General features: G+C 39.3%; 54 protein-coding genes and 4 tRNA genes (1 of these 58 running past the window's edge). 29 read left to right on the forward strand and 29 right to left on the reverse strand.

All coding sequences use genetic code 11. The features are described from left to right. A partial coding sequence (locus tag H5090_RS15045) for a M48 family metallopeptidase (protein ID WP_182696110.1) occupies positions 1 to 636 on the reverse strand: 636 nt, incomplete at its 3' end. Between the two features lie 316 nt (positions 637 to 952). Here H5090_RS15045 and H5090_RS15050 point away from each other — a divergent pair. Both H5090_RS15050 and H5090_RS15055 read left to right on the forward strand, forming a co-directional pair. Beyond that, a complete protein-coding gene (locus tag H5090_RS15050) occupies positions 953 to 4,285 on the forward strand; it encodes an MHYT domain-containing protein (RefSeq protein WP_182696111.1) in 3,333 nt (1,110 codons plus the stop codon). Between the two features lie 3 nt (positions 4,286 to 4,288). Then, positions 4,289 to 5,281, forward strand: coding sequence for a two-component system response regulator (locus tag H5090_RS15055; RefSeq protein WP_002961438.1), 993 nt, complete (start codon positions 4,289 to 4,291; stop codon positions 5,279 to 5,281). Here the strand turns inward: H5090_RS15055 and H5090_RS15060 are convergent. After that, positions 5,278 to 5,718, reverse strand: a complete 441-nt coding sequence (locus H5090_RS15060; protein ID WP_182696112.1) for a VOC family protein — start codon at positions 5,716 to 5,718, stop codon at positions 5,278 to 5,280. The genes H5090_RS15055 and H5090_RS15060 overlap by 4 nt on opposite strands. A gap of 1 nt (position 5,719) precedes the next feature. After that, positions 5,720 to 6,376: an HD domain-containing protein gene (locus H5090_RS15065; protein ID WP_039487345.1), complete on the reverse strand. Its 657-nt coding sequence runs from the start codon at positions 6,374 to 6,376 to the stop codon at positions 5,720 to 5,722. A gap of 140 nt (positions 6,377 to 6,516) precedes the next feature. On the opposite strand from H5090_RS15065, the gene H5090_RS15070 reads away from it, so the two are divergent. Continuing rightward, positions 6,517 to 7,707, forward strand: coding sequence for a class I SAM-dependent methyltransferase (locus tag H5090_RS15070; RefSeq protein WP_002961441.1), 1,191 nt, complete (start codon positions 6,517 to 6,519; stop codon positions 7,705 to 7,707). A gap of 30 nt (positions 7,708 to 7,737) precedes the next feature. Here the strand turns inward: H5090_RS15070 and H5090_RS15075 are convergent, their stop codons facing one another. The 11 genes from H5090_RS15075 to H5090_RS15125 all read right to left on the reverse strand — a co-directional run bounded on the left by H5090_RS15075 (position 7,738) and on the right by H5090_RS15125 (position 22,962). Further along, entirely contained in the window at positions 7,738 to 8,034 is a 297-nt protein-coding gene (locus tag H5090_RS15075) for a PilZ domain-containing protein (protein ID WP_149602406.1), read from the reverse strand. Positions 8,035 to 8,043: 9 nt separating this feature from the next. Then, entirely contained in the window at positions 8,044 to 8,424 is a 381-nt protein-coding gene (locus H5090_RS15080; RefSeq protein ID WP_024597850.1) for a PleD family two-component system response regulator, read from the reverse strand. Positions 8,425 to 8,499: 75 nt separating this feature from the next. Further along, complete coding sequence (gene hrpA, locus H5090_RS15085; RefSeq protein ID WP_182696113.1) at positions 8,500 to 12,387, reverse strand: ATP-dependent RNA helicase HrpA; 3,888 nt, start codon at positions 12,385 to 12,387, stop codon at positions 8,500 to 8,502. A 194-nt stretch (positions 12,388 to 12,581) separates the two neighbouring features. Next, the gene (locus tag H5090_RS15090) at positions 12,582 to 13,613 is read right to left on the reverse strand and encodes an isoaspartyl peptidase/L-asparaginase family protein (RefSeq protein WP_029752414.1); all 1,032 of its coding nucleotides are present in this window, start codon (positions 13,611 to 13,613) and stop codon (positions 12,582 to 12,584) included. 127 nt (positions 13,614 to 13,740) lie between these two features. After that, positions 13,741 to 14,445 (reverse strand): SapC family protein, encoded by a 705-nt coding sequence (locus tag H5090_RS15095; protein ID WP_024597622.1) that lies wholly within the window; start codon positions 14,443 to 14,445, stop codon positions 13,741 to 13,743. Positions 14,446 to 14,781: 336 nt separating this feature from the next. After that, on the reverse strand, positions 14,782 to 15,492 hold the full coding sequence (pgl, locus tag H5090_RS15100; RefSeq protein WP_182693523.1) for a 6-phosphogluconolactonase: 711 nt from the start codon (positions 15,490 to 15,492) through the stop codon (positions 14,782 to 14,784). 2 nt (positions 15,493 to 15,494) lie between these two features. Beyond that, a complete protein-coding gene (zwf, locus tag H5090_RS15105) occupies positions 15,495 to 16,967 on the reverse strand; it encodes a glucose-6-phosphate dehydrogenase (protein WP_182696114.1) in 1,473 nt (490 codons plus the stop codon). A gap of 269 nt (positions 16,968 to 17,236) precedes the next feature. After that, positions 17,237 to 18,883, reverse strand: coding sequence for a glucose-6-phosphate isomerase (pgi, locus tag H5090_RS15110; protein ID WP_039487336.1), 1,647 nt, complete (start codon positions 18,881 to 18,883; stop codon positions 17,237 to 17,239). 400 nt (positions 18,884 to 19,283) lie between these two features. Next, complete coding sequence (locus tag H5090_RS15115; protein WP_182696115.1) at positions 19,284 to 21,539, reverse strand: aminotransferase class V-fold PLP-dependent enzyme; 2,256 nt, start codon at positions 21,537 to 21,539, stop codon at positions 19,284 to 19,286. A 135-nt stretch (positions 21,540 to 21,674) separates the two neighbouring features. Beyond that, complete coding sequence (locus tag H5090_RS15120) at positions 21,675 to 22,751, reverse strand: AI-2E family transporter (RefSeq protein WP_024606584.1); 1,077 nt, start codon at positions 22,749 to 22,751, stop codon at positions 21,675 to 21,677. Continuing rightward, a complete protein-coding gene (locus tag H5090_RS15125; RefSeq protein ID WP_002961455.1) occupies positions 22,744 to 22,962 on the reverse strand; it encodes a sulfurtransferase TusA family protein in 219 nt (72 codons plus the stop codon). Before H5090_RS15125 ends, H5090_RS15120 begins: the two co-directional genes overlap by 8 nt. A 145-nt stretch (positions 22,963 to 23,107) precedes the next feature. Here H5090_RS15125 and H5090_RS15130 point away from each other — a divergent pair, with 145 nt between their 5' ends. The 5 genes from H5090_RS15130 to H5090_RS15150 are packed head-to-tail and all read left to right on the forward strand — an operon-like array spanning position 23,108 to position 26,627. Then, positions 23,108 to 23,773, forward strand: coding sequence for a hypothetical protein (locus tag H5090_RS15130; protein ID WP_024597628.1), 666 nt, complete (start codon positions 23,108 to 23,110; stop codon positions 23,771 to 23,773). Position 23,774: 1 nt separating this feature from the next. Then, complete coding sequence (locus tag H5090_RS15135) at positions 23,775 to 25,232, forward strand: M48 family metalloprotease (RefSeq protein ID WP_039487326.1); 1,458 nt, start codon at positions 23,775 to 23,777, stop codon at positions 25,230 to 25,232. Between the two features lie 53 nt (positions 25,233 to 25,285). Continuing rightward, positions 25,286 to 25,633 (forward strand): arsenate reductase (glutaredoxin), encoded by a 348-nt coding sequence (gene arsC, locus H5090_RS15140; RefSeq protein ID WP_182696116.1) that lies wholly within the window; start codon positions 25,286 to 25,288, stop codon positions 25,631 to 25,633. After that, positions 25,633 to 26,187 (forward strand): NAD(P)H:quinone oxidoreductase, encoded by a 555-nt coding sequence (gene wrbA, locus H5090_RS15145; RefSeq protein ID WP_002961459.1) that lies wholly within the window; start codon positions 25,633 to 25,635, stop codon positions 26,185 to 26,187. Before arsC ends, wrbA begins: the two co-directional genes overlap by 1 nt. After that, positions 26,184 to 26,627 carry a DUF2069 domain-containing protein gene (locus tag H5090_RS15150; protein WP_024606586.1) on the forward strand — a complete coding sequence of 148 codons (444 nt, stop codon included), beginning with the start codon at positions 26,184 to 26,186 and terminating at the stop codon, positions 26,625 to 26,627. The genes wrbA and H5090_RS15150 overlap by 4 nt, the downstream gene beginning before the upstream one ends. A gap of 80 nt (positions 26,628 to 26,707) precedes the next feature. On the opposite strand, the gene H5090_RS15155 is transcribed toward H5090_RS15150, so the two are convergent. Then, positions 26,708 to 28,045: an ankyrin repeat domain-containing protein gene (locus tag H5090_RS15155; protein ID WP_182672817.1), complete on the reverse strand. Its 1,338-nt coding sequence runs from the start codon at positions 28,043 to 28,045 to the stop codon at positions 26,708 to 26,710. 357 nt (positions 28,046 to 28,402) lie between these two features. After that, on the reverse strand, positions 28,403 to 28,996 hold the full coding sequence (locus tag H5090_RS15160; RefSeq protein WP_024595677.1) for a phospholipid-binding protein MlaC: 594 nt from the start codon (positions 28,994 to 28,996) through the stop codon (positions 28,403 to 28,405). 245 nt (positions 28,997 to 29,241) lie between these two features. On the opposite strand from H5090_RS15160, the gene H5090_RS15165 reads away from it, so the two are divergent. Both H5090_RS15165 and H5090_RS15170 read left to right on the forward strand, forming a co-directional pair. Then, positions 29,242 to 29,778 carry an acyloxyacyl hydrolase gene (locus H5090_RS15165; RefSeq protein ID WP_182672816.1) on the forward strand — a complete coding sequence of 179 codons (537 nt, stop codon included), beginning with the start codon at positions 29,242 to 29,244 and terminating at the stop codon, positions 29,776 to 29,778. Between the two features lie 89 nt (positions 29,779 to 29,867). Beyond that, complete coding sequence (locus tag H5090_RS15170; protein ID WP_076914920.1) at positions 29,868 to 30,014, forward strand: DUF2897 family protein; 147 nt, start codon at positions 29,868 to 29,870, stop codon at positions 30,012 to 30,014. 52 nt (positions 30,015 to 30,066) lie between these two features. Here the strand turns inward: H5090_RS15170 and H5090_RS15175 are convergent, their stop codons facing one another. Both H5090_RS15175 and bamC read right to left on the reverse strand, forming a co-directional pair. Then, complete coding sequence (locus H5090_RS15175; RefSeq protein WP_182696117.1) at positions 30,067 to 31,437, reverse strand: YjiH family protein; 1,371 nt, start codon at positions 31,435 to 31,437, stop codon at positions 30,067 to 30,069. Between the two features lie 66 nt (positions 31,438 to 31,503). Further along, complete coding sequence (bamC, locus tag H5090_RS15180; protein ID WP_039487313.1) at positions 31,504 to 32,565, reverse strand: outer membrane protein assembly factor BamC; 1,062 nt, start codon at positions 32,563 to 32,565, stop codon at positions 31,504 to 31,506. Positions 32,566 to 32,923: 358 nt separating this feature from the next. Between bamC and H5090_RS15185 the strand changes: the two genes are divergently transcribed. Further along, on the forward strand, positions 32,924 to 33,457 hold the full coding sequence (locus H5090_RS15185) for a glycine cleavage system protein R (RefSeq protein WP_007583906.1): 534 nt from the start codon (positions 32,924 to 32,926) through the stop codon (positions 33,455 to 33,457). An 11-nt stretch (positions 33,458 to 33,468) separates the two neighbouring features. Further along, positions 33,469 to 33,948, forward strand: a complete 480-nt coding sequence (gene bcp, locus H5090_RS15190) for a thioredoxin-dependent thiol peroxidase (RefSeq protein WP_002963124.1) — start codon at positions 33,469 to 33,471, stop codon at positions 33,946 to 33,948. A 184-nt stretch (positions 33,949 to 34,132) separates the two neighbouring features. On the opposite strand, the gene H5090_RS15195 is transcribed toward bcp, so the two are convergent. The 5 genes from H5090_RS15195 to queE form a co-directional block, all read right to left on the reverse strand. Continuing rightward, positions 34,133 to 34,687 (reverse strand): hypothetical protein, encoded by a 555-nt coding sequence (locus tag H5090_RS15195; RefSeq protein WP_165721432.1) that lies wholly within the window; start codon positions 34,685 to 34,687, stop codon positions 34,133 to 34,135. Between the two features lie 122 nt (positions 34,688 to 34,809). Next, a complete protein-coding gene (locus H5090_RS15200) occupies positions 34,810 to 35,385 on the reverse strand; it encodes a hypothetical protein (RefSeq protein ID WP_182696118.1) in 576 nt (191 codons plus the stop codon). Beyond that, positions 35,382 to 35,681 carry a hypothetical protein gene (locus H5090_RS15205; protein WP_182696119.1) on the reverse strand — a complete coding sequence of 100 codons (300 nt, stop codon included), beginning with the start codon at positions 35,679 to 35,681 and terminating at the stop codon, positions 35,382 to 35,384. The genes H5090_RS15200 and H5090_RS15205 overlap by 4 nt, the downstream gene beginning before the upstream one ends. A 546-nt stretch (positions 35,682 to 36,227) precedes the next feature. Further along, a complete protein-coding gene (locus tag H5090_RS15210; protein WP_182696120.1) occupies positions 36,228 to 36,971 on the reverse strand; it encodes a class I SAM-dependent methyltransferase in 744 nt (247 codons plus the stop codon). A gap of 226 nt (positions 36,972 to 37,197) precedes the next feature. Beyond that, positions 37,198 to 37,863: a 7-carboxy-7-deazaguanine synthase QueE gene (gene queE / locus H5090_RS15215; protein ID WP_024591014.1), complete on the reverse strand. Its 666-nt coding sequence runs from the start codon at positions 37,861 to 37,863 to the stop codon at positions 37,198 to 37,200. A gap of 145 nt (positions 37,864 to 38,008) precedes the next feature. Here queE and queC point away from each other — a divergent pair, with 145 nt between their 5' ends. After that, complete coding sequence (gene queC / locus H5090_RS15220) at positions 38,009 to 38,665, forward strand: 7-cyano-7-deazaguanine synthase QueC (RefSeq protein WP_182696121.1); 657 nt, start codon at positions 38,009 to 38,011, stop codon at positions 38,663 to 38,665. Positions 38,666 to 38,758: 93 nt separating this feature from the next. Here queC and H5090_RS15225 read toward each other — a convergent pair whose 3' ends face one another. After that, complete coding sequence (locus H5090_RS15225) at positions 38,759 to 39,208, reverse strand: isoprenylcysteine carboxylmethyltransferase family protein (protein ID WP_007378935.1); 450 nt, start codon at positions 39,206 to 39,208, stop codon at positions 38,759 to 38,761. A gap of 197 nt (positions 39,209 to 39,405) precedes the next feature. On the opposite strand from H5090_RS15225, the gene H5090_RS15230 reads away from it, so the two are divergent. Further along, positions 39,406 to 39,648 carry a hypothetical protein gene (locus H5090_RS15230; RefSeq protein WP_010553668.1) on the forward strand — a complete coding sequence of 81 codons (243 nt, stop codon included), beginning with the start codon at positions 39,406 to 39,408 and terminating at the stop codon, positions 39,646 to 39,648. 4 nt (positions 39,649 to 39,652) lie between these two features. On the opposite strand, the gene H5090_RS15235 is transcribed toward H5090_RS15230, so the two are convergent. From H5090_RS15235 to H5090_RS15255, 5 genes are all read right to left on the reverse strand, one after another. Beyond that, positions 39,653 to 40,675 carry a hypothetical protein gene (locus H5090_RS15235; protein ID WP_182696122.1) on the reverse strand — a complete coding sequence of 341 codons (1,023 nt, stop codon included), beginning with the start codon at positions 40,673 to 40,675 and terminating at the stop codon, positions 39,653 to 39,655. 101 nt (positions 40,676 to 40,776) lie between these two features. Beyond that, on the reverse strand, positions 40,777 to 41,457 hold the full coding sequence (locus H5090_RS15240) for a tRNA (adenine(22)-N(1))-methyltransferase TrmK (RefSeq protein ID WP_182696123.1): 681 nt from the start codon (positions 41,455 to 41,457) through the stop codon (positions 40,777 to 40,779). Beyond that, complete coding sequence (locus tag H5090_RS15245; RefSeq protein ID WP_182696124.1) at positions 41,458 to 42,396, reverse strand: class I SAM-dependent methyltransferase; 939 nt, start codon at positions 42,394 to 42,396, stop codon at positions 41,458 to 41,460. A 2-nt stretch (positions 42,397 to 42,398) separates the two neighbouring features. Continuing rightward, complete coding sequence (uvrB, locus tag H5090_RS15250) at positions 42,399 to 44,393, reverse strand: excinuclease ABC subunit UvrB (protein ID WP_039487290.1); 1,995 nt, start codon at positions 44,391 to 44,393, stop codon at positions 42,399 to 42,401. Beyond that, complete coding sequence (locus tag H5090_RS15255) at positions 44,390 to 45,769, reverse strand: MATE family efflux transporter (RefSeq protein ID WP_182696125.1); 1,380 nt, start codon at positions 45,767 to 45,769, stop codon at positions 44,390 to 44,392. The genes uvrB and H5090_RS15255 overlap by 4 nt, the downstream gene beginning before the upstream one ends. Positions 45,770 to 46,820: 1,051 nt before the next feature. On the opposite strand from H5090_RS15255, the gene H5090_RS15260 reads away from it, so the two are divergent. The 15 genes from H5090_RS15260 to H5090_RS15330 all read left to right on the forward strand — a co-directional run. After that, positions 46,821 to 46,897, forward strand: a tRNA-Asn gene (locus H5090_RS15260). A gap of 21 nt (positions 46,898 to 46,918) precedes the next feature. Then, positions 46,919 to 46,995 (forward strand) — tRNA-Asn (locus H5090_RS15265). 21 nt (positions 46,996 to 47,016) lie between these two features. Continuing rightward, positions 47,017 to 47,093, forward strand: a tRNA-Asn gene (locus H5090_RS15270). Between the two features lie 29 nt (positions 47,094 to 47,122). Next, positions 47,123 to 47,199: transfer RNA gene (locus H5090_RS15275), tRNA-Asn, on the forward strand. A 148-nt stretch (positions 47,200 to 47,347) separates the two neighbouring features. Beyond that, complete coding sequence (locus H5090_RS15280) at positions 47,348 to 49,291, forward strand: EAL domain-containing protein (protein ID WP_182696126.1); 1,944 nt, start codon at positions 47,348 to 47,350, stop codon at positions 49,289 to 49,291. A gap of 212 nt (positions 49,292 to 49,503) precedes the next feature. Next, positions 49,504 to 50,085: an electron transport complex subunit RsxA gene (gene rsxA / locus H5090_RS15285; protein WP_008172491.1), complete on the forward strand. Its 582-nt coding sequence runs from the start codon at positions 49,504 to 49,506 to the stop codon at positions 50,083 to 50,085. A gap of 1 nt (position 50,086) precedes the next feature. Then, complete coding sequence (gene rsxB, locus H5090_RS15290; protein WP_007585357.1) at positions 50,087 to 50,641, forward strand: electron transport complex subunit RsxB; 555 nt, start codon at positions 50,087 to 50,089, stop codon at positions 50,639 to 50,641. A gap of 8 nt (positions 50,642 to 50,649) precedes the next feature. Further along, a complete protein-coding gene (rsxC, locus tag H5090_RS15295) occupies positions 50,650 to 53,106 on the forward strand; it encodes an electron transport complex subunit RsxC (protein WP_182696127.1) in 2,457 nt (818 codons plus the stop codon). Further along, entirely contained in the window at positions 53,103 to 54,161 is a 1,059-nt protein-coding gene (gene rsxD, locus H5090_RS15300) for an electron transport complex subunit RsxD (protein WP_182696128.1), read from the forward strand. Before rsxC ends, rsxD begins: the two co-directional genes overlap by 4 nt. Then, the gene (rsxG, locus tag H5090_RS15305; protein WP_182696129.1) at positions 54,158 to 54,799 is read left to right on the forward strand and encodes an electron transport complex subunit RsxG; all 642 of its coding nucleotides are present in this window, start codon (positions 54,158 to 54,160) and stop codon (positions 54,797 to 54,799) included. Before rsxD ends, rsxG begins: the two co-directional genes overlap by 4 nt. Continuing rightward, the gene (locus H5090_RS15310; RefSeq protein ID WP_182696130.1) at positions 54,796 to 55,494 is read left to right on the forward strand and encodes an electron transport complex subunit E; all 699 of its coding nucleotides are present in this window, start codon (positions 54,796 to 54,798) and stop codon (positions 55,492 to 55,494) included. Before rsxG ends, H5090_RS15310 begins: the two co-directional genes overlap by 4 nt. 49 nt (positions 55,495 to 55,543) lie before the next feature. After that, positions 55,544 to 56,176: an endonuclease III gene (gene nth, locus H5090_RS15315; RefSeq protein WP_182696131.1), complete on the forward strand. Its 633-nt coding sequence runs from the start codon at positions 55,544 to 55,546 to the stop codon at positions 56,174 to 56,176. Then, on the forward strand, positions 56,151 to 56,714 hold the full coding sequence (locus tag H5090_RS15320; protein WP_154903405.1) for a hypothetical protein: 564 nt from the start codon (positions 56,151 to 56,153) through the stop codon (positions 56,712 to 56,714). The genes nth and H5090_RS15320 overlap by 26 nt, the downstream gene beginning before the upstream one ends. Beyond that, positions 56,686 to 57,375 (forward strand): GGDEF domain-containing protein, encoded by a 690-nt coding sequence (locus H5090_RS15325; RefSeq protein ID WP_024591501.1) that lies wholly within the window; start codon positions 56,686 to 56,688, stop codon positions 57,373 to 57,375. The genes H5090_RS15320 and H5090_RS15325 overlap by 29 nt, the downstream gene beginning before the upstream one ends. A gap of 295 nt (positions 57,376 to 57,670) precedes the next feature. Next, position 57,671, forward strand: partial view of an aminotransferase class V-fold PLP-dependent enzyme gene (locus H5090_RS15330; protein ID WP_182696132.1) — a 1-nt sliver only. The gene runs 1,910 nt beyond the window's last position; only 1 of the gene's 1,911 nt is visible here; its start codon straddles the right edge of the window (only 1 of its three bases is visible, at position 57,671); the stop codon falls past the right edge of the window.

The raw sequence follows: 57,671 nt of genomic DNA on the forward strand, positions 1-57,671 counted from the left end.
AGGAAAAAAATGCTCAACGTGTTGCCAAAAAGCTTTGCTGTGGTTTAAGTGACGTAAATGCGCTAACTCGTGAACAATCACATAATCAATAGCATGATAAGGGGCTCCGATTAAATGCAAATTAAATGTTAGCTCTCGCTTACTATTACAACTTCCCCACTTTCGCTTATAAATAGCTACTTTTAGACTCGTAGGTAATTCTTCACCCATTTGTGCGCAGAAGTACGCTAAACGCATTTCTATATATGCAGTTAGTTGCTCTTTTAAATATTCTTCAAGAAGTTGCTGATATTTTTGCGAAGTATTTTTAACGCGCGAAGAGTGTGTAATAAGCAAGCTGTCGTTACAGTTTAGTACTTCGGACTTAGTACCTTGCTTAAATTCTATGTTTATAATGCTATCAAAGATTAAAATTTGTTTGTCTTTGAGCGGGTTCTGTCTGTTATCAGCAATATTGTGCTGTTTAGTTAATTGAGCATTTACCCACACCTGCTTATCAAAAAGCCATTCTTGGATGTGTTTATTACTAACAAATTGAGGGGCATATACAGTCACCTTCTTGTTATGTACTTTAATGGCAACCGTTTTACGTTTTATACTTTTCTTTAACTGATATTCAAACACTTTCATACTCATTAATGATATTGCTACGAGAAAATTCACCAGCAATTAATAAAACCAAATAAAGTGTAATTTTCGCTTAGTTAAGCCAATTCATTAGTTTTATTAAGGTTACTCGATAGAAACTTAAATATGACCATATAAATCTAACTTAGTCCTGTGACAGGCAATACATTAGAATAAAAAACACCAACTAAAAAACTAATGCCTGATAAATAAAAGAAAACTAAAAGTAATAAATTCGTTATTTTAATCACTTCATTGAATTAACAGTTTATTTATTAATTAATTAGATTAAACTTGATAAATAAAGATTATATTTTGAGCCATTATGTTATCAGCTTTTTTTATCACAGACCAAGATCCTAGCTTAATCATTAATGGCGTTTACGATCCTCTATTAGTTTCAATGTCATTGCTAATTGCTATTTTTGCAGCCTTTTTCACCATTCGGCTTATAGAGCTCGCAAAAGAAACTCAATTTCCTAGCTACCAACGTTTAGCAAATGTGACCGCTGCTACTGTTTTTTCGGCTGGTATTTGGAGTATGCACTTTATTGGTATGCTTGCCTTTTCACTGTGTACTAATATTGATTATGATCCAACAATCACTCTCCTTTCTTTTATACCAGCATTTATAGCATGTCAGTACGCTGTATCAATGCTAGTAAATAGTAAAGGGAATCTAAAAGTATTGTCGATTTGCTCTGTGTTACTAGGAGCCGGCATTGGCACTATGCATTATAGCGGCATGGCTGCAATGGACCTTGCTCCTTTACTTAGATATGATCCATTGATTTTTGCGTTATCAATCATTGTTGCTGTAGCCCTCTCCTTTATAGCCCTTTACAGTCGCTTTAATCTTGAGCGTTTTTTACCCTCTTTATCACCTCTTCAAAATAACTCAATTAGCGCTGTTATTTTAGGGTGTGCTGTTGCTGGTATGCACTACATGGGTATGGCCGCTACACGTTTTGTAGCTACATCGCCACTAATCTATGATGATGCTAATGCAACCGCAGGACTAACTTTTATCGCCATTGCAGTCGCCACAGCAACTATCGCGATTACAAGCGTGGTTGGTGTAATAAATGGTATGGTTCGCTATCGCATGCTACTTGAGGAGAAGTCGGCAAAAGAATCCCGTCTAAATGCTATTTTAGGTACCGCTATAGATGGCATTGTTACCATTGACCATGCTGGTATTATTTTAAGTTTTAATGAAGCCGCTAGTAAAATTTTTGGCTGGCAAGAAAACCAAGTTCAAGGCAAAAACGTAAAAATGCTAATGGACGATAACATTGCCAAGCACCACGACGAATACCTCTTAAATGCTCACAATGTTGATCTAGGTAAAATAATAGGCATAAACCGTGATGTATATGCAAAACACATGAACGGACATGTTTTTCCTATTCGCTTAGGTATAGGCGAAGTAAATCAGCCGGGCCATAACCCTTTATATGTTGGCTTTATCACCGACTTGACCGAACAACGCGCTTTGCAGCAAAGTTTAGAAGAGAAAGAACAAAAATACCGCTCTCTTATCGATAACATGCCCGGAGTCGCGTTTAGATGCAAGTTTGATGACAACTGGACTATGTTATTTATTAGTCCAAATATAATTGAGCTTACAGGGTATAACCCAAATGAGTTTACAGAGCATTGTATCGAGTTTAATGACTTGGTCTTGAAATCAGACCAAAAACAAATAGTTGATGAAGTCACTAAAGCTGTTGATGCAAAGTCTCAATATTCTATTGAATACCGAATTAGACATAGAAATGGCAAAATTTTGTGGTTGTTAGATAAAGGGAGTATCGACTTTGATGCTCAAGGCAACCCAAAGTGGATTGATGGTGTTTTAGTCGATATTACTGAACGCAAAGAATATGAAGAAAAACTAGAGCAAGCTAAATTTAAAGCTGAAGAAGCTGCTCATGCAAAGCAATCTTTTATGGCTAATATGAGCCATGAAATACGCACCCCAATGAATTCTATAATAGGTTTTAGCGATCTATTAATGGACACCCCACTTGATCAAGAACAACAAAAGCACTTGGTTACCGTAAATAATGCAGCGCGTTCATTGCTAAGATTGTTAAATGAAATTCTTGATTCTGCAAAACTAGAACGCGGTAAGCTCACCATTGAGCCAGTCCACTTTAGCTTAAAACCAGTGATAGACAGTATTATTTCTACTTTTTGGCTAGAAGCTAAAAAGAAAGATTTAGAACTTAAACTCCATATTAAAGAATCAGTAAGTTCTACGTACTACGGCGACCCAGATCGACTCAGACAAGTACTCACTAATCTAATTGGTAACGCGATTAAGTTCACCGAAAAAGGCTCTGTTACGGTCACCGTTGGCATGACACAAAATCAGCATCTGTTTTTTGAAGTGCAAGATACCGGAATTGGTATTGCAAAAGATCGTATTCAAGCTGTATTTCAACCTTTTGAACAAGCCGATGGCACTACTACTCGCCGCTTTGGTGGTACAGGCCTTGGTACAACCATAAGTAAACAACTTGTAGAGCTTATGGGTGGAACAATAAACTTAGTAAGTGAGCTAGGTAAAGGCACCTGTTTTTACTTTTCATTGCCGCTTACTTTAGGTGACGAATCTAAAATTGATTATTTTGATGGTCTACACACCCAACTGCCTGCACTTAGAGTACTAGTAGTTGATGATATAGAGCAAAATACAGAACTACTGTCTTTGCTTCTGTCACGCGATCAGCATTCAGTTACCAAAGCGTCAAACGGACTTGAAGCGATTAAAGTATTTGAAGAACAAGACTTTGATGTCATCTTAATGGATATACATATGCCCTTGTGTGATGGCATACAAGCAGCACAAAAAATAAGAGCAATAGAAAACCAAAGGCAGCTTAAGTACACGCCAATTATCGCGCTCACAGCAAGCGTATTACAGCAAGATAAGCTTACGGCTAAAAAAGCAGGCATGAATGGCTTTGCCAATAAACCCGTCGATATAAATCAGCTTAACCAAGAAATAGCGCAAGTGCTGGGGCTTGGTATTGCAAAAGAAATGGTTATATCGCAAAGCGATCCTAAAGCGCAGCATATAGATTTTGAAAAAGGATTAGCACTTTGGGGTTCTAAGTGTAAGCAACTTACAGAGATTACTAAGTTTGTTAGTGATAGTGATAAGCGGTTTGAGAGATTATTTAATGATAAATTATCAAACATAAAAGATGTCGATAGCCTCATTCACACACTCAAAGGTGTTGCTGGTAACTTAGGGCTAACAACGTTAATGAAGTTATTAACCGATTTAGAGCACAAGCAAAGTGATGCTAAAGTTATTAGTCTTTTAGACGATATCAAAAACGAACTACTTATTATAACGCAACTGCTGTCATCAAATACTTGCGATGAGCCAAATAGCAAGCCTGAAGATAATAGCTCAGACACTCTATCAATAGATGAGATTAAGCAATTGTGTGAAACACTTCATCAAGATGCGCAAAACGCAGAATTAAATGATGAACTACTCGCAAAGTTGCAACGCGGCGCACCTTCTACCTTTCAAAATGAAGTTGATGATATAGCCGAAGCCTTTGATGAATTTGATTTTGATAAAGCACACGTAATACTAGAAACCTTAATTGAAAAACTAACAAACAATGAGTATTAATTAATGGATTTTACGACAGATAGGCCACGGGTATTAATTGTTGACGATGAGCCTGCAAATCTAAAAGTAATGCGCGAAGTGTTAGGTAATCAATATCGTATGTCGTTTGCTAAATCGGGTGATGCCGCACTAGCACTACTTGAAAAAGAACTACCAAAGCTAATTTTGCTCGACATAATGATGCCAGATATGAATGGCTTTGAAGTGTGCCAAATAGTTAAGAGAAATCCTAAAACATCACACATCCCAATTATTTTTGTAACTGCGCTTGGCGATGAAAGCGATGAATACAAAGGTTTTGAGTTAGGCGCAGTAGATTATATTACTAAACCAATAAGCCCTGCCATTGTAAGAGCAAGGGTTAATACTCACTTGTCGCTAGTACAAGCAGAGCAATTAAAGCAAGCTCATGTAGATTTAGTAGAACGTCTAGGCCGTGCAGCGGAATATAAAGACACCGACACGGGTGAACATATAGTGCGCATGAGCCAATACAGTAAAGTATTAGCGTTAGCACTAGGTATGGATGAACAACGAGCAGAACTTTTACGTCAAGCTGCCCCAATGCACGATGTAGGAAAAATAGGTATTCCTGACGCTATCCTACTCAAACCTGGAAAGTTAACCTCTGAAGAGTTTGATCATATGAAAGAACACGCCACCATTGGCGCGCAAATTTTAGCAAACTCATCATCTCCTTTACTACAACTTGCGCATACACTTGCAATTGAACACCACGAAAAATGGGATGGCTCAGGCTATCCTAACGGGATCAAAGGCGAAGAAATATCAGTTGAAGGTAGAATTGTTGCTATAGCTGACGTATTTGATGCACTTACCTCAAAACGCCCTTACAAAGAGGCTTGGAGCGTAGAGAAAACAGTTTTGCATATGCAAGAGCAAGCAGGAACTCATTTCGATCCCGCTCTAATCGAGCTATTAGTAAAAAACTTAGACGATATTATTGCTATAAAAAATGCAAATCAAGAAAGCTAATTCTTTTTAGCACTGTGAGAGCCAAGCTCAACATTTGGGTAACAAGATTTTATATAACGATAGTCATGTGACGTAATTTCATGGCTATTGCCACTTTCATCTTTAAAGTACATAGAAAACGTTACACCATGATCTGCTAAAACTACTTTTATATTTAAACTCTCAAGATGAATACGCCATTGAATAAATTGATCCCCTGAGGCCAAAAATGCAATCCCTTTACTGCGCCCCTCTCCTTCAAACAATGCTAAACGAGAGGTTGAACAAGCATCCTCAAGCGTTAAAGGGCCTCGCCCATGCTCATTCCAAAAGGTAAGCTCTGGCACTACGCTAAAACCTAAAACCCGTTCATACCACTTAACGGCATTAGCTAAGTTATCAACATTTAAATGGCAATGATCAATGCCAGATAATTTCGGTATGCTTGTATTATTCACATTACTCACCAATTTCTGACTTTAATTGCTCTAAAAACTCATGCATATACCTTGTTCGTCTATTCGCCTCTGCTTTAGCTGATGGGGTATTCATACTATCGGCAATATGTAATAACTTTATGAAAAAATGATCAAGCGTGTATGTTTTATCATCAGCCTCGCGTTCAACACAAAAAGGGTCATTTGGGTTATATAATAACCGAGAAATTGAGCCACCAACTTTCATGCATCGGCTAACGCCAATAGCGCCCAACGCATCCATTCTGTCGGCATCTTGTACTATTTGCGCTTCAACTGTTTTAATTTTTATATTTGCGCTGAAGCTATGCGCTGCAATTGCATGATGAATCTCATCAAAAAGTGACTCGTCATAATTAATCGATTTTAAAAACTCCAATGCCTTATCAGCTGCCATAGTAGAGGCTTTTGCACGATCAGGGTGGTTTTTAGCCACCGCCACACAGTCGTGCATCCACGCTGCAGGTAATACTACTGACATGTTTGCCTGCTCCGCATTACATAACTGTATTGCAACACGCACCACTCGCTCTATATGAGTAATGTCATGAGCAACATCAGCATGCACTAAAGAGGCGATAAACCCTCTACATTGTGAGTTAAGTATTTCTAAATCAGGGCTTAAAGCGACGTCAGACAAAGTTAGGTTCCAAAAAGCTAATTAATCAATGAATTATCCGTACTTTACCGTGCTTTATGCCCCCCTTGCAAAACATTCATTGTATGTTGCTCCTTGCTTGACTAAAATACAGCGCTTATTTATTACTACTGAGAAGCCTTATGTCATCTGCCGTTTACCTACAAGCTGGTCGCGATAAATCATTAAAAAGAAAACACCCTTGGTTATTTTCAAAAGCCATCAAAAAAATTAAAGGTAAACCTGGATTAGGCGACACAGTAACGATTCACGACAGCGAAGGTAAGTTTTTAGCAACTGCTGCGTATAGCCCTCACTCACAAATTCGTGCACGTGTTTGGAGCTTTGACGAAAAAGAAGTCATCGATCAACACTTTTTTGAACGCCGTTTACGTCGCTCATTAGAAGCCCGTAGCCAAGTTATTGAAGAAGGCGGATTAACAGGGTTTCGCTTATGTGCTGCTGAGTCTGATTACTTACCAGGCGTTACAATAGATAAGTTTGACAACGTATTAGTGTGCCAGCTATTAAGCGCCGGTGCCGAGCGCCATAAAGGCGAGATTGTAGGCGCATTGATGTCTATTTTCCCCGGCTCTAGCATATATGAGCGTTCTGACGTAGATGTACGTACTAAAGAAGGCTTAGAACCAATTAAAGGCGCACTTTGGGGGAATGAACCAAAAGAGCCTGTGCTTATTGAAGAAAACGGCTTAAAAATCGAAGTTGATATAATTGAAGGTCACAAAACAGGATTTTACTTAGATCAGCGTGACAGCCGTGCTGCACTTGAGCGCTTCTCAAAAGGTAAAACTGTCCTTAACTGCTTTAGTTACACAGGTACATTCTCGTTGTATGCCCTGCGTGGTGGATGTGAGCATGTAACTAACGTAGATGTATCGCAACCCGCTTTAGATACAGCAAAACGTAATGTTGAGCATAATAACTTAGATTTAAACAAAGTGAGCTTTGTTAAGCAGGATGTATTTAAATTATTACGCCAATACCGCGACGAAGGTAGACAGTTTGATACCATCGTAATGGACCCACCAAAATTTGCTGATAATAAAGCGCAGCTAACGGGCGCGTGTCGTGGCTATAAAGATATCAACATGATTGCCATGCAAATACTAAAACCAGGCGGAACACTATTAACATTCTCATGCTCTGGTTTAATGGAACAAAACTTGTTTCAAAAAGTAGTAGCCGATGCAGCACTTGATGCAGGTAAAGACCTACTGATAATGGAGCGATTAAACCAGGCAGCCGATCACCCAATTGCTGGCAGCTACCCTGAAGGCTTTTACTTAAAAGGCTTAATCTGTAAGGTTTTTTAATATCTACTATTGAGTTTAACTGAATTCGATTTAGTTAAACTCAATGATTTCAAGACCTGCTGTTACCGTGCCATCATCTTCTTTGCTGGCACGTATTACTTTTGCAGTTGCATTTAAAGGCGCAATACTTGGATGAGTCGAATCAATGTTCACCGTCAGTAAGGTATTAGGTTCAAGCAATTCATCTAAATGAATTGATAAACCTGTTGCACTTAAATCCACGCACTCTGCGGCAAAATTTAAACCCGCTATTGGTTCTATCGTTGTTAAATTTGCAGGAGTGTTAATCTGCATGCGTCTAAAATTTCGCTTATCATCAGTAAACATATGTTACCTCTAAACAACCGTGTTAATTTCTTCCAACAAAGCACCCACTGAAAATGGCTTTACAACATACGCGTTACAACCAGCATCAAACCCTGCTTGTTTTTCAGATGGGGACTCTAGGCCCGATACCATAACAACAGGAATATTTTTTGTTTCAGGTGTGTGCTTTAGCATTCGGCATGTATCATAACCATCAAGACCAGGCATACAAACATCAAGCAAAATTATATCTGGCGGACTCGCAATTGCTGACGCAAGGCAGCTTTGCCCTGAATCTGCGTAACTAACATCAAATTTCGACGCTAGTGCGGCTTTGAGCATTTCAAAATTAAAATACTCGTCATCTACCACTAAAAGTCGCTTTGTTTTATGTTCAATCGATGAGGACATAACTATGTCGCTTCCTTTTCAAAACAAAAATAAATCCTTCTATTAAGGTACTAAGCTTAATAGAAAATGCAAGTTTTATTCTATCTCTTTTATCGCATTAAGTACCCGCTTGGCTGAAATTGGGTAAGGCGTTCCTAGTGTTTGAGCAAATAACGACACTCTAAGCTCCTGTTGCATCCAAAAAATAGCGGTTACCTCTTGTGGTATAGGCAAGCCTTTTGGCGTTTTATTAACTACTTTTTTATACTCTTGCGCAACTTTATCTAGCTCTAGTACGCATAACCTATCACGATTTGGATCCACAGGCAGCTTTTCTAAACGTTTTTGAATCGCTTTTAAATAACGAATTAAATCCGCTATTTTATCTGAGCCATGCGCGCTCACAAAACCTTTAAATATAAGTGACTCAAGCTGTGACTTAATATCGCCGTGCGCAGTTATCATGGTTAAATCAACGCGCCCTTTCATTTTTTTATGCAGCGCATGAGCAATACTTAATACTTGCTCAACTTGCGTTGCAATCGATACAACGGCATCGCCCAGCTCACCGCGTATTTGCTCTTTTACTGTTTCAAATGCTTTTTCGTCGCGTATATCACCGTGTTTTACTAATAAGTTATCAACACCTGCGGCAATACAGTCATCAATTAAATCAGCTATTTTACCAAATGGGTTAAAGTACAAACCCAGCTTTGCCTTATTCGGTAAGTTTTGTTGTAAGTACTTAATTGGCGATGGCACATTTAATAGTACTAAACGGCGCAAACCTTGTTGATGTGATTGCTGCGCTTTTGCTTCGCTATCAAAAAGCTCCACTGCAGCGGCTGATTTTTTATCCACCAGCGCAGGGTATGCTTTTATCTCATATTGACCTTGTTTTTTAACGTATGAAGCGGGTAACTCACCAAAATCCCATTGTGTTAGGTCTGACTTTTCAATGCCTTTATCGGCTACTTTAGACAGTGTTTCGGTTACTTCACCTTGCAGCTCTGCTTTGAGCTTGGCTAAATCAAGCCCTCGTGCAAGTAACTTATCGTGTTCATCACGTACTTCAAACTGTAATCGTAAATGCGGTGCTAATGCACTTAAATCCCATGCCTCGGGATCAACCCTCACACCTGTCATTCTCAATAAACGCGTCGTTAATGCATCAATTAAGCTCCCTTGCATTGGCTCAATAGCTGCCAGCACTGCATCAGCATAGTTTGGTGCTGGCACAAAATTACGACGAAGCGATTTAGGCAATGACTTTATAAGCCCACTTATTAGCTCATGCCTAAATGCTGGTATGTGCCAGTCAAAACCACTTTCTTGCACTTGATTCAACAGCGCGACCGGTATTTGTACCGCAACGCCATCAACTGCTTGGCCTGGATCGAAATGATAAGCAAGCGGCAATATAATATTGTCTTGCTGCCATGTGTCAGGGTAGTCAAACTCAGTGATATTACTTGCACCATGCTGCATTAGCTCTTCACGAGTCATGTGTAGGTAATGCTTATTTTGTTGTTTTTGTGTTTTATACCATTTTAAAAATGCAGCGCGGTTATTAATTTCTTTGGGTATTTTTTTATCGTAAAACTCAAATAACGTTTGCTCATCAACTAAAATATCACGACGACGTGACTTATTTTCCAGAACTTGAATATCTTCTATTAGCTCACGGTTAAACGCTAAAAAGCCCTCGTTTAAGCCCAGTTCTTGCTCAACTAATGCAGTGCGCACAAAAAGCTCTCGACTCACTTTAGGGTCTATGTTGCTATAAACACAGCGGCGTTTATTTACAATAAGTAAGCCATATAAAGTTTGCTGCTCAAACGCGATTACCGCACCTGGTTTTTTCTCCCAATGTGGTTCAGTGTAACTACGTTTTACTAAGTGCTGTGCTAATGGCTCTACCCAGTTAATGTCTATTTTTGCATTTGTGCGGGCATATAACTTACTTGTCTCTACCAACTCCGCCGACATGATCCATTTGGGGCTCTTTTTAAATAAACCTGAACCTGGAAAAATATGAAACTGACTATTACGTGCCCCTTTGTATATTTGTTTTTCATCTTTAAAGCCAATATGGCTTAGCATTCCGCTTAATAACGCTTTGTGAACAAGTTCGCCATCAGCCGCTTGGCTGGTTGCTTTCATGCCCATTTCGTTACAGACAGTACTTATTTGATAAACAATATCTTGCCATTCACGCAGGCGCATATAGGCTAAGAAGTCTTTTTGACACAGCTTTCTAAATTGGCTATTAGTAAGCTCGCTTTGCTGCTCTTCTAAGTAATTCCATAAGTTTAAAAAAGCGATAAAATCAGAATCTGGATCATCAAAACGACCGTGCTTTTCATTGGCAGCAGCACGTTTTTCTTGTGGGCGTTCACGTGGGTCTTGAATAGACAACGCCGCTACAATGATAATCACTTCACGCAATGCGCCAAGTTTATGGGCTGTTAGCACCATTTTTGCTAAACGTGGGTCAACGGGTAATCGACTAAGCTCCCTGCCCGATTGCGTTAGGCTGGTTTTACTATCGCGTTTAGCTGGTTTTACCGCTTGTAGCTCTTCAAGCAATGTTAGGCCATCATTAATATTGCGGCTATCTGGCGCTTGTACAAACGGAAATTGCGCCATATCACCAAGCCCTAGCGCCAACATTTGTAAAATAACAGACGCAAGGTTAGTACGCAGTATTTCAGGGTCGGTAAACTCTGGACGTGATAAAAAATCATCCTCAGAGTACAACCTAATACAAATACCCGCTTCAACACGTCCACAACGACCCATACGCTGATTAGCACTTGCTTGCGATATAGGCTCTATTGGTAAGCGCTGTACTTTTGTACGATAGCTGTAGCGACTTATACGCGCAGTACCTGGGTCTATTACATAACGAATACCTGGCACGGTGAGTGACGTTTCGGCTACGTTAGTCGATAAAATAATATGACGACGAGAATGCGGCGCAAATATACGGTTTTGCTCTGCGTTAGATAAACGCGAGTAAAGTGGCAATACATCGGTGTGTTTTAAATTACGCTTGCTAAGTGCATCTGCGGTATCGCGTATTTCACGCTCACCATTTAAAAATATGAGAATATCGCCAGGGCCTTCAGCGCACAGCTCATCAACGGCATCAAAAATACCTTGTAGCTGATCGCCCTCCGCTTCCATATCATCTTTATTAATATCAGTAATAGGGTTGTAGCGCACATCAACAGGGAAAGTACGACCCGATACTTCTATAATGGGCGCATCATCAAAGTGCTTTGAAAAGCGCTCAGGATCAATAGTCGCTGAGGTAATTATTATTTTTAAATCAGGGCGCTTTGGAAGCAGGTTTTTTAAGTAACCTAAAATAAAATCAATATTTAAACTACGCTCATGCGCTTCATCAATAATAATCGTGTCGTATTGATTTAAAAAACGGTCTTGCTGAATTTCAGCCAGCAAAATACCGTCGGTCATTAATTTAATATACGTATTATTAGATACCTGATCGCTAAAACGAATTTTAAAGCCAACTTGCTGGCCAAGTTCACACTTCATTTCTTCAGCAATACGATTAGCCACAGTACGCGCTGCTAATCGACGTGGTTGCGTATGACCAATTAAACCATCAACACCGCGACCAAGCTCTAAACACATTTTAGGTATTTGCGTTGTTTTGCCTGAGCCCGTCTCACCGGCAATAATAACCACTTGGTTATTTGCAATGGCGTCTTTAATTAATTCCTTTTTTTGACTTACCGGCAATTGCTCAGGGTAAGTCACTTTAGGGAGGCCAGCTAAGCGTTTATCGCGTAATTCTTGGCTACGGGTTATATCAGCCGCTATTTTTTCAAGCGCGTTGGCATGCTTGTTTTCATCCGTTATTTTTTTTACGCCATGTAAGCGTTTTTTGAAAATGAATTGATCTTTTTTTAAGCACGTTTTTAGCTCGCCAAACAACTGACCTAGGTTTACCACCCGCATACCTTATAAAATTAGTTAAAGAGCCGTAATTGTATCAAATTAAACGGCTGGGGTTAATCCTACAAAATGCATAACGCGGGGTTGTTTGTTATATAAACGCTGCTATTGAACTAAACTGTGAATAATAAATTTATTTTAAACAATTATTTTCAGGGCTAACTACATTGAATAAATTAAATGACGTTGACTTATTCGTCACTAAAAATGCCCACGTAGGTCGCTTGCGTATTCGATTTACTTGCCCGATACATGCCAGAGGTATTAAACGGTAAGCTAATATTACCCTTTGTATCAATAATAATTACGCCGCCAGTGCCGCCAATAGGCTTAAGCACACCGTTTATAACTTCATCCCCTGCCTCAGCAATGGTTTTACCTTGGTACTTAACTCGCGCACATATATCGCTCGCTACATTATAGCGAATAAAGTATTCACCATGCCCTGTTGCCGATACCGCGCACGATTCATTTTCAGCAAATGTTCCGGCCCCAATTACCGGCGCATCCCCCACACGACCATAACGTTTTGCGGTCATACCACCTGTTGATGTACCTGCCGCTAAATTACCATTTTTATCAAGCGCCACTGCGCCAACCGTGCCCATTTTGTAAGAGTTAGGTAATGCTTTGTGCGCGGCTTGGTACTCTTTACTGGTTGCTTTGGCTTTATCTAATTTTTGTTTTGCTTTTAAAAGCGCTTTGTAACGAGGCTCGGTATCAAATAAGTTATTTTCGACAAGCTCAACACCTTGCTCTTTAGCAAACTCTTCAGCGCCTTGCCCACTAAGCATTACGTGTACAGAGTTATCCATTACCAAACGCGCTAAGTTAATTGGGCTCTCAATATGCTTTACACCCGCAACTGCGCCTGCTTCACGGTTTCGACCATCCATTATGGATGCATCAAGCTCATGCCCGCCATCGTAGGTGTATACCGCTCCACGCCCTGCATTAAAATAAGGGGATTGCTCTAATACTGCAATTGCTGCAATTACCGCATCTAAGCTTTCGCCGCCTTGGTGTAATACTTTATAACCTGTCTCTACTGCTTGCGTTAATTTTGCACGATACTCTTTTTCTTGAGCGGGTGTAAATCGTGCTTTTTCAATTGTCCCTGCCCCACCATGAATCGCAATGGCAAAAGGAGTCTCTGCAGCTACTGCGCTATTACTTAAAGCAACAAAGCTGCTCGCAAAAATCGCTAATAATGGTGTTTTCATAATGAGTTCTTTTATGGGGAAGTTATAAACTAATGTGAATGGTTACGGACTTAATTTCAACTAAAGTGAGTTTAATGGCATAAAAAAAGCGCCTTAAGGCGCTTTTTAAAATTTTACGTGTTTGTAATTAAGCTTGTTTAGCTTTTAAACGCGCTAAACGTGCTACTTGGTGAGTAGACGTTAAGAACGAGTAAATTGGTGCTAAGTAACCACGTTTACGAAGTTCTAAGAAATCAGCATCGCTTAACTCGTTTAGTTTTTTCTCATCGATAAGGTAAATACCGTTGATGTCTTTTTTCTCGCCTTTAATGTCTACTGTTAGCGTTTGCGCAATTAGTAGCTCTTTATCAGCAAGGAATTTAGTGAACGCTTCAGTTACTTGAGAAAACTCAATAAATGATACTAGCGCTTCTTTACGACGTTTTAGGTAATCTGTTTCTTCGCCGTTTTCAAATAATGCATTACCTTCGTCTTCACCAACAAGCGCACTTGCTTCGTCAATTACGATACCGTATTGATCTTGATCTGGGTGTTTAACTAAACCCAGTGGGTAACGAGTAGATGCCATAGGTGCAAATGCTGCAGTCCATTTACCATCTTCTACAAAAAGGTTTTCGCCTGGCTCTAAGCCAAACATAGCAACTGCTTGAAAAGTGCCTGTTTCGTTATTTTTAACGAATGACATTGGAAACTCGTTTGCTACACGTGCAAACTCATGTGCAACTACTGGCACTAAGTGTTGAGTTTTCATGAATTCTACATTGATGCCGTTTTGAATTTTAGTGTTGGCATGTTTTTCGTTGTGTAAAGGCTGTACTTGTTGCTCCGCCATGTTACTGCTCCGTTTATTTTAATTTATATGTTTCATTGTTAATGCCTTTAGGCTAATGCTTTTGAGCTAAAAAAGGAAGGGAAACTTTTATGACAACAACCATGAAAAAATAAAATTTAACTAAATCTGAACGTTGCTAAAAAACATACAGCTCAAACTCATAAATTTTGTTCAAAAACAACACACTTCGTGGTTAATTTTAATACAAACCAAAGTTATTCATTAACATTGGTTAACAGTTCAAAGCTATTTTTTTGCAGTGTTTAGGCTTAAATTTAAGCAAATAAAAAAGGCCGCTTATATAAGCGGCCTTTAAAAGTTAAATTGGCATCTAAATTAAGGCGCCCAATATACTTCAATATTTATACTTGGGTGATTAAGCACAGCGCGAAGTGGCATGTCATTAACATCGCCGCCCGCTTTTGCTTGCTTATAAACAGCGAGTTTTTCTTCACCGCTAATTAAAAGCTTAACCACTTTAGATTGCGCAATGGCATTTAAAGTTAATGTCATTCGCTCAGTAATACTACCCGTCACATCACTTTGTATCGCATTAATCGCACATACTGTTTGCTCAGTTGTTAAACCATGCTCTAAACCGTCTGCATTTGGGAATAACGACGCTGTATGGCCATCTGGGCCCATACCTAAAATAGTTACATCATATGGGCTTTTTAGCTCGCTATAAGCCGCTTCACACTCTTGTGCGCCCTGTTGAGCCGTTGCTGCAGCGTTCTTCATAGTAATAAAGTTGGCAGCACTACCATGATTTTGTAATAAAGTACTTTTAATAAATGCTTCATTACTTTTTTCATGGTTTGGATCTACCCAACGCTCATCAACCATAGCAACATCAACATGTTGCCAATCTAAATCAAGCGTTGATAAATGCTTATAAGCGGGCGCAGGAGACGAGCCGCCCGACACCATTAATACAGCACGGCCATCGTTTTTAATGCCATCACGTAATGATTGCTCAAGCGTTGCAGAAAGCTCAGCTGTTAACGCGTCTTTATCGTCAAAAAACTTTTCAACTAATGTTGCCATGCTTATACCTTATCGCCTGTGTTAAACCATACGTGGTTGTTTTCTGCTAATAATTCATCAGCATCATCAGGTCCCCAACTACCAGAACGGTAAAGCGCAGGTTTGCCTTTGCCTTGCCATCTATCAATAATTGGATCAATCCACTTCCACGCTTGGCGCACTTCATCACGGTGAATAAATAACGATGGGTTATTTGCAGCAGCATCAAGCATTAAACGCTTGTACGCATCTGAATGGAAACCATTGCTGTAAGCTTGTGAAAGCTCAATATTCATTGTTACTGGCTCAAGTTGCATTTGAAGATTATCAAGGCGCTTAGACATAAGCGTTAGTTGAATTGTTTCCTCTGGCTGCAAACGAATAACAAGGCGATTCGGCTCGATATTGCCCACGTTATCTTCGTAGATATTGTGAGATACTTTTTTGTATTCAACCACAATTTCTGCACAGCGCTTAGCCATACGTTTACCCGTACGAAGGTAAAATGGAACACCTGCCCAGCGCCAGTTATCAATATGCGCGCGAATAGCTACAAACGTTTCTGTTTTACTAGAACCTTCATTTAGCTCTTCTAAGTAACCCGGTACAATTTTACCGTTTAAGTCACCTGGTACGTATTGACCACGAACAATATTTTCATCAACATCACCATCTACAAGCGGGCGAAGTGCTTCTAATACTTTTAGTTTTTCGTTACGAATGCTGTTAGCGTTTAGCTTATTAGGCGACTCCATTGCAACTAAGCAAAGTAGTTGTAATAAGTGGTTTTGAACCATGTCACGAAGTGCACCGGCTTTATCATAAAAACCAGCGCGGCTTTCAAGACCAACCGTTTCTGACAAGCTAATTTGAATATTATCAATAGATTTAGCATCCCACATATTTTCAAACAATGAGTTTGAAAAACGCAGCGCCATTAAGTTTTGTACTGTTTCTTTACCTAAGTAATGGTCAATACGGAAAATTTGTTCTTCATTAAAAAACTCTGCAATTTTTCCATTAATTGCTTCAGCAGAATCACCGCAATAACCAATTGGCTTTTCAACAACAACGCGTGATGTAGGTGTAATTAAACCTTTAGTCGATAATATTTCACAACATGTGCCGTAAACAGCAGGCGGAAGCGATAAGTAAAACACGCGAGACTTAGTGCTTTCGTGCTCATCTAAAATGCCTTTTAGCACATCCCAGTTGTCGTCTGCTTCTGTAACATTACTTACCACTGGCACTAAAAAAGTAGAAAACGCTTTCCAATCTTTAGCGTTAAACTCACCTTTGCTTAAAAATTCTTGTAATGCTTTATGCGCTGTTTCTATGTATTCAGCACGTTTCGATTCTTCGCGCACTGTTGGTAGGATACGTGAGCCTTCAGGTAAGTTACCTTCTTGATATGCTCTGTACATTGCAGGTAGCAATTTGCGTAACGCAAGATCACCACCGCCCCCAAAAATTATAATATCAAAAGGATTAAGCATAGTTACTCTCTACGTTGTGATACCCAGTACATTTTGTAAATGCGCGGGTATGCCTATTTATTGCTAGATTAGATGGCTTTTATAGCTGTATTTAAATAAAAGCCTGCTGAATTGTTCTGTATCGATGATTTATTATTATTGTTTATCATTGCGCTTATTAAATGAGCCTTAGGGGCCCTGTATCTCCTCTCACAAAAATACAGACCCTAAGCACTCCAGCGCTACCCGTTCAAAGGTACTCGGTTTACTTACTTGCGTAAGCGAATTTTTTACTGCGTACGGTTTTGTTTGTAGTACGCCATTAAGCCGTTTGTAGAACTATCATGAGCGTGTTTCACGCTATCATCAGTGAGTTCACTCTCAATTTTAGATGCTAAACCTTTACCCAGCTCTACACCCCATTGGTCAAACGAGCATATTTCTAAAATAATGCCTTGGCAAAATATCTTATGCTCATACAGTGCAATTAAACGGCCCACTGTTTTAGCATCTACTGTATCTAATAGCATAGACGTTGTAGGACGATTGCCTTGATGAATTTTATGATTTAATAACTCATCAATCTCTGCTTGCGATTTACCCTTAGCGGTTAAATCAGCTGTAACTTGCGCTGCATCTACACCACTCATCATCGCTTCTGTTTGTGCAAAGAAGTTCGATAATAAAATATCGTGATGCTTATCAACATTCACTTGTGGCTTAACTGATGCAATAAAATCTGCAGGTACAATTACATTACCTTGGTGTAAACACTGATAAAAGGCATGCTGACCATTAATACCCGTCATGCCCCAAATAATTGGAACTGTAGTATAAGGTACCGTTTCGCCTGCAAAGTTAACGTGTTTACCGTTACTTTCCATTTCGCCTTGCTGTAAATACGCAGGCAACATATGCAGTGCTTGATCGTACGGTAATATAGCTTGCGCTGTATAACCTAAAAAGCTCGTATTCCATACACTAAGCAATGCCATAATTAATGGTATATTTTGCTCAAACGGCGCAGATTTAAAGTGCTCGTCTATTTCAAACGCACCTTCTAAAATTGCTTCAAAGGCGTCGTAGCCTAAATATAAAGCAATTGGTAAGCCTATCGCACTCCAAAGTGAAAAGCGACCACCAACCCAATCCCACATAGTGAATACGTTTTCGTCGCTGATACCAAAGGCTGCCGTTTTTTCTAAATTTGTACTTACTGCAACAAAATGCTTTGCAATTGTACTTTCATCTTTTGTTGTTTGTAAAAACCAGTCAACCGCCGTCTTTGCGTTTGTCATGGTTTCTGACGTAGTAAATGTTTTTGACGAAATAACAAATAATGTTGTTTCAGGGTCAATGGCTTTTAATATAGACGAAATTTGTACACCGTCAGCATTAGATACGTAGTGAACATTTAACGTATCATCAGCGAGTGCTTTTAATGCCTCAGTTGCCATTTGTGGACCAAGATTAGAGCCACCAACACCAATACTTACAACATCTTTTACCGCTTTGCCGGTATAGCCTAACCATTTACCGCTACGAACTTTTTCTACAAACACTTTAATTTTAGCTAATTCGTTGTCTACGGCTTGTGTCACGTTTTCGCCATCAACAATTAATGGAGTGTGGGCACGATTACGAAGTGCCGTATGCAAAACTGAGCGGTCCTCAGTGATATTTATTTTTTCACCGCTAAACATTTTATCGCGCCACGATGCAATATCGCATTCTTTAGCAAGCGACATTAAGTTAGCAAAAACATCGTTATCAATAAGTTGCTTAGAATAGTCGAATAATACGCCGGGTACTTGAGTAGAAAACTGAGAAAAGCGCGTGTCATCTTGTGCAAATAACGTTTTTAGATGTGTTTGTTTCATCTTAGCTGCACTTTGTTCTAGTGCTTGCCAACTTGCTAGTTGCGTTCGGTTAGACATGGAAATATCCTCTATTTTTTTCAATCAATTGATTTAAAAATGTTTTTTATAAAAGCAAAACTCTTAATACTACTTATTCACACTAAATTAAAGCGCAAATAGTATAACTAAAAATGCAAAAAAAGTGCTGTTTTTATAATTTTATGTGCAGATGATAACGCAATTTTTAGCTTTTGACACCGGTATCATAAAAATTTTATAAATTAATTTACCTGTAATTTTAAAGGCAACGGCATAGCTTAATCAATCAAAATGAAATATTAATGAATTTTTATAAGCGCTGCTAATTACTTTTCATAGTTATTCACTAATTACTGTAATTGTTTGCCTTGCAAACAAATAAACCTTAAAAACAAAAAATCGGCTCTAAAGCCGATTTTGTATAAATTAAAATCTTTGCTTAATTACTAAGCGCTAGCCCACCACTTAGGTTATAAACAGTTTTGTATCCTAGCTGCATTAAATTGCTCGCAGCAATCTTTGAGCGGTTACCACTGCGGCATAATAAAATATAGTTGTTATTTTTACTTAACTGCCCTTCAAATACCGCATTTGCCATTCTGCTAAGCGGTATATTTAATGTTTTTTCATCAAGTGTATTAAATAACTGAGCAACATTATTTGCTCCATGTTCATACGGCTCCCGAGTATCTATTAAATACACATCGCTGGTGTTTAACATTGCTTTAGCGTCATCAAAATTTAATTGCTGTGTATCAATCTCAGGCAATGCATTTACATAACCACACAATTGCGTGTTATTTACTTGCTTTGAAGCGTCGTACTGCTGCTTTTGTATTGTAAATTCATCAGCTGAAATACTGCCGCTTACTAACGCATTAAGTAATGGCGTTTGGTTTTGTTGTACAGCCCAGTTCATGGCAAAACATTGTTGGTAGTCGTGCCCTGAGCAAATAATGCTGGTGCTATTAAGTTTCTCGCTTATTGCTAAAATAGAGCGTGCCATTGCTTTTGCATCCCCACCTATAAGCGATGTATTGCCAAGCCCTGCAGGCAAAATTAAATCACCACAAAAACAATAACGCGTTTCGCCATTACTATTTTTTAATAAATAACTTACGCTATCTTTGCTGTGCCCAGGTGTCGCTATTTTTTCAAGTACGTCATTTGCTAAGCTAATACTTTCGGCATTTAGTGGCCAACCTAAAGCATCAACCTCACCTTTTACAACTCTTGATGCAAGAACGCTGGTTAATAAATTAGTCGCTGACTCTCGCTCTTGATGCAGATGAGTATTAAGCACCGCTGATATAGTTAAGTTTTGTGTATTGGCTATTTTTTCAAAACGCGGAATAAGCTCAACAATCGGGTCTATTATAACTGCGCGCTTATCATCGCTTACATAAAGCCAACTACATGCTCCTTGGTGCCTAAACTGAGTAAGGCCAAGTGCGCAAACCTCTTGTTGTGGTGTAGTGCTATCAGATACAATTAAACAGTTAGCCTGTAGTATTGCTTTAAGAGCGCGAATCCGCACACAAGCATCATCAATATCGTGTTGTGTTGCCGCAGGTCCAAACGATAGCCTAATCGCATTTTCACTTTGCCACTTACTTGCACCCATTGCATCTAAAACAAAACTTGTTGATGCGCCCGTACTACAAGCCGAGCCACCACTTACGCGAATGCCCGCAGCATCAAATAAATCAATCACTTCTTTGCTCGTTAAATCGTTTACCGCAAAGTTAAGTGTGGTAGGCACGCTATAAGCAAAATCATGATTGAATGTAATATCGCCAAAGGTGTCTTTTATCGCGCTTTGTAACTGGCTTCGATAAGAGTTTAGTGTGCTAATTGGTTTAAATGTATCGTCTGATTTATCAAGCAACATACTAAATAGTTTGTTTAACCCTGCAATACCGGTTAGGTTTTCGGTGCCTGAACGCATTCCACTTTCTTGACCGCCACCCGCTATAAAAGGTGTATACGCACTGCCACTACGAATATATAAAAAGCCAATACCTTTAGGTGCGTAAAGCTTATGCCCCGAAAAAGGAGCGTAATCAATAGTTGTATTACTCAGTGCGAGCGCTTGTTTACCGAGTGCCTGTACGCAATCCACCATCCACGATACATTTTTGTTACGGCTACGGATCACCTGCTCTATAGCGGGTAAATCTTGATATACACCGGTTTCGTTATTAACGGCCATGGTGCAAATCATCAAAGCGTTATTAATATGCTCTGCGATAAAATCTAAATCTAAAATACCGTTACTATCAACCGGAATAGCAAGCACCTCAGCATTAACGTCAAGTACGCTATTCCAATGTTTAAGTGTATTTGGCACCGCTTTATGCTCAGTTGCGCCATATAATAATACAGGGTTTTTAATAGACTGCTTTTTAGCATTAATTAATGTAGAAACCACCGCAGTTTGAATACCCTCCGTTGCACCAGAGGTAAATAGGATATCGCCATTAGTTGCGCCAATAACCGTGCGTGCCTTTTGACGTGTTTGTTCTAATAAATGCTTGGCTTGAATACCTGTGATATGCGGGCTTGAAGGATTACCAAAACATATTTGCATGGTATGAGAAACAACATCAGCAATACAAGGCAACACAGGGGTCGTTGCATTTGCATCAAGGTAAACTTGTTTTACTGGCTCATCGTGCAATAAAAACTCAGACATTAAAAAACGCACCTTATTACTAAAAAATATATCTTATTACCAATAGTACATAAATTTACAGGTAATGAGTAATAATCAATTAGCACTAGAGGTGCGTTTACTATGCTTTTTTAAACTAAAAGTCTGTTTGCTTAACTATTCACTGAGCTCTTTGCTGATCTCTTCGTGCGTTGACGACCAAGCTGTTATTAGCGCTTTTACTAATGAGGCCAACGGGATGGCAAAAAATACGCCCCAAAACCCCCATAAGCCACCAAAAAATAATACCGCGACAATTATAAATACCGGATTTAAATCAACTGCCTCAGAAAACAACAGCGGTACAAGTACATTGCCATCAAGCGCTTGAATAATTCCATAAATAATTAAAATGGTCCAAAACTGCGTTTCTAATCCAAACTGAAACAGTGCAACTGCCGCTACCGGAATAGTGACGAGTGCCGCGCCAATAAATGGAATTAATACCGAAAAGCCAACAAGCACACCAAGTAAAGCTGCATAGCGCAAATCTAAAACAGTAAATGCAATGAAAGACACACCACCAACAATTAAAATTTCGAATACTTTACCGCGAATGTAATTCATAATTTGTTGGTTCATTTCGTTCCACACTTGTAAAATCAAGCGTCGTTGCTGCGGGATCAGTTTAGCTATACTCCCTGTCAGCTCCAGCTTATCTTTAAGCATAAAAAACACCAGTAACGGCACAAGTACCAAATATATAAGCCAAGCAACAACATCTTTTAAAGACGTAAGTGAAAACGATAACACCGCTTGACCAAACTCAATAATTTTAGCTTCTACGGTTGCAACAATAGCTTGTACTTGTTCTATATTAATTAAACTTGGGTATTGTTCAGGTAAAGCCATTAAATAAGACTTCCCCTGCTCTAGCATATGCGGTGTTTCTTGCACTAAGTTACTGGTTTGCTTCCAAAGCACTGGGCCAATAACTAAAATAAGAGTGAGCATAATGCTAATAAATATCAACATTACAATAATTGTTGCAGTAAAACGTTTTAAGCCAACACGCTCTAAATGAACAACCGGCCAATCTAGTAAATAAGCGATAACCAGTGCAACAAGCACAGGAACAATTAACGCGCCAAAAAAGTAAAGTAAGGCAACTGATACCAATAATAAAAATAATAAGGTAGACGAATGAGGATCCGAGAACTTCCTTTCGTACCATGTTTTTACGTATTCAAACATGTAATGGCTCCACTAATAACAACCCACGTTGTTTATCAAAATTGTAACTATAAGCATTTTTTTGCAAAAAACGTTCAATGTCGTTCGCACTTTCACCTTTGTTCAGACTAAAAGTGATGCGTTGTTTTGATGACTGTGCACTTCGAAGCGCAAGCTTAAACTGCACAAACTGCTGAGGACACTTAAACTCTTTTAAATCGCGCTCTACCATAACTACTTTATCCGTATAGTAAATGAATAATAAGTCGCATATTTACGGTCTACGTATTTATATACTCAAACCGTTGTAACTTTTTGTTAAAACAATTCCTGCAATAGTTTATCCTTATAACATAACTAGCAGTAAGGATAAGTTAATGCCTGGCACGCATAATAAAGCGCAACTACCAAGTAATCCAACACTCAAAGAGATTAATTGGTTTAAAAAGCAGATTAATTGGGGCGAACTACCTCCTTTTTATCACCTTGTTGCCTCATCAATAAGCGAATCAGAAGGAATTTTAGATCATGGGTTCGACAATGCAGTTAAACAACTTTTAGATAAACGTAATTGGAACTTAGATTTATTAGAAGGCTATGAAGATAACTTAGGTGAAATACATACCAAACATAAGCCACGTATTGCGCTGCACCAAGTGTTTACCGACAGAGGCTTTGAGCTATGGGCACAGCCTTATGCTAAAGATGTTATTGTTGATCAATACATAAAAAACAATCGCTTTATGGAATTTAGAGTGTGGGACCCACATTCAATGAAAAACTTGATCAGAATAAGTCAGTTACATAAATTTATTGGCTTTTATTTTGAACGGGGCGACAAAGCAGATAAAGCCATTATTTTACATGCACACAAAGTAGTACATAAAATTATTACTTTTTTGCAGCGAGAATTGAACGTTGTAAAGCTTGATGGAGTCACAATAAAAGAACTATACCAATTGTGCGAAAAAGACAGCCGTGCAAGCAGTGACGAAATAGACATAGCCAAAATTGCAATTGGCGAACAAATTAACAAGGAATAAAATGCAGCTAAAATCAGCATTTATCACTTTATGCAGTGCTGCGCTTACGTTTAGCTTATTAATAAGCGAACCTTTAAAAGCGCAAACCAACTTTACGCTTCCTGATTTAGGAACATCTGCATTACAAGCACTGCCACTCGAAAAAGAACAAGCCATTGGCGAAGTAATGATGATGCAAATACGAGGCTCATCACCAGTAATAAATGACCCAGTGCTTGATGAATACCTCACAACTATTGGCCGTAAACTCGTTGCTAATGCTAATGACGTGCGCTTTCCGTTTTCGTTTTTTTGGATAAACAACTCAGAAATAAATGCCTTCGCCTTTTATGGCGGCCATGTAGGCGTACATACAGGGTTAATAGCTCAAGCCGATAACGAGAGCCAGTTTGCCTCAGTGCTTGGTCACGAAATTGCTCACGTAACACAGCGCCACTTAGCACGAAGAATACAGCAACAACAAGATAACAGCGCGCTGACTATTGCCGGTATGATAGCCGGCATATTAGCAACCGTTGTTGCACCAGATGCGGGTATTGCGATTATATCTGCCAGCCAAACACAATCTGCTTTTAGTCAGTTAACGCATAGTCGCTCAGCCGAGCAAGAAGCTGACCGCATAGGCATGCAAACGCTTAACAATGCAGGCTTTGATGCACGTGCATCGAGCGAATTTTTAACTAAACTTGCCGCGCAAATTCGTTATAAATATAAACCACCTGCGTTTTTACTTACTCACCCATTACCAGAGAGCCGAGTATCAGATGTGCGTTTGCGTGCAGAGCAATTTCCTGTGCGTCATATGAGTGCCAGTCTTGAGTTTAATTTAGCTAAAAGCCGCGTGCTTGCGCGCTACGACAACAAACCAGAAAACGCCGAAGACCTATTTAGAAAACGACTTCGCGAAAATAGCTACGATAACACCGCTTTAAAGTACGGTTTAGCTATTAGCTTACTTGATCAAAAAAAGCTTGATGAAGCAGCCCCAATACTAGATGAGCTTTTAAAAAACGATCCTAAAAACCTATTTTATATAGATACCCATACCGATTTACTCATCGCGCAAAAAAAGGCAGATGAAGCCGTAAAATTTTTAGCCGACTTAAATCAGTATCGCCCTAATAATCAGGTAATTACGCTCAACTATGCCAACGCAGCACTTGAAGCTGAGCAATATGAACTAGCCGAAAATATTTTGAAGAGTTTTTTACTCGAAAAGCCAGATCATAACCTAGGTAAGCAACTTCTGGCTGATGCGTATAAAAAACAAGATAAATTAGCCTCATATCACGAAGCGAACGCCGATGTATTGGCTCAATACGGTGCTTATTTAAAAGCCGCAGACGAAGTACAAAAAGCACTTAACTTCGTAGAGCCAACCGAACTTGTAAAGCAACAGCGTTTAAAAGCACTACTTACCCAGTATCGACTTTTACAAAAAGAGCTTGCAAGACTTTAAGTCTGCAAGCGCTTACCCTAAAATAGACGCAATTCACACTTTGGAATCATTTTATGTCTGTTACTATTTACCACAACCCACGTTGTTCTAAATCACGCGAAACGCTAGCGCTACTGCAAAGTAAAGCGATAGAGCCAAGTGTTGTAGAGTATTTAAAAAACCCTCTTACTCACGAGCAAATTTCAACGCTTGTAATCCAACTTGGTTTTTCATCCGTACGTGAAATGATGCGCACAAAAGAAGATGACTACAAAGCGCTTAATTTGAAAGATGAAACAAATGAGGATGCACTTATTAACGCTATGGTTAAATACCCAAAATTGATTGAACGCCCTATCGTAGTTAATAACAATAAAGCAGCGATTGGTCGTCCACCAGAAAACGTACTAAGCGTTTTATAATGAGTGCAACCATAGTGGTGCTTTATCACTCAAGCCATGGCTCAGTTGAAGCAATGGCTCACGAGATAGCAGAGTCGATAGAGCAACAAGGTGCTAGTGCACTACTTCGCACCTTTGTGGCTAAAAATGCGCACGATATTGTGATCACCAAAGATGATTTAATAAATTGCGATGGTTTAGCATTTGGTACACCAACCCGATTTGGCATGATGGCCTCTCAAGCAAAAAGCTTTTGGGAAACCACCAGCGATTTGTGGCTAAAAGGCCAATTAATCGATAAGCCAGCGTGTGTATTTTCGTCATCAAGTAGTATGCATGGTGGAAATGAAGCAACCTTACTTAACTTATCTTTGCCACTATTACACCACGGCATGATGCTTATGGGTGTGCCATACGATGTGCCCGAACTACTTGCAACACAAACTGGTGGAACACCATACGGTGCAACACACGTCGCTGGCAGCGCTAATAGTGCACAGCTAAGCAAAGACGAAATTAAAATATGCCAAAGCGTTGGTAAACGCCTTACTCACATTGCGAGAAAACTTAAATGACTACAGCTGACAATCCAGCTAAAAAGCCGATTACGGTAAAATTTCAACGTGCAGCACTATTTGGCTATGTTGGTTTACTTATTCTGATTCCTTTGTGGATGTATTTTGTACCCCCTCTAGACGGTAATACTAGTTGGGTGTCATTGTTTTTTCCTATCATTCCTTTACTGCTGCCGCTAAGAGGCATAATTCAAGACAACACATACACCTATGCGTGGGCTAACTTTATTGTAATGCTTTATTTTATCCACGGTCTTACCATGCTGTGGGCAGCACCAGATGAATTAATTTGGGTGTTGTTAGAACTGGTATTTGCATCATCTATGTTTATTGGTTGTACTTACTACGCAAGACATCGTGGACAAGAACAAGGTTTAAAAATCCGTAAGCTTAAAGAAGAATTAGCTGAAGAAAAAGCAGCAAATGAGCACGGTAAATAAGGCTTAACCATAAACGCTATATACAAAAAAACGCGCTTAAATTACTTTAAGCGCGTTTTTTATTAATTGTTTAAAACTAGCTAAACTAAATCGCTCAAGGCAGCTAGCACCACAATACTCGCCAACCCTATTTGAGCAATTAAGCTAATAAACGAAAAGCCTCTAAGCACAAATAAACCCCAAGGGTGTTTAATATGTGGATATAGCGCACAGCGCTTTAATGTGGTCGCAAAGAAAAAACAAATCACCGCAGTCATAGTTAAACCCAGCGTCAGCTCACTTTTAATTGAGAGGGTTTCATCAAAAAAGAAAAACAACTGTAAAGGCAGCAATATAGTCACAATAGCATGTAGCACATGCACTTTTTTAATGCGATCGAACTGCCCTTCTGGCGAAAGTTCTTTAATACCAAAGTCACGCTCTAAACATTTAACTAAGTTATTAGCTTTAATACTCACCGCTAAACGGTAACAGCTTAAACCTTCTTTATTACGTGCTCTAAAATCGTATCCGGCTTTAATAAGCAGCACCATTAACGACTCATTTTTAGCAAACACAGCATAATGAAGCGCAGTATTACCTAAGTTATCTGTCGCTTTTTTGTCTTGCTTTGCAAGTAGCGTTTCAACCACATTTACAAAGCCTTTTTCGGCGGCCCACATAAAGGCTGTTTTATTGTTTTCATCAGCAAGTACACCAGTAGCGCCTTGTTCAATAAAACGCATAGCCATTGTTTGCTTAGCTGTTTTTTTACGTAAATGAGTAAGCAAAGCTTTTTCTAAGAGAACAACAGAGTCAACATCAGGAGAAACCTGCGTCAGCAGCGTAAAATAGTCTTTACCCGCAGCTACTTTTTCGCTGGCAAGTTCACAAAGGGTATCCAAGTCAGCAATAGACTCTGGAATAAACGCACTTAGGCGCTCTCTAAAATCAACTTCTTTCCAAAGCGCTAATGTGTCCTTTGCCGAGAGTTTACTTTTATTATTTAACGCATGCTCAATTAAGGTGAAATAGCGTTTACTAAAAAATAAATCAACTAAAGACAGTGGCGTATCTATGGTATTTTGTGCAGCCACGCTTGCGTATTTTTCAAGGCGCTGGCACAGCATAAGTACTAGGCTTTCAGGGGTGTATTCATTATCGTAGTAATGGCTTTTAACCGCACTAATATACGCTTGTGCGTCTTCGTCATATTCAGAGATATGTTGAAAGTAACATTCTTCAAATGGCTCCAGCGGGGTTAGCCATGCCAAATAATAAATAGGTGGCAGCACGGTGGTGCATACACCATCGTCTTCATTTGTAGAACGACAAGCAGGCCAAGCTTCCAAAGCATCTAAAATAAAGGCACCGTTTTGTTCTACCAGTCCTTTAATAAGTAATGGGTATTCCTTTGGCCAAATCAGTACATTTTCCATTAAAACAACACAACTCCAGTGTGGCTTGGGGGTGGTAAGTTATATCAGTTTTAAGCTGACACCACGCTTAATCAAAGTGCCGATATTCTAGCACACCTTTGTTTTGCTGCTAGCGCAAAATTACGCAATAACAACAATCCTTTAGGATTATACCAATTCGCTTAATTAAGTGATTTATTTTGAGGTAGAAAACCGTGTGATAGCAAGGCAAAAATTTCGTTATTTAGTTGCTCTAAATGATTAAGTATTACTGTGGATTGGTATTGTCCTTAGCAAAAATATAAAAACGGCCAAGTACATAAGTAATTGGCCGTTTTTGAGGTTGGAGTTGGGCTTAATCAGAGCCAGACAAATAGTCTATTTACTTTTTAACTCGCTAATAACTTGCTCTAAACCCACATCAGAAATGCGTTGAATAATCTCTTTTTGTTTAGCACTTAATAGTGAAATGCCTTCAGCAACAATATCGTATACTTTCCACTCATTGTTTTTACCTAAACGAAGCTTAAAGCTTAAGTCGATAGTAGGCGCATTTGGCTCAATAATTTGCGTATTAACTGTTGCGTACTCAGAGTCACTTTTTGCGTTATTACGCTCAAATACTACTTTTTGACCCGTGTACTTCATTAGTGCACCGGCGTATGTGCCTGTTAAGTAATGCTCTACTGCATCTATAAATTGAACAGCTTGCTCGCGCTCAATACCTTTAATGTGTTTACCTAATAATTTAAACGACACAAACTTAACGTCAATATGTGGCATTAAACGTTTTTCAACAATGGCAGCCATCGCGTCTTTGCTGGCTGTACCTTTTGAGTTTACTTGGCCAATATCTGCAAAAAGCTTGTCAGCTACCGATTCAAGTAACTGATCTGGTGATTGCTGAGCTTGTGCAAATAACGAACTGCTAAAAAAAGCAGTGGCTAAAACGAATAGTTTAAAGAGTTTCATAATTGTATATGTCTGTGTGATTAAGATGGCTGTAATTTACGCGAACTATACGCAATAAAAAAGGCACAAATAAGCAACTTATTAATGCTCAATTAGCACCAATCAAATAAATAAAATAAATTCAAGCAGTTAGAAAACTCCATTAACAGCTCATATACAACCGGCATTTTGTCCTCATTGTAATTGTTAACAGGCCGCCCTTATCATTTAGTTATCAACTTAAATCAAACAAACATTTGGCACCTATGAAAACGTCACTTAAAACACTTATTATCTCTTTTGTATTAGTAGTTTCACTTTTTGGCAAGCTTGCTTTTGCTCAATCGGACCACGGTTATGCCGTTGACTTTCTCAAAGGCGAAGGTAACGTAAACGGCGTTAAGCTTGCGTATCAGTATCATGCACCTGGTATGCAAAACCTTATTGGTGATGCACGCTTTTACTTTGAAACCAGCGTAAACATGTGGGAATACCGCCACGGCGATGAAACACAATCAAACCTAGTACTTGCTATGTCGCCTGTACTGCAATTTCCTGCTTTTAGTTTTAACAACACCCCATTTTATGTAGAAGCAGGCATTGGTGTATCACTGATTGATGAAACGCAGTTTGCCGGTAAAAACATAAGTACTCACTACCAGTTTGAAGACCGCATAGGCCTTGTAGCCGATTTTGGCCACACCAATGTTGCCCTTCGCGTTATTCACTATTCAAACGCAGGCTTTAAAGAGCCAAACCCTGGGCTTAACTTTTTAACGCTTTCGGTAGCGAGACGTTTTTAACGTTATTGATTGTATTTTTGAGTAAATTAATTGCTGTTATAGCGCAAAGCGGTCACACTTAAAAGTACTAAAGTTTAGGTGATACTGCGATGCAAACTTGGCATATTGTAATTATTGTCGCTGTTGTTTTTGCCATTATCATTGGTAATATTGCGCTGATTAGACTCTCTGCAAAACAGGAGTTTATAAAGCCCAACGCCAATATAAAAAATACAACAGACACAAAAAAGCCCTGATCAATCAGGGCTTTTTCAATAATACCAATTCGCTAAATATATTTTTGCTAATTTAGCCTACTAGCCAATGCGCCATTAGCGCAATAACAGGTAAAGTAATTAGCGTTCGCAAAATAAATATAATAAATAGCTCTAAAATATTTACCGGTATTTTACTGCCGAGTAAAAGTGCACCTACCTCAGACATATAAATAAGCTGAGTTACACTCATTGCGGCAATAATAAAGCGCGTTACATCACTTTCAATAGTCCCTGCTGCTAATATTGACGGAATAAACATATCAGCAAAGCCAACCATGATAGTTTGCGACGCTGCGGCTGCTTCGGGTACTTGCAATAGCTCTAAAAATGGCACAAACGGCATACCTAAATACTGAAATATAGGCGTATGCTCAGCAATGATCAGTGCAAATGTGCCTACCGCCATAACTACAGGTAACACACCAAACACCATATCAAGCGCATTATGTACGCCCTCTTCTATAGTGCCTTTAACACCCGTTGAGTTATCTGCTTTAGCTAGTGCAACATCTAACGAATGGCCAAATAAGGTTTTATGACCCGGAATTGTTTCAGCGTCTCTATCTGGCTCAGTGCCATCAATGAGTAAGTCTTTTTTAAAGCGCAGTGGCGGTAATCGCGGCACAATAATAGCGGCAACAATACCGGCTAAACATACCGTTGCGTAAAACGGTGCAAATAGGTATTCAAGTTTAACTTGCCCAAGCACCACTAAACTAAATGTAATTGAAACCGCTGAAAACGTAGTACCAATAATAGCCGCTTCGCGTTGTGTATAGTGCTTTTGATCGTACTGCCTTGCAGTCATCAAAATACCCACACTGCCATCACCTAACCACGATGCAGTACAGTCAACCGCGCTTCTACCTGGTACACCAAATACAGGGCGCATTACTTTGGTCATTAACGTACCAGCAAGCTCTAATAGACCAAAGTTAATTAATAGCGGCAGTAATAAGCCCGCTAAAATAAATACCGAAAACAACACAGGCAATAAGTCATTTAATACCAGCGCGCCAGTATTGGCCGAGGTAATCATCTCGCTGCCTAGGCTTAAGTACGTCATCAAACCAAACGCCATACCAAATAAGCGTACCACCAGCCATGTCCAGCTCACATCAAATAAATGCTTTAACAAAGGTGAGTTACATATAGCGGCGGGTTTAAACACTTTAGTAATTACAGAAATAACCCCTGTAATACAAATAATGAGGGTAATAATTGCTTGAGCAGAGCCAAGCATCATTGCTTGAACCGCTTTTGCCATAACGGCAATAGGAATGGTCATCCCTTGCGACGTATTAATGGGTGTCATAAATAAAAACACACCAATTAACGAAGGAACCAAAAAAGTAAACCAAGTGCGCCACGTATAGTGTGAACGTTCAGGTAGCTGAGACATATTGTTTAACCTATAAAAACCACAAAAAGAGCATAGCGCTCTTTTTGTGGTAAAACTTATTATTATTTAAATTTTAATGCCGCGCTGAATGAGTGCTGCTTCTAATGCTTGTTGTAAACCATTCATAGTACCTGGCTCAAGCGTTTCGCCTTTATCATCCATCCACGTTAAGCTAGTACCGCCTTCTTTAGTTTTACTTACTAAAATTTGGTATTGGCCTTCATCAATAGGTAGTTGAGCTACGTCATCACCCCAAATTGAATCCCAAACGCTTGTTTCTGGTTTAGTATAATCTGCAGTAATTAAGCCCGTATCTGGGTTAATTTCAACAATAGAGAACGACAAGCGCTCTAAAAACCCAGAGAAACGGTCAAACACAGCGTCGTAAGATTGCTCAGTTACAAGTGCTGCATTACCTTTATTGTCAAAGCCCATTTCAAGAGAAATAATACCTTGGCGTTTACGCATATCAACTTCAAGTTGACGGTAACGGTAATCAAACTCGCTTACTACTTGGTTAAGCGCACGTACTTCTAGCTGCTGCTTGAGTAAGTCTGTTAGCGTTTTATCACCTTTAAAATCAATCAGCTCTACACGTAAAGACGCAGTGCGTTGATGTGATTTTTCTTCAATAGTGAACCTAAACTTTTCTAAATCATCGTTAACTTCATCGCCCCACCACCAAAAACCTTCTTCGGTTTTAATGATTGAGTACCAATCAGTTTCAATAATACCAAGTAGCTTATCTTCTTTAGTGGTTCCTGCATTATTATCAGCTAGGACAGATTTAATCGTGTCCCAAAGAAATTCATCTAAATCAGCAATGCCATCGTTTTTATCAAAATAAATACGCGCTTGTTTATCTGTCTCTTCTACCCAACTGCCTTTCGCAATTGTTAATACTTGTGCCGGTGGGCGGTAATTTGTAGCTTCAGGATTATTGTCGTATTGACCTACATCCATTTTATAAACTGGGTCTTGAGCTGGTTGAGATAACGACGCTGGTGCTTTTACAGGCTCATGCGTACGATAATTACGCTCGTCATGTGCCTTATTAATAAATACACTACACCCTGATAAACTTACCAATACACTTACTGCAAGTGCTTTTGGGATCCAATACTGCACAGATATTTCTCCTTAGCATACCCTTTAATTGTTTTAACAAATATATGAGTGGGTAATACCGATTTGGTTCAGTGTAAAATCAATATTAACTTTACATTTATTATTTGGCTGCCTAAATGCAATAAAGTTCAGCACTTCAACTTAGTAAGCAACTAAGCGCAAATAAGCAAATTTTAGCTATGGTACTTTCCCGTGCCAGTAAAAACAAGAAACACCGCACTTTAAAAGCGCTTAATTAGCGTGTGCTGTAGTTTAGAGCCCTTTTTGTGTTAAACTTCGCCGCCGTGCAACTTCTTGTGTGTATTTTTGGTGTTGCCAACTCGGTTGATATAATCCAAGTAACAAGGTATTTGAACTCATGACTGCATTTTCAAATCATCAAATTGTTTTAACAGCGATTGGCGAAGACAGACCCGGTATAGTAAGTGAACTAACCCAACTGGTTAGCGATTGCCACTGCAACATTATTGACAGCCGTATTGCTATTTTAGGCTGCGAATTTACCTTCATAATGCTACTTAGCGGCGACATGTCGGCAATAAGCCGCATAGAGCACGTACTGCCCACTAAAGCCATGGAACTTGGCCTGCTAACCATGATGAAGCGTACAGCAAGTCATACTCCTAGCGAGTTTTGTGCAGGTTACACACTAGAATATACAGGCATAGACACCCCTGGTACATTGAGCAAAGTAACGCGCTTTTTTGCCGACAATAATATTAGTATTTGCTCACTTAAGTCAGACACTTATTCCCAAGAAGACAACATTAAAATGCGTTGTGAACTTGAATTCAACATACCTGTTGATGTAGATATAGATCAATTTAAAATTAGTTTTGAGAGCCTTTCTCACACACTAAACGTAGATTATATTTTTAAACGAATTCGTTAAGGATGCTAAACATGAACACAATTAGTCCATTACAAGCTGGCGATACTGCACCCGCTTTTAGCCTACAAAACCAAAACGACGAAACAGTAACATTAAGCGAGCTGTTAAAAGAGCAACAAGTACTCGTGTACTTTTACCCTAAAGCGTCAACGCCGGGCTGTACTGTACAAGCCGAAAACCTACGCGATGAGCAAGCACAGCTTGCTAAATTTAACACCCGCGTTGTAGGTATTAGCCCAGATCCAATTAAGCGCCTTAAAAACTTTGAAACTAAAAAAGAGCTTAATTTTGATTTGTTAGCCGATGAAGACCACGCCATTGCTGAAGCATTTGGTGTATGGGGCTACAAAAAATTTATGGGTAAAGAGTACGATGGTATTCACCGCCTGACATTTTTAGTAGGCCAAGACGGTAAAATAAAACATCTATTTGATAAGTTTAAAACCAAAGATCACCATCAAGTAGTGTTGGATTACTTAGCGGCGGAATAATCTTGCTGCAGAGTAAGTTAGCTACCAGCTATTAGACAAATACAGAAAAGCGTTGCTCAAGGGCAACGCTTTTTTTATGCTAGTTATTAAGTATTTTGGTTAAGTAAAAGCATGATCGAACGTTTAATTAATTGTTCTAAAGGGGACAACCCCGCAAGAATCGGGTTTTAAAATAGGAATATTACTATTCAAAGCCTAGTAAAAACATTTCTTTAAACTCTCGTTGCTGAATCGAATCAAATTGTACTGTTAGCTCTGATTTTTTTAGTATGTTGTGTATTTTATCGTACTGTAAGTTATCTTTTGCTTTAAGGCTTAAGACCTCATACTCTCTGCTAGCCGCTAACACTGCAGGATGACTATACCTATTTTCCATGTCACCAAATCGATTGACCAATAAATTCAAAAAATCAGCTAGTGTATATTTTTCACCATCAACTAAAACATTTAGATCGACGTTGAGTGCTGGACCCGTACCATGATTATTAACGAAAATAGTATATGTATAATTATTGTTATGCCCCAATTCAAACTTAGTGACTATAGGCGTAATTGAGTTTATATACTGAGCGTTGTTGGACTTGAAGCCAAAATAAGCAAAAGTGAAAGTAATCAGTGTAGCGGTAAGAGCTATTAGGTCACTTAGTTTCACTTCAAAAGAAAAGCTTTGCCCTATAATTGCCCCAGCACTAACGCATAAAACAATGGCTATAACTGTTATAAAATCTGGTTTTTTCATACTATTCCCTTAATTAACTGAAGGATAAATAATATCATGGTGGGCTTCCTTTCAAAATACAGACATAAAAAACCCGCTCAGTTGTAAACTGAACGAATTTATTCAATATTGGAAATATTATATCAGTCTTGGGGGGCTAAGCTCTTAATCCCAATGTACTTAGGGTGATTCTTTATAAATGTTGTCCACTTACGATGGATGTTATTAAGTCTTTCATTTGCATAAAGGCGATTATCTAAACCCGGAAAGTTGAAAAGCTCGAATATAGAACAGTAAAAATTTGAAAGATCTTCTTCTACATTGGTTAGTTCAGCTACGGAGCCAATAAAGCTAAACCTTACCCCTAGTCTGTTTAACTTACTTTCTAACCCTTTACTAAAGTCGTGCTTTGGACCCATCTTTCTGGTACTTCTTGATTTTGCCAAATAATATTCACTGCTATCCAAGTAATTGATAAAGTTATCAGCATAAACACTATAGAAACTTTCGATAGCTCTAAAGAAGCTCTCACTAGCAATCATAGATGGTGCTTCAGGCATACTTGAACTAAATAGGCTCGCGTAACAAGTATCCGATCTGATATTTTTAAAATGGTTTTCATTCGAATTCACTAGCTTGGTGCAATATTTTTCAAACTCTTCATGTGTTTTATAGAAATAATTAACAGCGTTATTTTTTAACGTAATCTCATTACTCACGGACTTTTGCTTAGAAGAATGAAATCTCGCAACCATAACTCCAAAACTATGCTAAGTGAAAGTAATGAAATTGGGAAAGTAAAATATTTTATGAAAGCTGATACTTCAGGCTGAGAAAATACAAATCTAAATTCCCCCTTAAGCCACAACTGAAATGAAAATACCGAGATTATTAAGGCTGCTATCACTACAGGTAAAAAAATAGCAAGGCGAAATGAGAAATTTTCATGCAAACCAACTGTTTCGTCAACCTTAAAGAATTGCTTGTGTCTTGGTTTTAATTTTTCTTTGTCCATAATTTAACTTGTCCTTTATATTCAGGCAGTAGATTCGAATAGAGCGACTTACTAGGCCTCCTAAAAAAGAGATAAAACCTTGACTACATAAGCATGATTAATTGATTTCAGCTTTCTATTCGCACGCGGTTGGAACTCTAAGTTCGGAAGACGTGTTAATAAAGCTTTTATCGTTGTATTGAGTTTCGTTGCACTCAACTCAACCTAGGAAATTTAACTTAACGCTGAACCAAGAAGGTCAAATTCTGACTTCACACATCATGATCATTTAGGCCTTCTATTACTATTTTTAACTATTTTATAATACAAAGTACCGTTATGAAACCAAAAAACCAAAGGGGTCAAATCTTGACTTCATACATCATAATTAATTAGCTGTTTATATTCGCCGAAACTTAAACAAGCTACTGTGTCGGATGGCGCTTCGCTTATCCGACCTACGTTTTCAAATATATAATGCGGGGTTATTGGGGCGTGGTATTGGAGATTCGTTGGGTTTCGCTACGCTCTACCCAAACTTGTATCTCTTCTTGATGGGTGTTTAACTTAAATTTTTACGCAGACAAAAATGGCGTTGCCTGAGCGCTCTGCCCATGGGGTTATTTTGTCGTAGTCATGTTCAAATATGTGGATTTCGAAGTACGGCTTTAAGGCTTCTTTAAGCTCGGTGTAAGTAAAAGCGACCATTGGGTGCTCGTCGTGCCATACGAGTGTTTTATCTGCGGTGGTTTTTTCTATGCTGAGTTTTAATAACTGTTTGCTGCCAGTGCCACTGTAGTGCCAGCCAGATCGAAATGTGAAGAAGCTATTTTCGCTTGTTGCTGTGTGCTCTACAAATGAATCGCTGTCGATTTTGTTTTTATCAACCGTGTTAAAACAAAATATTCCACCTACGTTTAATGCGCTGTGTACGCTGGCAAGGCATTCTTTTAACTTATTAATGCCGTCGCAGTAATGGATTGAATACAAAAAGCAGGTAATTAAATCCAAGTGCTCAGCGACCTTAAATTCACTCATGTTTTGCAATGAAAATTGCGCTTCTGGGCAACGAGCTTTTGCTTTATCGAGCATTGGCTGGTTTAAATCAAGCCCACTACTTTTATAGCCGTAATCAATAAAGTGGCGTACATGCGGGCCGGTGCCACATGCTAAATCTAGATGGGTGTTTGCGCCATTACCAAAAATTTGGTGCAGCCTGTGAATAGAATTGCTTTGGGCTTGATAATTAATATCTGCACACATTAAGTCGTAGTAATCAGAAAGGTCGGTGTAAAGCGCGTTTTCGGACATATAAGCCTAGTGGTAAGTAGTAGAATATTTTTAAGTCGCGCATAGTAAACTAGTTATGGCTATTAGCGAAGAAGATATGAGTTTTAGTGTTGTCGGATGGCGCTTCGCTTATCCGGCCTACGTATTTAAATATTATAGAGCGTTGTTATAAAACGGTGTGGAATTGGAGATTCGTTGGGTTTCGCTACGCTCTACCCAACATACGTACTATAACTTTAAACTGGCTTTAACTAATTCCTAAATACTTATGTACTTGTATTGATAGGCGCCAGTTTTTGGCAATGCAGGTGTCGATTGCGAGTTTAGTTGCTGATACTTTTTGGCTAATTGGCTGTAAGTAAACAAGCTTAGGGTTAACGCCTGTTTTAGCAAATAATTCTTCTAACTCTTCTACATGCTTTTGCATGGCAACGGGGTGTTTAATTTCATTGGCACGCTTCATTGCACTGGTAAGTACTTCATAGCCGCCGCGCATATTGATTTTTGGCGATACCGTTACCCATGTTTGCTCTGGGGCGAGTATTTCAAACGTGCCGCTGGTTTCTATTTGTGTGCTAAACCCGTGTTCGTGTAATAAGTTACATACTGGATTTAAATCAAACATGCATGGCTCGCCGCCAGTAATTACAACATGCTTTGCGGTGTAACCACGTGATTGAAACAAAGCTAAAATTTGCTCTGCACTGGCGTTAGCCCAATGATCTGAGTCGGCTTTTTTTTCTACGGTTTCATCCAGCGATACTTTATATACATTATCAACATCCCACGTTTGCTTGGTGTCGCACCAAGAGCAGCCTACAGGGCAGCCTTGCAGACGTAAAAATATTGAGGGTGTGCCAGTAAAGCTAGCTTCACCTTGAATGGTTTCAAACACTTCATTAATTTTGTACAAAAGAGATCTCACTTACTACCTAGCAGCCAAATTGCTACTATTAAAAAACCAAAAAGCGCTGTGCAAAAATTGTTATTTAAGCTGCGGCCGTGTAGTATATCGCGCCCTGATATAAACCTCTATTAAAACTAAGAGCAAAACAGATATGACGCAAAAAGTAGTTGTTATTTATTCCGGCGGTATGGACTCATTTACCGTATTAAATAAAGCCCTGCAACAAGGCCATGATGTATATGCCCTTTCATTTGACTATGGTCAGCGTCATGTAAAAGAGCTTAAAGTAGCGGCAAGTGTGTGTGAAAAATTAAACGTTCCACATAAAATTGTTGATATTTCGGCGATTAACCAACTTATTGGTGGCTCATCACTTACTGATGATATTGACGTACCTGAAGGCCATTACGAAGAAGAAAGCATGAAAAGTACGATTGTACCTAATCGTAATATGATTTTGCTCTCGCTTGCTGTTGGTTACGCGGTATCACTTAAAGCTAGCCAAGTTTATTACGGCGCTCATTCTGGGGATCATGCTATTTACCCTGACTGCCGTCCTGAATTTGTGCAAAAAATGGATGATGTGTGTCGTATTGCGAACTACGACGCGGTAGAAATTTTTAGCCCGTATTTAAATAATACTAAAATTGGTATTTTAACCGACGGTATTGAAATGGGTTTAGATTACAGCCAAACGTGGACCTGTTATAACGGCCGTGAAAAGGCCTGTGGTAGATGTGGCGCGTGCCAAGAGCGCCTTGAAGCATTTGCACTAAATAACATTACAGACCCGTTAGAATACGAATAAGCCGCAATTAATTAGTAATACAATTGCTGCAAACAAAAAAGGCTATCATCGATAGCCTTTTTTGTTTGTCAGGTTTTAAGTTAATGGTATTGATTACAGCCAGCGTTTTACGCGCGCTTTATAGGCGGTAAACTCTTCACCAAATAATTTAGTGAGCGCACGCTCCTCGGGTATTATTTGAAAAAATGTTAAATACGCAATAAACCCGATAATACATAAAAGCGCCCACAAGGAACTTAACCAAACACCCCACCCTGCTAAAATAAATGCAAAACCCACATACATTGGGTTACGCGAAATTTTATAAATGCCGCTCGTAATAAGTTTTGACGCTTGCTCAGGTTTATTAGGATTTACTGTGGTGTTTGCTATTTTAAAGCTCGCTACCCCTGCAATACAAAAAACACACCCAATAATGACCAAACTTGCTGCTAAGTAGGTAATAAATGCGGTGAAATCAATAACACTGTAATGCGCAATAAGCGCCATTATGCCTGCAAAAAACAGCACAACAATAACGGGAGGTATTTTATTATTTAACATGGCAACTCACTGTATTGGCTAAAGTATGTTTATTTATGCAGCCATTAAACAATATCTAAAGTGTATAAATGATGAACACGCTCAAAGCTGAATTAAATAAAGTATACAAATTAAGTTACAATTGTCAGCTTTATCAAAAGCGCTTAAAGGTTATACTTTAACCATAAACGAATAATAAAATGATAAGGAATGAGGTTATGTCTGGAACTACGATGATTGTACTTATTGTGCTAATTTCGGTTGGCTCAGGAGTAGTTTACGATATGTATAAAAAGCATCTTGAATTTAAGCATAAAATGCAAAACAACAACAGCGATGCCCATAAACAACTAGCTGAAACAAACGCACAAGTGCTTGCATTAAAAGAGCGTGTACAAACACTTGAGGCTATTGTTACTGATTCAAGCTTTAACGTTAAAGATGAAATTAATAAACTTTAAGTTGTTATAAGTAATTTGGATATAAATGCGCATTTTCTGGCTGCTCAATGCCGTGAGCAGCTAAAAATCCACCAATAGCTTGCCCGCAGCCCTGTGGTGCTCGCCCGCTGTCTATCTCAAAGTTTAACTGATTAGCATGTTGCTTACCCATAGAGCAAAGCCCTACGGTACTTGGCGAGCGCATAGCGATGCTTAGATTACCTACTTGTTCAACCACTACGTGCTTACTAAAGCGGGCAAAATCTTTGTATTTAAACTGCTCGTTTACATAGTCATTACTTGTGGCTACTAATGCTGTAATTAAGGCGTGTAAAAAGCTATTAGCGGATGGATCTGCTGTTAAAAACGCGATTGTCTTTTTATTAAACTCGCTAAGTTGACAATCTTCACACAACAGCTCAACAGTATATAAATGTTGCTCGGCTATTTGCTGCTGGCTTTTAAGCTCAATGCTTTTTCCTGCAAATACAATGCGTTTAAGCACTTCATCAACGTTACTTGTAACCGCTTCGCTTTTAACAAGTTCAGGGTTTTGCGCCATTACAGGTAAGTCGTGATGGTTATTAAATGGCGTACTTGTTGCGCCGCTTTGCATTAACTGGAAAAGTTCTCTTACTTCATGTTCTCGCGCTACTTTTAACGCTAAAAATGCGGTTTGAATAAGCTCTGAGGTAGGTAAGTTTTCCTCTACTATCCAGCGTCTGCCAAATAATAGTTTTTTAGCTTTCGCTTCATTAGTAGATGCGCTTTTTTGGTAGTTATCAGGGCTCAGCACTGCTACTTGCAGGTAAATTTCTTCACCTTTTTGTGCAGCAAGCACTCTAAAGTGAGCCGAAAATTCAATACTCTCAAGTACTTCGTTTACGCTTTGAAGCGTGTGCTTGTAACGTAAAAAATGCTGTGGCACCACCCAATTACTATTAGCCAATTGCACAAGGGGTGCATAAGAAATAGGTTGCTCGTAACTGTGTTGCCATTTTTGCTCATTGCTAAGCAAATGATTAATGTGGCTCTTGTTATCTGACATAAATAAACCAAATAAACTCGCGTTGTGCGATATAAACTATGAACACATTACGTCATCAATGTCGTAATTAGATCACATGTACGCCCTACTTTTGGGCTTTTTTAACTATCGGTGAGTTCTTGATAGTCTGTTATAACTTTTTGATAGTATGGCTTATCTTTATTGAGCATTTTATTATAATGATTTATGAGTTGCCGTTGGTACATATCGTGCTCTGTACTAGCAAAGTCCCACATTTTGTTGCCGGTATGGCTAATCTCAATATTGGTACTAAAGCTCACTTCAATCACTTCATAAAAACGTTTGTTGTCGTAAACTATTTGCTCACTTACAAGCCCTAAACCAAGTTGTTTTAAACCCACTCGCAACTTATAAGTGTGATGCACTGGGCATAAAATAAACCGAACATTATTTAAATGCTCAACTGCGTTATTAGCAATGATTTGTTGTACTAAACTTAACAACAGCTCACCGCCAACACCTGCTATTACAACTACTTGGCTTTTACTTTGAGCAATTTCTATTTTGCCTACATCCTGACATAAGACCTGCCACTGCGGATTTTTATCACAGGTTTTTTGTAATTTATTAATAGATGATAATTGCGCTTCTAAATCGTTCATTAAAGTGGCGACTATATCTACAAAAATAACCTGGCTTGCAGCTGCGCGTTTTAATAGCGCCATGCCTAAATAACCATGGTCGCAGCAACAATCCCAAATAATATCGTGATGTTGCGAAATTAATGTATCAATGACAGTTAGGCGTTTACTGAGCTTCATTTAAGCAGGTGTTTGTGACGTTTTATAGACAAGCGCTTTTAAACTTTTGTCGCTGTCAACTTCAATAAAACGCTCGGTGGGGGCTAGGCGCTCAACAAATTCAATTGCGCCTTGGGTGTTCTCGTTTATTAATGCTTTAAATACATCTTCGCTAAGCTCTGGGCTATTAGCACACAATAGTAATTGTGTGGTATCACAAAGTAGCTCTGGCAACCTGCGCAGCACTTTTTGATAGTCTTTAGTTAATATAAAGCTGCCTTTTTGAAAGCTTGGCGGATCAACTATTATTAAATCAAACGGGGCTGCTTTTTTTAGTTTTCCAAAGGATTTTAAAATATCGTGAGGTAAAAAACTTACGCCGCGATCAAAACCATTTAGCTGATGGTTTTGCTTGCCGACTTTTAGCACGCCTTTGCTCATATCCATGTTCATCACATGATCTGCCCCGCCTTGCATGGCGGCAAGCGAAAACCCACATGTATATGAAAACAAATTAAGCACTTTGCCATGCTTGCTATTAGCCATTACAAATTCACGGCCGCTGCGCATATCGGGAAATATTCCGGTATTTTGGCGGCTCTGTAAATCAACCAAAAAGCGAATACCATTTTCGGTTACAACATGTGGGTTAGGTAATTGCCCATAAACCACGGTGTTTTGGCTTTGTACGCCAGCACGTTGCTGGTACACAAGTGACGTAATAAGCTCAGGCTGATTTTCTTGCGCCCACTGCCACACAGCATTGGTGAGCTCGCTTAGTGTTTGCTCGTCAATTTCATCGTACGAAACCAAAAATAAACTGGGCGGGTAAAAGTCTAAATTAATATGGCTTAATGCTTCGACGCTGTGGCCTCGGCCATGAAAAACACGACACAGTTCATTTTTTAAAATTGGCGCGTCTTCAAGCGCAGTAATAAGAGGTGTTAAGTTTGCTGTCATTTTTAATTAATCAACTGTTGTTGTAGTTCATGTATTTCATCGCGAACAGAGCCCGCTTTTTCAAATTCTAGGTCGCTTGCGTATGCATGCATTTTGGTTTCAAGCTGCTTAATTTGCACGGCAATTTCTTTCGCACTAAGAACCTTTTTAGACTCTTTACGTATCAGTTTAAGGTTGTCTTTAGGAGCCGCTTCCTCGCCTACATCCATTACATCAAGTATTTTTTTAGCCAGAGCATGAGGCTCTATACCGTGCTCAACGTTGTATGCATGCTGAATTTCGCGCCTGCGTGCTGTTTCGTCCATGGCTTTTGCCATTGATTTTGTAATTCTGTCACCATATAAAATAGCGCGGCCATCTAAGTGACGCGCAGCACGGCCAATGGTTTGTATCAGCGAGCGAGCTGAGCGTAAAAAGCCCTCTTTGTCAGCATCAAGTATGGCAACAAGTGCCACTTCTGGCATATCAAGGCCTTCTCGCAGTAAGTTAATGCCCACTAACACATCAAACACACCTGCTCGTAAGTCACGAATTATTTCTACGCGCTCAACGGTATCAATGTCTGAATGTAAGTAACGTACTTTTACATTATGCTCGCTTAGGTAGTCTGTTAAATCCTCAGACATACGTTTAGTAAGTGTAGTTACCAGTACGCGTTCGCCCTTCTCCACACTTTTGTATATTTCTGAGAGTAAATCATCAACCTGATCGCCCACAGGACGTACTTCTATAAGTGGGTCGAGCAGCCCTGTTGGGCGAATTACTTGCTCTGCTATTTCGCCCGCGCAGCGCTCTAACTCAAAGTCGCCAGGCGTTGCCGATACATAAATAGTTTGTGGTGCTATGGCTTCAAATTCTTCAAAACGCAGTGGCCTATTATCCATTGCTGAGGGCATTCTAAAACCATACTCAACAAGGTTTTCTTTACGGCTTCTGTCGCCTTTATACATTGCACCAATTTGCGATACGGTTACATGCGATTCATCAATAATCATTAATGCGTCATCAGGTAGGTAATCAAGCAATGTTGGCGGCGGATCGCCTGGCGTACGACCCGATAAATAACGGCTGTAGTTTTCTATACCCGAGCAATAACCAAGCTCGGTCATCATTTCTATATCGTATTGCGTTCGCTGAGCTACACGTTGCTCTTCTACTAATTTGTTTGCACTGAGTAACTGGGCGCGTCGCTCTTTTAGTTCTTCTTTTATTTTTTCGATAGCGCCAAGTATTTTTTCACGCGGGGTAACATAGTGCGTTTTAGGATAAATAGTAGCGCGCACTATGTGCTTTTCAATTGCACCGGTAAGCGGGTCAAAAATACTTAAGCGTTCTATTTCATCATCAAACATTTCTACACGTACAGCAAAAGTGTCTGATTCTGCTGGGAATATATCAACTACTTCGCCACGTACGCGGTATGTACCTCGGCTAAAATCTATATCATTGCGGGTATATTGTATTTCAGCAAGGCGGCGTAGCATGTCGCGTTGATCTACTTTTTCGCCCACTTTTAAAAGCAGCATCATTTTCATGTACGATTTAGGGTCACCCAAACCATAAATAGCCGATACCGATGCCACAATAATGGTGTCGCGACGCTCAAGTAATGCTTTGGTCGCGCTTAAACGCATTTGCTCTATGTGCTCATTTATCGAAGCATCTTTTTCAATAAATGTGTCGCTAGATACAACATAGGCTTCTGGCTGGTAGTAATCGTAATACGATACAAAGTATTCAACCGCGTTTTTAGGAAAAAACTCTTTCATCTCGCCGTATAGCTGCGCAGCCAATGTTTTATTGTGCGCCATTATTATTGTTGGACGATTTAAATCGCTAATAATATTGGCCATAGTAAAGGTTTTACCTGTACCGGTGGCACCTAATAACGTTTGGTGTGCAAGCCCCGCTTCTAACCCTTCGCATAGCTGTTTAATGGCGGTAGGCTGATCGCCTGCTGGTTTGAAATGTGATTTTAACTGAAAATGGTCGCTCAATTATTGCACTCCTGTAACGATTCGCCGCTCAGCGCTTCTAGTTTTTTCATAAACCATTTATATGCAACTATTGCTGTAAATAAATTACCTATGGCAGCGCCTATAAATAACCCTAATAATCCGGCTATTTCGTTGCCGATATAAGCAAATGGTACATAAAATATGAATAAACGAATAACGCTTAGTACCAATGCGTTCATTGGTTTGTGTAAAGCATTAAACGATGAGTTTGATAATATGATCACCCCTTGTAAGCCATAGCTTAGTGGGATGGTATAAATAAAGAGCTTAATTACATCTATTACGGCTTGTTCTTTACCAAATAATTGGCTTATAACACCTGAAAATGCAATTAGTAATACGTAAATGGCAAATTGCCATATCATCACAAATTTGAGTGTGCCGGTATACGCATCTTTAACTCGGCATAATTTGCCAGCCCCAAAGTTTTGACTCACAAATGGCGGTAATGTCATCGATAGCGCAAGCACTAAAATACTTGCAATAGATTCTATCCGGCTTCCTACTCCAAATGCGGCCACGGCTTCTGGCCCATGATGCGCTACTAAGGCGGTCATTACAGCCATTGCAACAGGTGTAAGCATGTTTGCACCTGCAGCAGGTAAACCAATTTTTAATATTTTACGAATAGCGCCAGTTACAGTTTGCTTGCCCGCTTTTAGACTCAACAAACGTTTTTTAACCGCTAATATATATAAAATAATAACCACAGCGACCGACCATGCGACAACACTTGCTATGGCAGCGCCTTGAATTCCTAACGCGGGTACCGGCCCAAAGCCAAATATAAGTATTGGGTCAAGTACGGCGTTTATCAGCCCTGCTCCGCCCATTACTATACTTGGCGTTTTGGTATCACCGCTGGCACGCAGTACCGAATTACCAATCATTGGGGTTATTAAAAATACGCTACCGATAAACCATACATTCATGTATTCGTGTATTAACGGCAATACTTGCGCGCCCGCTCCTAGCAAAGTAAATATGGGGTCAATCAGTAAATATCCAACAGATGACAACACAATAACCAGAACCACACCAACCATTAAAGAAATACTGGCATCAAAACGTGCTTCATCAATTTTATTACTGCCGAGCGCTTTCGCTATTACTGCTGATGTACCGATCCCCAGCCCTATTGCTAAGCTGATAACGGTAAAAGTAACCGGAAATGTAAAGCTCACGGCAGCTAGTGGTTCGGTGCCAAGTAAGCTTATAAAAAAGGTGTCTACAATATTGAACATCATTAGTGTGATCATGCCGAATATCATCGGTATGGTCATCGTCTTTAATGTAGGCAAGATAGGATCGTTTAGTAAATCTGGGCGAGTCTGAGATTTTGAAATTGCGCGCATGAAATAAATAGGCCTCTTTTACTGAACGAATCATTTTAAAGCATCAAGGCAGTTCAAGCCACGGATTTATCACCACAATTGATGTAATTACGGAAGTAAATATTCTAAAAAATAGTAAAACTTGGTTTTTACATCTTTTTGTTAAAATAGAGCCTAAACACGCCAAAAAACAATTAAAACACATTTTTATAACTTTTATTACAAACACCCTGTGTTATCTGATGCTTTTTTACACAAAGCAACTACTTGGTTTATCGTTACGAAAAAATTCATTCATGGAGTTACATCTATTAGCCACCAAAACATAACCCACTGTTTTACAATGAATAAAAAATAGTGATTTAAAAGCTTGAAATCGTTGTAGCACCCTAAAACATTGGTGCCGATGATGTTCTTAAAGTTTCATAAACAGAGTTATCCACAGAAACCGTGGATAACTCATTCAAAGCCGCATTTATAAAGGCCTTGAGAGACTCGCAATTTTCGCTGAGGTCCAACCAATTGTTGATTTGCTAATTGTGGCATTTTTATAAACTCACACTGAAAACGCAAGCTTGCCGATTTTTCTTCTTAACATACTTATACGTTAGTAAATAAAAAACGTTTAATACAAAGTTAAGTTATTGATTGTTCTATTTTTGAGCGAAGATAATAAATGCTCAATTTATAGATCAAAATTGGATCACTATTAAGAGGGAAAATACTTTTATGACTATTCGTGCAGGTATATTTTTAGAAAATTAAAATAAAAAAGTAAATAAATACGAAGAATACCCCAAAGTAAAAAATGAAATTTTATGTTTTTGAGTTGTTTTTTAATTACAAGCGGCCTTAATAGCGTGTTTAATTTAACCAATTTAAAGACTCAACAATAATAAAACTCGCATTAGTATTCTTAAATTCTTAAAAAAACAGCTTTAATAGAGCTATAAATCACGCAGATCGAACACAAAAACAACGAATAAACCTCTTTTTTCAATTTATGACTTTTATATGTTGACACTTTGCGGCTCGGTCATTAATATTTCGCCCCGTTGAAAGGCAAGACGCTTCCCCCTTAGCTCAGTTGGTTAGAGCGACGGACTGTTAATCCGCAGGTCCCCCGTTCGAGTCGGGGAGGGGGAGCCAAGTTTTTCAACCATAAACGATTCCCCCTTAGCTCAGTTGGTTAGAGCGACGGACTGTTAATCCGCAGGTCCCCCGTTCGAGTCGGGGAGGGGGAGCCAAGTTTATGTTTATGATGTAGTTCCCCCTTAGCTCAGTTGGTTAGAGCGACGGACTGTTAATCCGCAGGTCCCCCGTTCGAGTCGGGGAGGGGGAGCCAAATCATCATAATAATATCAGTACTTTAGTTCCCCCTTAGCTCAGTTGGTTAGAGCGACGGACTGTTAATCCGCAGGTCCCCCGTTCGAGTCGGGGAGGGGGAGCCAATTCTAAGAATTTCATAGACATTCCAAGCTATTTCCACTACTCTTCCTTATATAACTAAAGCATTAGTTTAATTCTTTAATGCGCTGTACTTAGTTTATTAATCAAGGACTTGATTCCTTCCCTTTTGATTATTAAAAGACTGAAAACATGGCTGGATTTAAAAAACTTATTTTTATACAAATTATCTCTTGGTTATTGTGTGTTGCAGCAGGAAGCTACTTCATATCTATAAGCTTTGATACTGCGGTAAGTGATGCACAAAAAAATGCACAAACGACTGTTACTAAGTATATTAATGACCTTTCTTTAGACGATATTTCTGCTCAAAATTTAAAACAATCAATTGCAGATGGTAATACGTTTTCAAGCTTTACTCTAAGAGATTACCAAGGTGCTGAAGTATTTAGCATTAACCCCCCTACTCAATTACCAATGTTTGCTGATTTTGTACTCTCTAACTTTAACTCTGTACGCCCACAGTTTGCTGTAAACGATGCCGCAGATATAAAAGTTGAATTTGTACTTAACATTGAGCATTTAGCGTCGCAGCTACAAACGTCCCTTTTTATTGTTATTTTGATTTCTGCCATTTTAGTTATTATTCCAATAATTCTAATGAAATCTATTTTTTATCATTTAAATAAAAATATAAGTACAACAGTTGCTGACATTATCGATATTTATATCAATCAAAACCAAGTTGATAATGATTTAGAAACAGCATTAGATGGCACTCGATTGAAAAAAATGGGAAAAGATTTAGTACCTAGCTTTAATCGGTTATCACATTTTTTAAAAAACAAGAACGAAGACATACAAAGCGCTGCTATGACTATCAAGCATGAAGCGTACAAAGATGTAATTACCTCGCTTGGTAATCGTAATATGTTTGTTGAGTACTACGAAAAAAATATTGAAAACACTGAGCAAAGTACATTTGGCTCTTTAGCTATGGTTCGTTGTAGCGAACTACAAGCTATAAACCAAAGCCGTGGTTATCAAAAAGGTGACGAGTACGTTAAAGGCGTTGCCGATATTATTAAGCACATAAGCGGCACTTACACGGGTAGCCAAGTATTTAGATTAAACAGCTCTGATTTTGCGGTAGTACTCCCCCACATTCCTTTAAAAGAAGCTGAGCGCTTTGGTGAAAACCTGCAATCGCGCTTCACGCAGTACCAACAAAACCAAGAGTTAAGCTCGGTAGCTAATACGGGTATTGTAGGTTACGAAAAAGGTAAACCGTTAGGCGAACTGCTTTCTGTTGTTGATAACGCGATGAGCATGGCGCAGTCAAAGCAAGTTAATGCATGGCACGTACAACGCGAAACCGATTTAGTTAATAACGTAAGTGCGGGGTTTGGTAATCAAAACTGGCGTAAGGTTATTAAGGAAGTTATAGAATCTAAGCGTGTGCATTTAGTGATGCAAAACATTATGCCGCTTGGTAAAAGCATAAAAGCCTACGCTGAAGTACAAGTTCGATTTAAAACAGAAGACAATCAAGTACTGCCTACCGCTTCTTTTTTAGCAATGGCCGAAAAACTTGATATGGCAATAGAAATTGATCGCCTGATCATCGACTCTTCTCTTGAAAAAGTTAAAAGCCGTAATTTATCTGAAAAGTTTTTTGGTTTAAACGTAACAGCCTCAAGTGCACACAACGATCAGTTTGTAATTTGGCTAGAGCGCCGATTATTGAAAGATACGCATATTGCATCTAAACTAGTATTTGAGGTAAGCGAGTTTGGTTTACAGCAAAACATCAAGGCTAGTAAGCGCTTTATCGACATGGTTCACCGTGTTGGCGCACGCGTTACAGTTGAACGTTTTGGTGTTGGCTTAACTTCATTTAAGTTTTTCCGCGATTTAAAACCTGATTTTATTAAAATGGATGCAAGTTATACTCGCGGTCTAGAAGATGATAAAAATAATCAGTACTTTATGCGCTTAATGGTCGATTTAGCCCACCGCATTGGTGTTAGCGTATTTGCTGAAGGCGTTGAGAGCCAAGAAGAGAAACACATTATAGAAACGTTGTGTTTAGATGGCGTTCAAGGTTATTACATAGAAAAACCTAAAGACATTTAATTAGTTTTCAATTAATACAAAAAAGAGCATTCGTTGCTCTTTTTTTGTTTCTGCTATTTGACTAATTCCTTACATCAAAATCACATTAATTTTACAGCCTTGTGATCAATATGTTTGTCCTTGCGTTTATTTAACTGATAACGACTCGCAAATGTTGTTTATCGGGGCAGAAAAAAGGATAATAAGCAGGACTTTAATAGCGTGAGGCACACATGACAGAATATGTCTTGTTATTGATTGGAACCGTTCTGGTTAATAACTTTGTATTAGTACAATTTTTAGGCTTATGTCCGTTTATGGGCGTATCAGGTAAGCTTGATACGGCGATTGGTATGTCTTTGGCAACCACGTTTGTGCTTACCCTTGCCTCTGTAACTAGCTATTTAGTTAATCAATATATTTTAATCCCTCTGGATATCGCCTTTTTACGCACCATGAGCTTTATTTTAGTGATTGCCGTTGTAGTGCAATTTACCGAAATGGTTGTGCGTAAAACCAGCCCTACCCTATATCGTTTATTAGGCATATTTTTACCGCTGATCACCACTAACTGTGCGGTATTAGGTGTGGCTTTATTAAATATCAAAGAAGATCATTCGTTTTTACAATCTGCGGTATATGGTTTTGGTGCTGCGGTTGGTTTTTCTTTAGTGCTTGTATTGTTTGCAGCACTACGAGAGCGTTTAGCAGCTGCTGACGTTCCTACGCCTTTTAAAGGCGCCTCTATTGCAATGATCACTGCAGGCTTAATGTCGATGGCGTTTATGGGTTTTACTGGATTAGTGAAGTTTTAATATGACCTTGTTTTATGCCTTGATAGCGATTGGTTCGCTAGCACTCATTTTTGGACTTATTTTAGGGTTTGCAGCAATTCGCTTTCGCGTTGAAGGTAACCCTATTGTTGAGCAAATTGATACTATTTTACCGCAAACTCAATGCGGACAATGTGGCTACCCGGGTTGTCGCCCTTACGCCGAAGCCATAGCTAATGGCGATGAAATAAATAAATGCCCACCAGGCGGAGAATCTACCATGAAAAAGCTTGCCGGCTTAATGGGGGTTGATGAAAAACCACTTGCCGGTGGCGAGCAAGCAGAACCTATAAAAACAGTGGCTTATATTCGCGAAGATGAATGTATTGGCTGTACCAAATGTATTCAAGCGTGCCCAGTTGACGCTATTTTAGGCGCAACTCGTCAAATGCATACCGTGTTAATTGATGAATGTACTGGCTGTGATTTATGTGTTGAGCCTTGCCCTGTAGATTGCATTGATATGCTACCTGTAGCCGAAACTAAACAAAACTGGAAATGGCAGCTAGACGCTATTCCTGTTACACAAATAGATTAGAGGTTTGAGTGGACAAGTTACTTGAACAAATAAAAAAAGGCACCGTGTGGGCATTTCCTGGCGGCATACACCCACCACAACAAAAATCACTCTCTAATAGTGCGAGTATCACTCGCCTACCTTTGCCCGATAAACTCATTGTTGCGCTTAAGCAGCATATAGGCGCAAACGGTAAGTTACTTGTAGAAAAAGGCCAACACGTCTTAAAAGGCCAACCACTAACAGAGCCTGCTGCTAACTGGTCGGTACCTGTGCATGCGCCAAGCTCTGGTGTGGTTACTGATATTGCACCTATGCCATCAGCACATCCATCGGCCCTGCCAGAACTAAGTGTTATTATTGAACCAGACGGCAAAGACGAATGGGTAGCTCTAAATAAAAATAAAAATCCTGCTGAGCTTAGTCATGACGATCTTATAAATATTATTCACCAAGCCGGTATTAGCGGTATGGGTGGTGCTGGTTTTCCTACTTATGTAAAAGCAGATACTAAGCAACCTATCGAATTTTTGATTGTAAATGCTGTTGAGTGCGAACCTTATATTACTGCCGATGACGTTTTAATGCGCGAACACGCTAAAGAAGTTATCCAAGGCATTGAAATAATGCAGCAACTTTTAAACCCAACACTGTGCATTGTGGGTATAGAAGATAACAAGCCTGAAGCTATTGCAGCAATGAAGCAAGCAGCTGAGCATAACTCAAAAATTATTATTCAAACGGTGCCAACTATTTATCCATCTGGCGGTGAAAAGCAATTAATTAAATTACTTACTAACCGTGAAGTTCCTAGCATTGGTATTCCAGCCGATATTGGTATTTTAGTGCATAACACGGGTACTTTGTTTGCCGTACAACAAGCCGTTTATGAAGGCAAACCGCTAATTGAGCGTATAGTTACGGTAACAGGTAACACTATTCATAAACCTGGAAATGTATGGGCACTGCTTGGTACTGAAATAAAGCACTTACTTGATTGCCAAGGTTTCTCGCCTGTACCGCAGCAAAGTGTTGTGATGGGCGGCCCAATGATGGGCTTTACACTACCCACAGTACGTATTGGCATAGTTAAAACCACTAACTGTATTTTAGCGCCTGATCATAAAGAGCTAGCGGAGCCCGGCCCTGAAAAAGCCTGTATACGTTGTAGCGCCTGTGCCGATGCCTGCCCTGCTTCTTTACTGCCACAACAATTGCAGTGGTTTGCTAAATCAAAAGAGTACGACAAACTACAAGAGCACAATTTATTTGATTGTATTGAATGTGGTGCTTGTGCATACGTGTGCCCAAGCGAAATCCCTCTTGTACAGTATTACCGTATAGCCAAAGTTGAAATTAAAGAACAACAAGCTGACAAAATTAAAGCCGACAGAGCAAAAGAGCGTTTTGATGCCCGAAAAGAACGTTTAGAGCGTGAGCAAGAAGAACGCCAAAACCGCCATAAACGTAAACCTGCCGCTAAATCTGCTGACGAAAAACAAAAAGTAGCAGAGGCACTAGCCCGCGTTAAAAATAAATCAGATAACGGCGATGAAAAATCAGCTGTTGCTGCCGCTATTGCACGCGCTAAAGCTAAAAAGCAACAAGGCGAAGAACTAGAGCCAGATAACAGCGAAGTAGCAAAAGAACGCGCACTACGTAAAGAACAAGCGCGTAAATATAAAGAGCAAAAATCGCAAACAGATGAATCGGCCGAGACTACACCCGTTGATGATAAAAAATCAGCAGTCGCTGCAGCCATTGCTCGAGCTAAAGCTAAAAAAGCAGCACAAGTATTAGATAACGCTGAGCAAACAGTGAGTGAAGAGCCACAAACTGATGCCCCCGTTGATGACAAAAAATCAGCGGTAGCTGCAGCCATTGCTCGCGCTAAAGCCAAAAAGGCAGCACAAGCATTAGATGGCGCTGAGCAACCCGTAAGTGAAGAGTCACCAAGTGATGCCCCTGTTGATGACAAAAAGGCAGCAGTAGCGGCGGCCATAGCTCGTGCTAAAGCTAAAAAAGCAGCTAAAGCATTAGAAGACGCTGAGCAAACCGTGAGTGAAGAGCCACAAAGTGATGCCCCTGTTGATGATAAAAAAGCAGCGGTAGCGGCGGCCATAGCTCGTGCTAAAGCTAAAAAAGCAGCTAAAGCATTAGAAGAAGCCGAGCAAGCCACAAGTGAAGAGTCACAAAGCGATACGCCCGTTGATGATAAAAAAGCAGCGGTAGCTGCGGCCATAGCTCGTGCTAAAGCTAAAAAAGCGGCTAAAGCACTAGAAGATACCGAACAAACTCAGCCCCAAGAGCTACAAGTTGATAGCGCAGCACCTAAGAGTGCAGAAAGTAACACCGATGACTCATCAGTTCTTATTAACGCAGATAAACCTAAATCAGCCGACGATAAGAAAAAAGCCGCCGTGGCTGCTGCAATTGCGAGAGCAAAAGCTAAAAAGTTACAAAAAGAAGGAAATAATCAGTCATGAAATTAACCATGACCAGTTCGCCGCATAATCACAGCCATAAATCGTTAACGCGATTAATGCTTAGCGTTATTGCTGCGTGTATTCCTGGGCTAATTGCTCAAGTTTTCTTTTTTGGAACAGGTGTACTTATTCAACTGGTGCTCGCGCTTGTTGCTGTAAGCGTATTTGAAGCTGCAATAATGCTAATACGAAAGCGCCCTGTTTGGCCTGCATTAAGTGATGGCAGTGCGTGGCTTACTGCCGTGTTATTGGCACTGAGTATTCCACCACTTGCGCCTTGGTGGATAATCGTTATTGGCTGTTTATTTTCTATCGTTATAGTTAAACAGCTTTATGGCGGCCTTGGGTTTAACTTATTCAATCCAGCAATGGCGGCTTATGTACTGCTATTAGTTTCGTTTCCGGTGCAAATGACCGCATGGTTGCCTGTTACTGATTTAATAAATACGCCAATAGGCTTTGCTGATCAGCTAAGGCTAATATTCACCGATTTTACGGCCTCTGGGTTTAGCCTAGATCAAGTACGCGCAGGGGTTGATGGCCTAACAATGGCAACACCACTAGATACTGTTAAAACAGACATAGCCCACGGTTTAACCGTTACCGAAAGCATGCAAAAGCCAATATTTAACGAATGGGCTGGCCTTGGTTGGGCCTGGGTTAACTTAGGCTTTTTAGCCGGTGGTTTATACTTATTAAAAGCAAAAATAATTAACTGGCATATTCCTGTTAGTTTTATCGCAAGTTTAGCTGTATGTAGTGCTATTGGTTATATCGCATCACCTGGTACAGAGCCGGGCACCCTATTTCACTTATTAAGTGGTGCCACTATGATGGGAGCCTTTTTCATAGCAACCGATCCGGTATCTGCAGCAACAACTAACAAAGGGCGCTTAATTTATGGCGCGCTAATTGGCTTACTAATTTATTTAATTCGTACCTTTGGTGGTTTTCCTGATGCCATCGCATTTAGCGTATTACTGATTAATATTGCAGTGCCGCTAATAGACTACTACACACAGCCGCGTACTTATGGCCACGGAGCAGTAAAATGATCATTTCGTCAATGGCTAAAAATGGTGCTATTTTAACTGCGTTTGCATTAGCAACAACAGGCTTAGTTGCCTCTATCAATGCACTTACTGCCGATAAAATTGCAGAGCAAGAACAGCTACAACTTACTGCGCAACTACAAGAAGTGCTCGACCCAAAATCATACGACAATCAATTATCACAAGATTGCGTAGTTATTACTGACGAAAAACTAGGCCCATACGAAAATCAAGTAATTTACCGTGCTCGTAAAAACAATAAACCAGTCGCTGTTGTTATTAGGCATGTTACGCCAAATGGCTACAGTGGCGATATTAACTTATTAACAGCGGTATTAAGCGATGGCACTATTGCTGGCGTTCGTACGACTAAACACGAAGAAACCCCTGGTCTAGGCGACAAAGTAGAAGTTAAAAAATCACTTTGGATCACAACATTTAAAAGCTTAACGGTTGAAGGCGAAGAAGACGCTCGCTGGGCTGTTAAAAAAGATGGCGGCCAGTTTGATCAATTTACAGGCGCGACCATAACGCCACGTGCTGTTGTGGGCTCTGTTAAAAATGCCGTATTGTTCGCACAAACTAATTTTGATGATATTTTTGCAGCACCTAATGCCGAATGTATGGAGGTAGCTAAATGAGTGAGTTAAAAACATTATACAAAGAAGGTGTATGGGTAAATAACCCTGCCCTTGTGCAGCTTTTAGGTTTATGTCCACTGCTTGCCGTTACCTCAACTGTAACAAATGCCTTAGGTTTGGGCTTAGCAACTTTACTCGTATTAATAGGCTCAAATGTTACCGTATCAATTGTGCGTAACTGGGTGCCAAAAGATATTCGTATACCTGTATTTGTAATGATCATCGCGGGCTTTGTAACTATAGTTCAATTACTTATGAACGCTTACACCTTTGGTTTGTATCAATCATTGGGGATTTTTATCCCGTTGATTGTAACTAACTGCGCCATTATTGGCCGCGCCGAAGCATACGCCTCTAAAAATCCTGTTCATTTATCAGCATTTGACGGCTTAATGATGGGTTTAGGCTTTATGGCTGTATTGTTAGTGTTAGGAGCTATGCGTGAACTCATTGGCCAAGGTACGCTGTTTGACGGAGCCGATTTATTACTTGGCCCATGGGCACTGAGCATGCGCATAGAAGTATTTAACTTTGATAACCAATTTTTACTGGCAATTTTACCACCGGGTGCCTTTTTAGGTCTTGGACTACTTATTGCTGCTAAAAACGTAATTGACGCACAAATAAAATCAAAGCAAATTGCACCGCCAGAGGCTGAAAAAGGCCCTCGAGCACGTGTTACTAGCTTAACTTAAGGGGAAAACGTATTAGAGCAACAATTAGCACTAATACGTTTTAAGTTGCATGAATAAAGAAAAACGTCACCAAATACTGTCGCGCCTACGCGACGATAACCCACATCCAGTTACAGAGCTTGAATATTCAAGCCCATTTGAGTTACTAGTAGCGGTAACCCTCTCAGCGCAAGCAACCGATGTAGGCGTTAATAAAGCCACTCGAAAGTTGTTCCCTGTTGCCAATACGCCACAAGCCATTTTAGACTTAGGTCACGATACACTGCGTGATTATATAAAAACCATCGGCTTATTTAATTCTAAAGCTGCCAACGTGTACAAAATGTGCCAAATTTTGGTGGATGAACATAACAGCATCGTGCCAGAAAATCGTGAAGCCCTAGAAGCCCTACCAGGCGTTGGCCGTAAAACCGCTAATGTTGTACTCAATACCGCCTTTGGCTGGCCTGTAATAGCCGTAGATACACACATATTTCGTGTATCTAACCGTACAAAGCTTGCCATGGGTAAAGATGTTGTAGCTGTAGAAAAAAAGCTTGAAAAGGTTGTACCAAAAGAATTTAAAGTAGACGTGCATCATTGGCTGATACTGCACGGACGTTACACCTGCGTAGCACGTAAACCAAAGTGTGGCAGCTGTATTATTGAAGACTTGTGTGAGTTTAAAGAAAAAACGGAATAACGAGTTGAAAAGCTATAGTGGTAAAACTCAATTATACAATTTGCTTTTAGCAATTACTTCAGCCTTCTGTATCTGGCTTTCAAATGGCTTTATCACCTTTATTGCTTTTAACGAGTCTGTTGCGGGAGTAACATTTGAAGAACTTTTGATCATATTTTCAAATGTCGATCTTTTACAGGTTTTGACCTTTCCTGAGTTTTGGGAAGCTAATGAAAATCATTCTTTTATTGAGGCCCCAAGTTTTTGGTTTGAGCCGATGACTGTTTTATCTTCTATAAGCTCATTACTTCTTATAATTTTATTTTCAACGTATGTAACTAAGTTGAAGCCTGAAACGATATCTTTATCTCTACTCTTAATTGGATTTTTATACCTGGTTGTTTCATGGGGTGTTTTGCTAGATGTATCTGATGCAAAGATGATTGGGCCCTATTTAAGTATTGGTATTCAAGGTCTATTATTACATTCATTTATAAGTTGCCTAATTTGTGTTTCTACTTTATCAAAAAATGTATATTTTAAATTTAGCACTAATTAGCCTTTCTTTATTCAGTAGCTTTGCATTTCCAAGCGAAATAGATTGGCAAAACAAAGCGGCTGATCATATTAGGTTAAATATAATTCTGTTCATTAATCTTAGCCTTTTCATTCTAATTTTACTTTTCTCATTTCGACATATTAAAAGATTAAAACGACTAAATATAACCATCACTAATGAATCGTTAATCGACCCTTTGACAAAAGTATTAAATAGGAGAGGCTTCCATGAACAAGTTTCACGCTTAGATAAACAAAGCGGCTTTTTACTAATTGCAGATATAGATAACTTTAAACTCATCAATGATCAATTTGGACATAATGCTGGTGACAAAGTCCTTCAAAGAGTAGCCCATGCTCTAAAATTTCAAACTAGAGAGAAAGATATTGTAGGGCGATATGGCGGAGAAGAGTTTGTAGTTTTCTTTCCTAGCCATGATGTTGAAATTGTAAAAATGATTTCACAACGGCTTGTAGAGGCAATTGCGAGTCTTAATTTAACTGATATATCACCTGAATTGCAAAGAGTTACAATTAGTGCTGGTGTAGATAAAGGCGATACAAAACACTGTAAGTTTGAAAAATTATATGAAAACGCAGATAAACTGTTATATCAAGCTAAAAGTGCTGGTAAAAATCAAGTTATCGTATTTGATAACTAACAGGTTAAACCTTGGCTAGCACACTTCTATTCGAACTCTAGTGATAAGATAGCTAATCGTTTAGCTGCCAGTCGATTCTATATTATTAAATAAATTGCGCCGCATTAACTAAACGCTCACTAACAATAAATTGAGTCGTATTTTTAACCCAAGGCCTAGCAATATTTTTGTAATTTAATTTAGATAACCCGCAGAATGTGACTATTAATAGAACATTATCAAAGTATTAATTTCACAACGCTCACTCCTTTGGTTATGCTAGTGGGCATTATAAAATTATATTGCGAAACCCTTTA

It is taken from the genome of Pseudoalteromonas sp. SR43-5, assembly GCF_014163835.1.
Taxonomy (GTDB): Bacteria; Pseudomonadota; Gammaproteobacteria; order Enterobacterales; family Alteromonadaceae; genus Pseudoalteromonas; species Pseudoalteromonas distincta.

Excerpts from the sequence above, each read along its gene's own strand:
- H5090_RS15325 (WP_024591501.1), top strand. The coding sequence starts at position 56,686 with ATGTATATTTTAAATTTAGCACTAATTAGCCTTTCTTTATTCAGTAGC.
- H5090_RS15225 (WP_007378935.1), bottom strand. The coding sequence starts at position 39,208 with ATGTTAAATAATAAAATACCTCCCGTTATTGTTGTGCTGTTTTTTGCA.
- H5090_RS15090 (WP_029752414.1), bottom strand. The coding sequence starts at position 13,613 with ATGAAAACACCATTATTAGCGATTTTTGCGAGCAGCTTTGTTGCTTTA.
- pgi (WP_039487336.1), bottom strand. The coding sequence starts at position 18,883 with ATGTCTAACCGAACGCAACTAGCAAGTTGGCAAGCACTAGAACAAAGT.
- H5090_RS15120 (WP_024606584.1), bottom strand. The coding sequence starts at position 22,751 with ATGTTTGAATACGTAAAAACATGGTACGAAAGGAAGTTCTCGGATCCT.
- H5090_RS15185 (WP_007583906.1), top strand. The coding sequence starts at position 32,924 with ATGACTGCATTTTCAAATCATCAAATTGTTTTAACAGCGATTGGCGAA.
- zwf (WP_182696114.1), bottom strand. The coding sequence starts at position 16,967 with ATGCTTAATCCTTTTGATATTATAATTTTTGGGGGCGGTGGTGATCTT.
- H5090_RS15075 (WP_149602406.1), bottom strand. The coding sequence starts at position 8,034 with ATGTTTACTGATGATAAGCGAAATTTTAGACGCATGCAGATTAACACT.
- rsxD (WP_182696128.1), top strand. The coding sequence starts at position 53,103 with ATGAAATTAACCATGACCAGTTCGCCGCATAATCACAGCCATAAATCG.
- H5090_RS15055 (WP_002961438.1), top strand. The coding sequence starts at position 4,289 with ATGGATTTTACGACAGATAGGCCACGGGTATTAATTGTTGACGATGAG.
- H5090_RS15155 (WP_182672817.1), bottom strand. The coding sequence starts at position 28,045 with ATGGAAAATGTACTGATTTGGCCAAAGGAATACCCATTACTTATTAAA.
- H5090_RS15115 (WP_182696115.1), bottom strand. The coding sequence starts at position 21,539 with ATGTCTGAGTTTTTATTGCACGATGAGCCAGTAAAACAAGTTTACCTT.
- H5090_RS15080 (WP_024597850.1), bottom strand. The coding sequence starts at position 8,424 with ATGTCCTCATCGATTGAACATAAAACAAAGCGACTTTTAGTGGTAGAT.
- H5090_RS15205 (WP_182696119.1), bottom strand. The coding sequence starts at position 35,681 with ATGGACAAAGAAAAATTAAAACCAAGACACAAGCAATTCTTTAAGGTT.
- H5090_RS15165 (WP_182672816.1), top strand. The coding sequence starts at position 29,242 with ATGAAAACGTCACTTAAAACACTTATTATCTCTTTTGTATTAGTAGTT.
- pgl (WP_182693523.1), bottom strand. The coding sequence starts at position 15,492 with ATGGCAACATTAGTTGAAAAGTTTTTTGACGATAAAGACGCGTTAACA.
- arsC (WP_182696116.1), top strand. The coding sequence starts at position 25,286 with ATGTCTGTTACTATTTACCACAACCCACGTTGTTCTAAATCACGCGAA.
- H5090_RS15280 (WP_182696126.1), top strand. The coding sequence starts at position 47,348 with ATGGCTGGATTTAAAAAACTTATTTTTATACAAATTATCTCTTGGTTA.
- nth (WP_182696131.1), top strand. The coding sequence starts at position 55,544 with ATGAATAAAGAAAAACGTCACCAAATACTGTCGCGCCTACGCGACGAT.
- H5090_RS15095 (WP_024597622.1), bottom strand. The coding sequence starts at position 14,445 with ATGGCGGAGCAACAAGTACAGCCTTTACACAACGAAAAACATGCCAAC.
- H5090_RS15170 (WP_076914920.1), top strand. The coding sequence starts at position 29,868 with ATGCAAACTTGGCATATTGTAATTATTGTCGCTGTTGTTTTTGCCATT.
- H5090_RS15050 (WP_182696111.1), top strand. The coding sequence starts at position 953 with ATGTTATCAGCTTTTTTTATCACAGACCAAGATCCTAGCTTAATCATT.
- wrbA (WP_002961459.1), top strand. The coding sequence starts at position 25,633 with ATGAGTGCAACCATAGTGGTGCTTTATCACTCAAGCCATGGCTCAGTT.
- H5090_RS15160 (WP_024595677.1), bottom strand. The coding sequence starts at position 28,996 with ATGAAACTCTTTAAACTATTCGTTTTAGCCACTGCTTTTTTTAGCAGT.
- queC (WP_182696121.1), top strand. The coding sequence starts at position 38,009 with ATGACGCAAAAAGTAGTTGTTATTTATTCCGGCGGTATGGACTCATTT.
- H5090_RS15245 (WP_182696124.1), bottom strand. The coding sequence starts at position 42,396 with ATGACAGCAAACTTAACACCTCTTATTACTGCGCTTGAAGACGCGCCA.
- H5090_RS15210 (WP_182696120.1), bottom strand. The coding sequence starts at position 36,971 with ATGTCCGAAAACGCGCTTTACACCGACCTTTCTGATTACTACGACTTA.
- H5090_RS15175 (WP_182696117.1), bottom strand. The coding sequence starts at position 31,437 with ATGTCTCAGCTACCTGAACGTTCACACTATACGTGGCGCACTTGGTTT.
- H5090_RS15310 (WP_182696130.1), top strand. The coding sequence starts at position 54,796 with ATGAGTGAGTTAAAAACATTATACAAAGAAGGTGTATGGGTAAATAAC.
- H5090_RS15150 (WP_024606586.1), top strand. The coding sequence starts at position 26,184 with ATGACTACAGCTGACAATCCAGCTAAAAAGCCGATTACGGTAAAATTT.
- rsxG (WP_182696129.1), top strand. The coding sequence starts at position 54,158 with ATGATCATTTCGTCAATGGCTAAAAATGGTGCTATTTTAACTGCGTTT.
- rsxA (WP_008172491.1), top strand. The coding sequence starts at position 49,504 with ATGACAGAATATGTCTTGTTATTGATTGGAACCGTTCTGGTTAATAAC.
- bcp (WP_002963124.1), top strand. The coding sequence starts at position 33,469 with ATGAACACAATTAGTCCATTACAAGCTGGCGATACTGCACCCGCTTTT.
- H5090_RS15235 (WP_182696122.1), bottom strand. The coding sequence starts at position 40,675 with ATGTCAGATAACAAGAGCCACATTAATCATTTGCTTAGCAATGAGCAA.
- H5090_RS15130 (WP_024597628.1), top strand. The coding sequence starts at position 23,108 with ATGCCTGGCACGCATAATAAAGCGCAACTACCAAGTAATCCAACACTC.
- H5090_RS15255 (WP_182696125.1), bottom strand. The coding sequence starts at position 45,769 with ATGCGCGCAATTTCAAAATCTCAGACTCGCCCAGATTTACTAAACGAT.
- H5090_RS15135 (WP_039487326.1), top strand. The coding sequence starts at position 23,775 with ATGCAGCTAAAATCAGCATTTATCACTTTATGCAGTGCTGCGCTTACG.
- H5090_RS15125 (WP_002961455.1), bottom strand. The coding sequence starts at position 22,962 with ATGGTAGAGCGCGATTTAAAAGAGTTTAAGTGTCCTCAGCAGTTTGTG.
- H5090_RS15240 (WP_182696123.1), bottom strand. The coding sequence starts at position 41,457 with ATGAAGCTCAGTAAACGCCTAACTGTCATTGATACATTAATTTCGCAA.
- H5090_RS15195 (WP_165721432.1), bottom strand. The coding sequence starts at position 34,687 with ATGAAAAAACCAGATTTTATAACAGTTATAGCCATTGTTTTATGCGTT.
- H5090_RS15070 (WP_002961441.1), top strand. The coding sequence starts at position 6,517 with ATGTCATCTGCCGTTTACCTACAAGCTGGTCGCGATAAATCATTAAAA.
- rsxB (WP_007585357.1), top strand. The coding sequence starts at position 50,087 with ATGACCTTGTTTTATGCCTTGATAGCGATTGGTTCGCTAGCACTCATT.
- H5090_RS15230 (WP_010553668.1), top strand. The coding sequence starts at position 39,406 with ATGTCTGGAACTACGATGATTGTACTTATTGTGCTAATTTCGGTTGGC.